The sequence below is a fragment of the Clostridium sp. AM49-4BH genome (assembly GCF_003478335.1).
Lineage (GTDB): Bacteria > Bacillota > Clostridia > Lachnospirales > Lachnospiraceae > Butyribacter.
On the sequence record NZ_QUFB01000017.1, the window covers coordinates 1 to 53124 of the forward strand.

At 43.7% G+C, this 53124-nt stretch carries 44 protein-coding genes, 1 tRNA gene, 4 pseudogenes and 1 other annotated feature; of the genes and pseudogenes, 41 read left to right on the forward strand and 8 right to left on the reverse strand.

Going from position 1 to position 53124, the window contains the following annotated elements; translation table 11 throughout:
• The first annotated feature begins 329 nt into the window (after positions 1 to 329).
• Positions 330 to 1091 (forward strand): ABC transporter ATP-binding protein, encoded by a 762-nt coding sequence (locus DW981_RS06505; RefSeq protein ID WP_022024609.1) that lies wholly within the window; start codon positions 330 to 332, stop codon positions 1089 to 1091.
• Here DW981_RS06505 and DW981_RS06510 read toward each other — a convergent pair.
• From DW981_RS06510 to DW981_RS06520, 3 genes are read right to left on the reverse strand one after another with little or no spacing between them, the layout of a single operon-like run.
• Positions 1046 to 3208, reverse strand: a complete 2163-nt coding sequence (locus DW981_RS06510; RefSeq protein WP_147352618.1) for a hypothetical protein — start codon at positions 3206 to 3208, stop codon at positions 1046 to 1048. The two genes, DW981_RS06505 and DW981_RS06510, sit on opposite strands and share 46 nt — an antisense overlap.
• A 16-nt stretch (positions 3209 to 3224) precedes the next feature.
• A complete protein-coding gene (locus DW981_RS06515) occupies positions 3225 to 6278 on the reverse strand; it encodes a CDP-glycerol glycerophosphotransferase family protein (protein WP_118507171.1) in 3054 nt (1017 codons plus the stop codon).
• Positions 6279 to 6335: 57 nt separating this feature from the next.
• Complete coding sequence (locus tag DW981_RS06520) at positions 6336 to 7424, reverse strand: CDP-glycerol glycerophosphotransferase family protein (RefSeq protein ID WP_182434170.1); 1089 nt, start codon at positions 7422 to 7424, stop codon at positions 6336 to 6338.
• Between the two features lie 231 nt (positions 7425 to 7655).
• Between DW981_RS06520 and galE the strand changes: the two genes are divergently transcribed.
• Genes galE through DW981_RS06540 form a run of 4 tightly spaced genes read left to right on the forward strand, consistent with a single transcriptional unit; the run spans position 7656 to position 12659 of the window.
• Positions 7656 to 8672 (forward strand): UDP-glucose 4-epimerase GalE, encoded by a 1017-nt coding sequence (galE, locus tag DW981_RS06525; RefSeq protein ID WP_022025668.1) that lies wholly within the window; start codon positions 7656 to 7658, stop codon positions 8670 to 8672.
• 33 nt (positions 8673 to 8705) lie between these two features.
• Positions 8706 to 9377, forward strand: coding sequence for a GntR family transcriptional regulator (locus DW981_RS06530; RefSeq protein ID WP_022025669.1), 672 nt, complete (start codon positions 8706 to 8708; stop codon positions 9375 to 9377).
• A gap of 40 nt (positions 9378 to 9417) precedes the next feature.
• A complete protein-coding gene (locus DW981_RS06535) occupies positions 9418 to 10815 on the forward strand; it encodes an exopolysaccharide biosynthesis polyprenyl glycosylphosphotransferase (protein WP_118507173.1) in 1398 nt (465 codons plus the stop codon).
• The gene (locus tag DW981_RS06540) at positions 10812 to 12659 is read left to right on the forward strand and encodes an O-antigen ligase family protein (protein WP_118507174.1); all 1848 of its coding nucleotides are present in this window, start codon (positions 10812 to 10814) and stop codon (positions 12657 to 12659) included. The genes DW981_RS06535 and DW981_RS06540 overlap by 4 nt, the downstream gene beginning before the upstream one ends.
• On the opposite strand, the gene DW981_RS06545 is transcribed toward DW981_RS06540, so the two are convergent.
• Positions 12627 to 13544, reverse strand: a complete 918-nt coding sequence (locus DW981_RS06545; RefSeq protein WP_182434171.1) for a glycosyltransferase family 2 protein — start codon at positions 13542 to 13544, stop codon at positions 12627 to 12629. The genes DW981_RS06540 and DW981_RS06545 overlap by 33 nt on opposite strands.
• 473 nt (positions 13545 to 14017) lie before the next feature.
• Between DW981_RS06545 and DW981_RS06550 the strand changes: the two genes are divergently transcribed.
• From DW981_RS06550 to coaE, 5 genes are all read left to right on the forward strand, one after another.
• The gene (locus DW981_RS06550) at positions 14018 to 14449 is read left to right on the forward strand and encodes a GtrA family protein (RefSeq protein WP_118507176.1); all 432 of its coding nucleotides are present in this window, start codon (positions 14018 to 14020) and stop codon (positions 14447 to 14449) included.
• 31 nt (positions 14450 to 14480) lie between these two features.
• A tRNA-Leu gene (locus DW981_RS06555) sits at positions 14481 to 14563 on the forward strand.
• A gap of 103 nt (positions 14564 to 14666) precedes the next feature.
• Positions 14667 to 14987, forward strand: coding sequence for a zf-HC2 domain-containing protein (locus DW981_RS06560; protein ID WP_022024133.1), 321 nt, complete (start codon positions 14667 to 14669; stop codon positions 14985 to 14987).
• 138 nt (positions 14988 to 15125) lie between these two features.
• Positions 15126 to 17867 carry a DNA polymerase I gene (gene polA, locus DW981_RS06565; protein WP_243034673.1) on the forward strand — a complete coding sequence of 914 codons (2742 nt, stop codon included), beginning with the start codon at positions 15126 to 15128 and terminating at the stop codon, positions 17865 to 17867.
• A 21-nt stretch (positions 17868 to 17888) separates the two neighbouring features.
• Positions 17889 to 18500: a dephospho-CoA kinase gene (gene coaE / locus DW981_RS06570; protein WP_118507178.1), complete on the forward strand. Its 612-nt coding sequence runs from the start codon at positions 17889 to 17891 to the stop codon at positions 18498 to 18500.
• Here the strand turns inward: coaE and DW981_RS06575 are convergent.
• Positions 18463 to 19050 (reverse strand): stage II sporulation protein M, encoded by a 588-nt coding sequence (locus tag DW981_RS06575; RefSeq protein ID WP_022024130.1) that lies wholly within the window; start codon positions 19048 to 19050, stop codon positions 18463 to 18465. The genes coaE and DW981_RS06575 overlap by 38 nt on opposite strands.
• A gap of 246 nt (positions 19051 to 19296) precedes the next feature.
• On the opposite strand from DW981_RS06575, the gene pyk reads away from it, so the two are divergent.
• The 3 genes from pyk to tyrS all read left to right on the forward strand — a co-directional run bounded on the left by pyk (position 19297) and on the right by tyrS (position 22952).
• Positions 19297 to 20715, forward strand: a complete 1419-nt coding sequence (gene pyk, locus DW981_RS06580) for a pyruvate kinase (RefSeq protein ID WP_022024129.1) — start codon at positions 19297 to 19299, stop codon at positions 20713 to 20715.
• Between the two features lie 60 nt (positions 20716 to 20775).
• Entirely contained in the window at positions 20776 to 21420 is a 645-nt protein-coding gene (locus tag DW981_RS06585; RefSeq protein ID WP_022024128.1) for a metallophosphoesterase, read from the forward strand.
• Positions 21395 to 21648: a binding site (T-box leader), on the forward strand. It overlaps the preceding gene by 26 nt.
• Positions 21649 to 21728: 80 nt before the next feature.
• A complete protein-coding gene (gene tyrS, locus DW981_RS06590; RefSeq protein ID WP_118507193.1) occupies positions 21729 to 22952 on the forward strand; it encodes a tyrosine--tRNA ligase in 1224 nt (407 codons plus the stop codon).
• Positions 22953 to 22982: 30 nt separating this feature from the next.
• Here the strand turns inward: tyrS and DW981_RS06595 are convergent, their stop codons facing one another.
• From DW981_RS06595 to DW981_RS06605, 3 genes and pseudogenes are all read right to left on the reverse strand, one after another.
• Entirely contained in the window at positions 22983 to 23501 is a 519-nt protein-coding gene (locus DW981_RS06595) for a DUF4364 family protein (RefSeq protein WP_118507179.1), read from the reverse strand.
• Positions 23498 to 24465: pseudogene (locus tag DW981_RS06600) on the reverse strand (TIGR01212 family radical SAM protein). The gene DW981_RS06595 and the pseudogene DW981_RS06600 overlap by 4 nt, the downstream one beginning before the upstream one ends.
• Positions 24440 to 25591 (reverse strand): NADP-dependent malic enzyme, encoded by a 1152-nt coding sequence (locus tag DW981_RS06605; RefSeq protein WP_118507180.1) that lies wholly within the window; start codon positions 25589 to 25591, stop codon positions 24440 to 24442. The pseudogene DW981_RS06600 and the gene DW981_RS06605 overlap by 26 nt, the downstream one beginning before the upstream one ends.
• A gap of 337 nt (positions 25592 to 25928) precedes the next feature.
• Here DW981_RS06605 and rho point away from each other — a divergent pair, with 337 nt between their 5' ends.
• The 28 genes and pseudogenes from rho to DW981_RS06740 all read left to right on the forward strand — a co-directional run.
• On the forward strand, positions 25929 to 27830 hold the full coding sequence (gene rho / locus DW981_RS06610) for a transcription termination factor Rho (RefSeq protein WP_347474521.1): 1902 nt from the start codon (positions 25929 to 25931) through the stop codon (positions 27828 to 27830).
• 141 nt (positions 27831 to 27971) lie between these two features.
• Positions 27972 to 28178, forward strand: a complete 207-nt coding sequence (gene rpmE / locus DW981_RS06615; RefSeq protein ID WP_022025014.1) for a 50S ribosomal protein L31 — start codon at positions 27972 to 27974, stop codon at positions 28176 to 28178.
• Between the two features lie 176 nt (positions 28179 to 28354).
• A complete protein-coding gene (locus DW981_RS06620) occupies positions 28355 to 29743 on the forward strand; it encodes a DUF1385 domain-containing protein (protein ID WP_118507181.1) in 1389 nt (462 codons plus the stop codon).
• The gene (prmC, locus tag DW981_RS06625; protein ID WP_118507182.1) at positions 29740 to 30579 is read left to right on the forward strand and encodes a peptide chain release factor N(5)-glutamine methyltransferase; all 840 of its coding nucleotides are present in this window, start codon (positions 29740 to 29742) and stop codon (positions 30577 to 30579) included. The genes DW981_RS06620 and prmC overlap by 4 nt, the downstream gene beginning before the upstream one ends.
• Positions 30580 to 30599: 20 nt before the next feature.
• The gene (gene prfA, locus DW981_RS06630; protein WP_022025010.1) at positions 30600 to 31673 is read left to right on the forward strand and encodes a peptide chain release factor 1; all 1074 of its coding nucleotides are present in this window, start codon (positions 30600 to 30602) and stop codon (positions 31671 to 31673) included.
• A 17-nt stretch (positions 31674 to 31690) separates the two neighbouring features.
• On the forward strand, positions 31691 to 32761 hold the full coding sequence (locus tag DW981_RS06635; protein ID WP_243034674.1) for a glycoside hydrolase family 5 protein: 1071 nt from the start codon (positions 31691 to 31693) through the stop codon (positions 32759 to 32761).
• Positions 32762 to 32798: 37 nt separating this feature from the next.
• Complete coding sequence (locus DW981_RS06640; protein ID WP_022025008.1) at positions 32799 to 33587, forward strand: RNA methyltransferase; 789 nt, start codon at positions 32799 to 32801, stop codon at positions 33585 to 33587.
• A 126-nt stretch (positions 33588 to 33713) separates the two neighbouring features.
• On the forward strand, positions 33714 to 34151 hold the full coding sequence (locus DW981_RS06645; protein WP_022025007.1) for an NfeD family protein: 438 nt from the start codon (positions 33714 to 33716) through the stop codon (positions 34149 to 34151).
• Position 34152: 1 nt separating this feature from the next.
• Positions 34153 to 35069 (forward strand): annotated as a pseudogene (locus tag DW981_RS06650) (SPFH domain-containing protein).
• A 77-nt stretch (positions 35070 to 35146) separates the two neighbouring features.
• Positions 35147 to 36144 (forward strand): annotated as a pseudogene (gene argF / locus DW981_RS06655) (ornithine carbamoyltransferase).
• A gap of 5 nt (positions 36145 to 36149) precedes the next feature.
• Entirely contained in the window at positions 36150 to 37151 is a 1002-nt protein-coding gene (locus DW981_RS06660) for a biotin--[acetyl-CoA-carboxylase] ligase (protein ID WP_243034675.1), read from the forward strand.
• Entirely contained in the window at positions 37144 to 37485 is a 342-nt protein-coding gene (locus DW981_RS06665) for a DUF6145 family protein (RefSeq protein ID WP_022025003.1), read from the forward strand. Before DW981_RS06660 ends, DW981_RS06665 begins: the two co-directional genes overlap by 8 nt.
• Positions 37486 to 37497: 12 nt before the next feature.
• Positions 37498 to 38268 carry a type III pantothenate kinase gene (locus DW981_RS06670; protein WP_022025002.1) on the forward strand — a complete coding sequence of 257 codons (771 nt, stop codon included), beginning with the start codon at positions 37498 to 37500 and terminating at the stop codon, positions 38266 to 38268.
• 15 nt (positions 38269 to 38283) lie between these two features.
• Entirely contained in the window at positions 38284 to 39276 is a 993-nt protein-coding gene (gene dusB / locus DW981_RS06675; RefSeq protein ID WP_118507183.1) for a tRNA dihydrouridine synthase DusB, read from the forward strand.
• Positions 39277 to 39356: 80 nt separating this feature from the next.
• On the forward strand, positions 39357 to 40130 hold the full coding sequence (locus tag DW981_RS06680) for a shikimate dehydrogenase (protein ID WP_118507184.1): 774 nt from the start codon (positions 39357 to 39359) through the stop codon (positions 40128 to 40130).
• A 134-nt stretch (positions 40131 to 40264) separates the two neighbouring features.
• A complete protein-coding gene (gene gpmI / locus DW981_RS06685) occupies positions 40265 to 41809 on the forward strand; it encodes a 2,3-bisphosphoglycerate-independent phosphoglycerate mutase (protein ID WP_118507185.1) in 1545 nt (514 codons plus the stop codon).
• A 141-nt stretch (positions 41810 to 41950) separates the two neighbouring features.
• Positions 41951 to 42199, forward strand: coding sequence for a preprotein translocase subunit SecG (secG, locus tag DW981_RS06690; protein WP_182434173.1), 249 nt, complete (start codon positions 41951 to 41953; stop codon positions 42197 to 42199).
• Positions 42200 to 42387: 188 nt separating this feature from the next.
• Positions 42388 to 44235 carry a ribonuclease R gene (gene rnr / locus DW981_RS06695; protein ID WP_347474522.1) on the forward strand — a complete coding sequence of 616 codons (1848 nt, stop codon included), beginning with the start codon at positions 42388 to 42390 and terminating at the stop codon, positions 44233 to 44235.
• Positions 44232 to 44552 (forward strand): S1 RNA-binding domain-containing protein, encoded by a 321-nt coding sequence (locus DW981_RS16130; RefSeq protein ID WP_347474523.1) that lies wholly within the window; start codon positions 44232 to 44234, stop codon positions 44550 to 44552. The genes rnr and DW981_RS16130 overlap by 4 nt, the downstream gene beginning before the upstream one ends.
• Positions 44527 to 44985 (forward strand): SsrA-binding protein SmpB, encoded by a 459-nt coding sequence (smpB, locus tag DW981_RS06700; RefSeq protein WP_022024996.1) that lies wholly within the window; start codon positions 44527 to 44529, stop codon positions 44983 to 44985. The genes DW981_RS16130 and smpB overlap by 26 nt, the downstream gene beginning before the upstream one ends.
• 495 nt (positions 44986 to 45480) lie before the next feature.
• Entirely contained in the window at positions 45481 to 46185 is a 705-nt protein-coding gene (locus DW981_RS06705; protein WP_147352620.1) for a CpsB/CapC family capsule biosynthesis tyrosine phosphatase, read from the forward strand.
• Positions 46185 to 47255 (forward strand): LCP family protein, encoded by a 1071-nt coding sequence (locus tag DW981_RS06710; protein ID WP_118507187.1) that lies wholly within the window; start codon positions 46185 to 46187, stop codon positions 47253 to 47255. The genes DW981_RS06705 and DW981_RS06710 overlap by 1 nt, the downstream gene beginning before the upstream one ends.
• Positions 47256 to 47360: 105 nt before the next feature.
• Positions 47361 to 48194 carry a Wzz/FepE/Etk N-terminal domain-containing protein gene (locus tag DW981_RS06715; protein ID WP_118507188.1) on the forward strand — a complete coding sequence of 278 codons (834 nt, stop codon included), beginning with the start codon at positions 47361 to 47363 and terminating at the stop codon, positions 48192 to 48194.
• A gap of 81 nt (positions 48195 to 48275) precedes the next feature.
• Positions 48276 to 49031 carry a CpsD/CapB family tyrosine-protein kinase gene (locus DW981_RS06720; protein ID WP_118507189.1) on the forward strand — a complete coding sequence of 252 codons (756 nt, stop codon included), beginning with the start codon at positions 48276 to 48278 and terminating at the stop codon, positions 49029 to 49031.
• Positions 49032 to 49188: 157 nt separating this feature from the next.
• Positions 49189 to 49713, forward strand: coding sequence for a leucine-rich repeat domain-containing protein (locus DW981_RS06725; protein ID WP_022024991.1), 525 nt, complete (start codon positions 49189 to 49191; stop codon positions 49711 to 49713).
• A gap of 362 nt (positions 49714 to 50075) precedes the next feature.
• The gene (locus tag DW981_RS06730; protein ID WP_118507191.1) at positions 50076 to 51527 is read left to right on the forward strand and encodes a sugar transferase; all 1452 of its coding nucleotides are present in this window, start codon (positions 50076 to 50078) and stop codon (positions 51525 to 51527) included.
• Between the two features lie 445 nt (positions 51528 to 51972).
• Positions 51973 to 52749: an antiterminator LoaP gene (gene loaP, locus DW981_RS06735; protein WP_118507192.1), complete on the forward strand. Its 777-nt coding sequence runs from the start codon at positions 51973 to 51975 to the stop codon at positions 52747 to 52749.
• Between the two features lie 54 nt (positions 52750 to 52803).
• Positions 52804 to 53124 (forward strand): annotated as a pseudogene (locus tag DW981_RS06740) (polysaccharide biosynthesis protein); the annotation flags it as partial.

Here is a 53124-nt window from a genome sequence, read left to right on the forward strand (position 1 = left end):
GTAGCGAAAGCGTCCCGTCCAAAAATGGATGATACCTTGCTAAACCGGGACATCTCAGACAATCCTTCGGGCATGTATTCATCAGAGACTTAACAAAATAAGAAATCACCCAAAAACTCTGCGTTCTGCGGCAATTATCTTAGTTCGCTGCCGGCAGAACAAGTCAGACTACCGGCTGCAAAATAGTTTATTTGTTGCTGACATAATAAGCAATATGTGGTTGTGAAGGATTTGAGGTATGGGAAGTTTGAGTAAGTAATATGTGGACATACGACTGATTGGGTGTGTGAAGGTTGTGTATAAAACGTTGGATAAAAAGGGGATAGGTTATGAGTGATGTAGTGATTGATGTGAAAAACGTTACGATACGTTTTAATATGGCATCGGAAAAGATTGACAATTTGAAAGAGTATTTTGTCAAATTGGTCAAGAGAGAGTTATTATTTCAGGAATTTTTGGCGGTAAAAGATGCGTCTTTTCAGGTGCATAAAGGAGAAGCATGGGGGTTGGTCGGTTCCAATGGATCGGGGAAGTCGACTCTTTTGAAGGCAATCTGTGGAGTGCTAAAGCCGTATAAAGGAGAAATTATCCGCAACGGGAATATTTCCCCGCTTTTGGAATTGGGAGCCGGGTTTGACCCGAATCTGACCGCTCGTGAGAATATTTTCCTGAATGGAACAATATTAGGACATTCGATGGAATATATGAGACAGCATTTCGATGAGATCGTGGAATTTGCGGAGTTAGAGAATTTTCTTGATGCGCCGATCAAAAATTTTTCTTCCGGAATGCGTGCAAGACTTGGTTTTGCGGTGGCAACGGTCGTAGACCCGGATATTTTGATTGTGGATGAGGTACTTGCTGTGGGGGATTATGCTTTCCAGCAAAAGTGCTTGAAGAGAATGTCGGAGATGTTAGACGGCGGAACAACACTGGTCTTTGTATCCCATTCGATCGATCAGGTTAAGAAATTATGCGATCACGCGGTTTGGATTAATAAAGGAACGATCATGCAGACAGGAGATGTCAATACGGTCTGCGACGCCTATATGGCATCACAAACCGTGAAAGCTTCTTCTCTCCAGCAATAGAAGATCAGCAATATCATGCTGCACCAGAGACCGGCAAACATCAGATAGCTGCTGATCGACATATAAGGTACTTGCTGCTCTTGGTAAACCTGCAAAAACAGATCATAGGGAACATTTCCGGCGTCAAGGTGCAATGAGCCGGGATAGTTGCCAAGCGTTTTAGACAGCCGGTATCCGAAGAGGATCCCATCCCCCTTGGAGGCATCTGAAGCAGAAATCTTTAGCTCATAACGTGTGTTTTTCTTTGGTTTCTGCACTGGAATAGAAAGCGTAATATAATTATCAGCTATGGCTGTGTGATCCAGCTTAGTTTGATATAGCGTTTGACCGTTTTGCAGCAAAGTCAGGACATAGTTTGAATCTGTATCATTTGCCTTAGCACGGATCTTCAGTGTGTTAAACGCATGACGTGCATAAAATGTCTGTGAGATTGTTGAAATGTTCGTTTGCTCCATATTTATATACCGTGAAAAATGCTCTGTATGAACATTTACAGAGTATTTTTTTTGTGTGACGGGCTGTACGGTAAAGGAGGAAAAGGCACATAACGTAAGAAAAATCGTGACAGACAGGCACATAAGCATTGTCTGTCGTACGCGTTTGGCAGGTATTGCTCCGTGTTGGAACGACTGGGCGGCTTGCACGCCATCCGCTGACAAACATAGCAGGATCGGGATAAAAGGAATGCTGTATTCTGCTTTTGCTTCCCAGAGAAGATAGAATACGATGCCGCCAAATACAGTAAGAACCACAGGAAATAGTGGATCCTCTAATCGTTTGCCGTGTTTGGACAATAGAGAGACCGCAGCAAGCAGCATTGTTGCAAGACGAAAGGCCTGACAGTATACGATCATGAAATCTGTCTGTTCGCTGTCAAGCAGTGTTAATGGCTGGACTCGATCATTTTCGCCGGTGCGCAGATAATAGCGGGCCGAACCATCGCCCCAGGTCACAGCAAGTTTGCGCAGGCTGTGTCTGGCAAGTCCGGAAATTCCATAGTCTATTAACCGTTCTTTGATCTTACCAAGATTGGCGTGCACTTTTTGGGACTTCGTCTGGAAACTTTGCGTGTACTGTTCTTCTTCGAGCTGAAAGGTTCCATCGGCAGACAGTCCCATCATGAGCCAATGGGTGACAGGAAAGTTGCCGGAACGTTCCGGGGCATAGTAGTGTGCGGTGTAACGGATGCCACAGAAACACAGGACCAAAAGAGCACAGAGACATATTCCGGAGATCACTTTGCAATATAATGGATGTTGGCTTGACTGCACCTGATGTTTGTGCTGAAAGAGCCTCCGAATGCTCAGGATCAACAGAAGGGCAATCGTCGGGATCAGAATGGTCGGGCGCAGGTAAAGACCAATAATACTGCATATTCCGATAGCCAGCCGGCAGAGCCATCGGTACCCCGGCTGATGTGTGTGGCGTGATCTTGCATAGAGATATAGGATCCCTGTCATAAATGGCAGTGACCAGGTACAAGTGTAACTCCAGTGTATAAACAGATAGTTTAATGGGTTAAGTACGCACAGCAGTAAATACATGGATGTAAGATCTTTGCGGCAGCAGTTGATGAAACGGTACCCAAACCAGATAGATACATCAATGAACAATACATTCAATATGCCGAAAGCGAGTATGTCATCAGATATCGATAGTAGGTTCAATAATTTGTAAAAGACTACACACAAAGTCAGAAAGAAATAGTTGTTTCCATAATCAATAAAGTAGTGTGTTTGCGTATTATAGTTGATCTGTTGGTCGGTGCCATTCGCAATGGCGGCTGCCTGATCGCGAATAATATAGGCATCCGTGATCTGCACCGGATGTAATGCAAATAATACGATCATCTGCAAGGTAAAAAGTAATGCGACGAGCAGGATGGTCGTAAGATATTTGCTGCGGACAGAGTGATTTGTCAGTCGGTACCATGTGATGCTGCCGATCATCACAACGAAAGCGATCACCCACACGAAAATCTGCGGATGGTCAAATAGTTTGTAAAACTGTGTGGCGTGACTGTTTAAGGTCATGCCTGCACAGTAGCAGAGGATTGTGAGTAAACCAAGAAACAGAAGGCTTACAGCACGTGAAAAATAATAGTCGATATGTTTCATAATAACCGTCCAATCTTTAATAAATTTTTTTGCCCTGTCTGCGACGGATCCTATCGCGGACATCTTTACAGTACCAGGCGTACCCGTTGTAGATGGCACGGAAAGGCAGTGAGGATTTTTTCATGGAAATCTCAAGGTTTTTTGTATGAAAAGAGTTTCCACGCATCCAGTTTATGATCGTTTTGCAAGTGATCGGCGGAGCATATTCTTCGCTTTTTTCGCCAAGCGCGACAGAGTCCTTTAGGTTCGAGAAGACGTTCAGCAAGATGGGATCTGTCGTATCCGGGCTAAAGTAAGCAAGTCCGAAATTGTATAACAGTCTGCCAACGGTTTCCTCGTCTTGTAATTGTAAGGACAAAAAGTCATGGCAAAATGTCGGCAGATATGTTTCGAGTGCCGCATGCAGTCTGACATTGTTATTGTTCGGTGTGAGTACCGGTTTCCAGACATTCTCTGCACGCTCATAGCGTTGTACTGTTTCGTAGGGAACATTCGCAAAAATGCTCTCCACAAAAACAAGAGAATGCATATTGGAAGAATAGTTGTATCGAATGGAATGTCCTACCGTCGGGTAAATAGAGCGGACGTAATACATCGGTGTATCAATGGTATATCCGGCTGCTTCACTGAGAAGTCTGGTCAGACAGTCCTGTGTATAGCCACGCCCCCAGTATTCGATAAAAGCAAAGGATTCCTTAAAAGTAATCTCTTGTTGTAAATAAGCAATCACAGCGCTTCTTTTTTGAGCAGCTATTTGAAGTAAATAGTCTCGATAAGCGGAGCTGTTTTTCAGTATGCCACATATTTCCCGCATAAATTTGACGGAGTATCGTTTTGCATGTTTTACATAGCCAAGCTCCGGGAAGAAACGGTCGAAATCCGCCTCTGTAAGACATAGAGCTGATAACAGCCCGGTAAAGGACTGGATCCCCATCAGACTGCCGTATTCGCTAAAAAATTCTTCGTCAACATGATCAATAAATGATGGGATCCGCCAAGCTTTTCTGGATCCGTAAATATATTTGGTGCGGATGGAATATCCCTTGGAGGCGATCACTTCATCTGCAATCTGTTTTAGATAATGTCCGTCACGGGAAATGAAATACAGTGTCCGGTAACCCTGCTTGACGGCATGCGATACGGCATGCACTACGTAAGGGACAAGATAGAGCGCCGCATAGCAATAGGCAAACTGCTCTTCCGGGGCGGGATGCGTAAGGCGGAAAGATTGTATCTGCTTAGCAACACAGCGAAACTCATAGTGGCTGCTGTAATCTGCCAGACGTTTTTCATACGGCGTCCATTCCGGAACCGGTATCGGTGCAGTCTGTATGCCGAGCATTTCCGGTTGTACCTGATCAGCAAATCGGTTATCGCCGATATGGATCCACTTTTCGTAGCAGTAGTCAAGATCTGAATATACGTGCAAAAACAGTTTGCGGGTTGTCTTTTGATGTCCGACTTCACTGGATACATACAAAGGAAGCGTTGCTAATAGTGGATCTGCTTTCTGAAGCAGCTTTACGATCACTTCCTTAGGCAGATACATATCACTGATCAGAACAATGTCGTTTCCCTCTGCAATATATTTTTTGAGTAAGGAAATCTGTGGCACAAGCGGAATAACGGCTTCAAGTTCTCCTTCAATCTCCCATTGCATTAACTGATCTTTCTGCATATCGTCAAGACCATACAGTGCTGCCATGTGGTCAAAGATTTCTTTAAACTGAATCTCAAAATGATCATCGTTGCGCAGCAACACAGACTTTTTGTAGTATTCACGCACATTCTGCTCGCACTGCTGTCTGACGACAGAATAATTTGTCAGCAGATATGGCGGGAAGTCCATCGTGCCGGTGCACATTTTGCTTTGCACATAACTAAAAATCGTCGTTGGACAGAGGCACTTGCGCGAGATGAGTGTATCAAATATATCAAAGCTGTACAGCGTTGGGAGCTGGCGCATCAAAGGAGTAAATTGAAGTGCGCGTTCTATAATGATCTCGCAGGCATTTTCGTTGGAATACGACCAAAATAAGTGGTTTAAGCGGTCGAGTTCTTCGACCGGTGATTCCGTTAATGTTTGCAATGCCTGCAGCAACTGTTCAAAGTTCGTTGCAATCTCGCCACAGGTCATTTCTTTGACGTCAAATACAAAGTCGCGGAGCTCTTCTTCATCACCGTTTAGATAGCGGATAAACTTTCGGACGCCGCGTGCCATAAAGTCATAAAAGATGGAAGAATAGTCGATGATCGCCGCATCGACATCCTCAAAAATTTCATAAATATCGTTGGCATTATCCCAAAATAACAGGTTTGGGCAATGTTCATACTGTGCTTTTACCTGTAGATATTCAGTATCTTTTTCTACTAAAGGATGCATTTTGAGAACCAGTAATATATTTTCTCCCTGTAAAACCTGCGTTAGTCTGTCCATATCCGGAATCGCAGCTTTGATAAAGTTTTCTTTGGCGTAATCTCTGTAGGTCGGTGCATAAACTACGATACGTGCATCGTCAGAAAGCCCTTTTATGGCACGTATATCATGTGGATAAGTGCAGACCGGATCGGTTACGGTACAGCGTGGATAGCCGGCGCGGATCAACAATTCTTCATCAATGCCGCATTGTTCCATAAAGTGTTTTTCCATCAATTCAGAGGTCACTAAGAAGAGCTGCGCATTTTTGTAGATGCGGTTGTTGCGGATATATTTTTTGGCAATGCGTTCCTGTAGAAAGCCGCCGGTTACTTTTCGTTCAATACTTTTGCAGCCAACACCATGCCACAAATTGAGTATCGTGATCCCCTCCAATTCCGGCTGAAAAGCTTCTTTACACATTTCGACAACATAAACTCCGGCTTCCTTCATAATAGTTTTGCCGGCGGTGGAATCAAAAAGGCAGGCCTCATAGCCGAGCCGTTTCACATAGTTTCTGACATCTTTGTGGTAGCACATCCATACAGTGCGAATGTCCGGGTGATGTCTGCGGATATATTCAAACAGCCATTTTGGGTTGCCGCTGTAGCTGTTTCCGGCATTAAAGATCCATATGTGTTTATTTCTTGTCATGGTGTTTCCCTCCAGAGTTTTTCCTTGGTGTCATCGTATGTGTTAGTATCACATCTGTCAGTCGTTCGCAGGCGTGTCCTGTTTCAAAGGAGCCATCTGCTCAAAATGTTTGTGATAGTTGTCTTTGTTGTCCCAAACAGCATATTTAGCCGGGATCTCCTGTAAAGAGCGGATCTTCGTGTAGGGCCAGCTTTGCGGCGAAACGAAAAATCCACGATCCGACTGCTCATAAGCTTTGATAATATCCTGTAAAACAAAAATCGGACGGTCGGTCAGCGCAAAGTCCCACATACAGGACGAATAATCGGTAACTAACATTGCAGCTGCAAGGAGCAACGGCTGTATATCGTCGTAACGGTTGCCGTCGATAAAAAGTTCATTTGTTGTATCGCAAGAGGCCGGAGCAAAATGGTGTGTACGGTACATAAGTACCCATCGCTTGCCGGTTGTATTCGCAAGATCAGATAGGACCTGCTTCCAAGCGGTGGTATTGGCCGTTAATGAAACCAGATCGTCCCTGTCCGGCAGATTTGCTGCAAAACTGGGCGCATATAGCAGGATCTGCGTGTCAGGGTCAAGATGATAAAATTCATAAACCTGTTGTAGTGCCATATCCGGGTCCTGCCAAAAAATATCATTGCGCGGACTGCCAATCTCCAAAAAACAAGACGCAGGCAGATGGAACGCTTCGGTATAATTCGTCGTGCATTTACGGCAGGAGGAGACAAAATAATCCAGTCTGCCATACCATTTACGAAAATGTCGTGTCATTTCTTTACTTTCCGCACAGGTACTTATGCCAACCTTCTTGTAAGCACCGCCGCCGTGCCACGTGCTTATAAAGAGCTGACCGGGTTTTTTGATCAGATTTTCATCGACCATATCATTGGTAATAAAGACTTTTGTTCGGATAAAGGTTCGAAAATATTGGAAACTGCGTCTGCCGCATATACGGACACCGGGAAGGTGTGGAAGACTCTCCGGATATTCGGTTACCCAGACGAGATCCCACTGACCGGGATGCTTTGCTTCCAGATATTGCAATAACGCACAGGGGTTACAGACATAACCACTACGGTGGTGTGCATAGAGCATGATACGGTTCTTTTTTAGGGGAACCGCAAAATATAGAATATATTGACACATTCGTGCAATCCACATTTTTATCTTTAACAGCATACCGTTTGTTCGTACCCCTTTTTCCTTAATAATGCATTTAAAGTGTATCATACCGGATATGGAAAAGCAAAACAAATTGTTCCCTTTTCAAAAATGATGAAATGCAGTATACTGTTCTTTGAAAGATTTGCATAATAGCAGCAGGCATATGGCAGATTCCGTGAATCTGCTGTTTTGGCATGCAGAATGGAGGACAACATGAATGTATTAGTGACAGGTGGAGCAGGCTACATTGGAAGTCATACGTGTGTGGAACTTTTGGAGGCAGGACATCAGGTGATCGTTCTTGACAACTTGTATAATGCCAGTGAAGAGGCATTAAACCGTGTTCGAGAAATTACCGGCAAACCGGTTAAGTTCTATAAGGGAGATATTGCAGATGCTCCGTTGTTAGAGAAAATCTTTGAGGAAGATAAACCGGATGTATGCATTCATTTTGCCGGTCTTAAAGCAGTGGGAGAATCCGTAGAGAAACCGTTAGAGTATTATCAGAATAACATTGCCGGAACGTTAAATCTGCTATTAGTGATGCGTAAATATAATATGAAAAATATGATCTTTTCTTCTTCGGCAACCGTATATGGTGATCCGGCGTTTGTGCCGATCACAGAGGAGTGCCCGAAGGGACAGTGTACCAATCCTTATGGCTGGACGAAATCGATGTTAGAGCAGATATTTATGGATCTGTATCGTGCGGATAATGACTGGAACATTATCCTGCTCCGTTATTTCAATCCGATCGGAGCACATAAGAGTGGTAAAATGGGAGAGAATCCAAATGGCATCCCGAACAATTTGATGCCTTATATTACACAGGTGGCAGCAGGCAAGAGAGAGAAACTTGGTGTTTTTGGCAACGATTATGACACACCGGACGGAACGGGAGTTCGTGATTATATCCATGTTGTAGATCTTGCCAAGGGTCATGTTAAAGCAATCGATAAGATCCAAGAAGATTGCGGTCTTAAGATTTATAATTTGGGAACCGGTGTCGGATACAGTGTATTAGATATTGTGCATAATTTTGAAAAAGCGACTGGCGTTAAGATTCCATATACGATCGAGCCGAGAAGAGCAGGTGATATCGCGACCTGTTATTGTGATCCGTCAAAGGCAGCTAAAGAGCTTGGCTGGAAAGCGGAGAACGGCATCGAGGAGATGTGTGCGGACTCCTGGAGATGGCAGTCAAATAATCCAAACGGTTATGATAAATAAAATCCAATCCGTGTGGACAGAAATGGAGAAGTTATGAACGACAATGATCAATATTCTTTGCGTGGAAGAGTGTTTAATAAATTGAGGGAAGACATTCTTGCAGGGAATTATGAAGAAAACTGTGAACTGAAAGAAGCGGCGATCAGTAAAGAGTTGGGTGTTTCCAGAACACCGGTACGAGAGGCGCTTCGTCAATTGGAGTTAGAGGGGCTGGTTTCAATCATTCCGAATAAGGGGGCTTATGTCAAAGGTATTACAGCGAAAGATATTTATGACATTTATGTGATGCGCTCTTACTTGGAGGGACTTTGTGCCAGATGGGCTTGTGAGCATATTACGTTAGAGCAGTTGGAAGAGTTAGAGGAGATTGTTTATTTAAGCAAGTTCCATATTGAGAAAGAGCATTGGGATCAGATCTTTGAATTAGATAACCGCTTTCATCTGCTACTATATCAGGCATGCGGCAGTAAGGTATTAGAACATATTTTGACGGATTATCACCATTACGTAGAGCGAGTCCGTAAGAATACGCTGTCGTCCAGAGAGCGTGCCTCTAAGGCAGGCGAGGAGCATGGAGCTATTTTAGAAGCACTCAAGAAAAAGGATGAGGAGACGGCAGAACGTCTTGCCAATGAGCATATTTTCCGCTCCTTAGCCAATATTAAGCATCAGGGACTTGATAAACTAATGAAAAAGCACAGCTGATGAGCAACAAATACGAAGCAGGACAAAAAGGAAGGAGTTTATGAAGAAGTACGATCCATATAAAAGGCTGATCTTGTTTATAGCCTCATTCATAAATATTTTATTGCTCTGCCTCTTATTTGCTGCAGGCTGGTATCGTTATTATGCAGGTACGATGTATGTGATCACATTTTACCGTAGAGGACATTACGTGGTGATCGCCCTCTATGGTATGATGCTGTTATTCTTTTCTAATATGTATGGCAGCTTAAAGATTGGGCAGTATCGCCGAATCGAGGTATTATTGTCCCAATTTTTGAGTTTATTGCTAACGAATATCTTGTTTTATTTTATTATATCACTGTTAGCGTTTGGTTTTGTAAATCCGTTCGTTTTGTGCCTGATCATGGCAGCAGAGATGGTGGTGACAACACTTTGGAACTCGTTGGTGATCTATTTTTACAATTCTATTTTTCAACCCTGGAAATTACTGCTGATTTATGGTGAACGTTCCGCTAAGGATCTGATCTATAAGGTCGAGACGAGACGGGATAAATATGCTATTTATGATTCGATCAATATTGCGGAGGGGATGGAAGCGATCAAGCAGAAAATGCAGGACTTCCACGCTGTTATCATAGGCGATATTACGGCAGAGTGCCGTAATGATCTGCTAAAATACTGTTATATGTGTGAAAAAAGAGCGTACGTTGTACCTAAATTATCCGATCTGATCCTGATGGGGGCAGAGAGGATCCATGTCTTTGATACACCGTTCTTGTTGTCGCGGGGATATGCGTTAAGTTTTGACGAAAGACTGCTTAAGAGACTGTTAGATCTGGTATTGTCGTTTGTACTGTTGGTTGTGACCTCACCAATCCTGGTGCTCGTTAGTGCAGCTGTGAAGCTTTGCGATGGCGGGCCGGTCTTTTATCGACAAGTGCGTTGTACCAAAGATGATCAGTTGTTTACGATCATTAAGTTTCGAAGTATGGTGGTGGATGCAGAGAGCAGTGAAGGACCGGTACTTGCATCTAGGCATGATGACCGTGTTACGGTGGTGGGTCGTTTTCTGCGGGCGAGCAGACTCGATGAACTTCCGCAGTTGTTTAATATTTTGAAGGGGGATATGTCCTTTGTGGGTCCAAGACCGGAACGGCCGGAGATGATACAGGCGTATGAGCGTGATATGCCGGAATTTCGCTTTCGAACCCGCGTAAAAGCAGGACTGACGGGATACGCACAGGTGTATGGCAAGTATAATACATCGCCATATGATAAGTTGAAATTGGATCTGTTTTATATTGAAAATTATTCTCTGTGGCAGGATATCAAGCTGATCCTTATGACATTGAAAACAGTATTGAAACCATCTGCTGCTGAGGGGGTTCCGGGAGAACAGCCGGATCCCGGGACACAGAGTGGAAGGACACCGGACAAAGGAGGAACAGGCAGATGAGTGCAAAGAGATCAAACCAAAAGGTTACACAGCAGAAATATCCGATGTTGTATTTGATTCCATTGATCGCAGTATTAGCGGTCATTCCGGCATTATTATATGAATGTGATGTGAATACCGGTCTGACAAAATATAACTGGTATACCGGTTCACAGACAACGATCGATTTCTTTTTGTATGTGAAAGCAATTTGGCTTTACGTGACCTTTGGTGTTATGTTGTTTCTGACGTTTTATATGGTTTTTAGCGAAGAAAAAAAGATATCATTACATAAAGCGTTTATGGCGCTCCTGGTCTATGGCGGTCTCTGCCTTGTGGCAGCCTGCTTGTCGGTGGACCGGGCAAGATCATTTCGGGGGATTTATGAACAATATGAATCAGTTTGGATTTTGTTAGGCTATGTACTGTTGACAATATATGCGTATGTTCATTTGCAGGAGGAGCGTGCAGTCAAAAGGCTGCTTCCGTGGTTTGTGGCCGGTATTGTTGTTTTGACAGCGTTTGGAGTGTGTCAGGCATTCGGCGTGGATCCGGTTGCGTGTAGGACATTTCAAAAGATGTTTATCACCAATTCCGATCTGATCGGTCATGTGTCGCTTAAGTTTGGTAAAGGACGGACCTATATGACGCTGTACAATCCGAATTATGTAGGTTTTTATGGTGTATTGACGATCCCTTTGCTGATCGCACTGTTTGTCGTTGCACGAAAATGGTGGCATAAGATGGGATATGCCATTCTCATTGCAGGACTGTTCTTGTGCATTTTTGCATCGCAGTCTCGTGCGGGAATTATTGCACTGGCAGCAGGTGGGATTTTGATGGCACTGCTTTTGCGCAAATATCTGTTTCGGCGTTGGTATATCGCTGCCGGTGTGATCGCTCTGGGTGTGGCTGCCTTTGCGGGAGTTAATGCTTATAACCACAATGTGTTGATCACACGTATGCAGGGGATGTTTCAGGCAGAGCAGGAAAAGTACGCACTAACAGCGGTCGAGACGGATCGCGATGTGATTTTTACGATGAATGGACATGAGTTACATATGGCTTTGGAGGGAAAAGAAGCAGATGCCGGAGTTTTGCTTACCGATGAAAAGGGAACGAAAGTCACTGCCGGTCCGGCAGATGACTCTCAGGAACGGCAAGTAGATGATCCCCGTTTTCCTGTGCGTGTCGGAACGATATCCAAAGAGTCGTTTCATGGATTTTATGTCGTGACTTCGCGTAAAACGATGGTAGATGGCAAAGAACAGAATGAACAAAAAAAGTGGATCTTTACAAATGAATTGGTTAAAAATGATAACCGATATTATGTTGTGGCGGGGGGAAATGCTTTGTTTCGTATGAAGAAAGCGAAAGAGGGATTCTCTTATTTGGAAAAACATTACTCGTTAGCGAATAATCGTGGATACATTTGGGCGAAAACCTGGAATCTGCTGAAAGCACATCCGCTCTTAGGAACGGGGCCGGACACTTTTTTGATCGCGTTTCCAAACGATGACCTGGTCGGTCTGTATAATTCCGGACACAGCGGTGAAATGATCAGTAAACCGCACTGCCTGTATTTGCAGATTGCGGCTCAGACAGGGATCCCATCTCTGATCGCTTTTTTGACCTTTGTGTTATGGTATGTGGTATCCTCGATCCGTTTGTTTTGGAATGCTTCGATGCGTGGATATCTGCCGAAAATAGGTGCTGCACTTCTTGTCAGTGTGATCGGTTACCTGATCATGGGATTATCCAACGATTCCTGTATCGCAGTAGCCCCGATCTTTTTTGTGCTTCTTGGCATGGGAGTGGCCGTTAATCACACATTAAATGATCAGCATGACACCGAGGTTGCGTAGCAGACCACTTTTAAGAAAATGATAACGTAAGATCAAATAACGTCTTGTAAACCAATTTGCGGATGGAAGACCGGCAAAGAGGGATACGAGGCGTTTTTGCGTCTCCGTCAGCTGATCGTTATAGATCGTCAAAAAGACTTCTGCCTGCTTACAAGTGTCATAGAGTACTTGTCGCTGTGCCGTCAGATGCTTTACACGGTTTGTGATATAATGCGACCGGGAACTGCCGCCGACAACATTGCCGGTATGCTGGCGGTATAATAATAACGGTTCATCCAGATAAATAATGCGTCCAAATGCCGAGGCAATCAATGCGATCCACCAGTCATGCATACGAAGGCCGTCCGGTACCGTATCGGTTAGCTTATCGCGCAGCGCGCGGTTAAATAACATTGTACAGCCGATCAGTTTATTTTCCATCAACAAATGAGCCACATCTAAAGCATCTGTGTGGTAACCGCTCATCTGCTGGAAAGATGGATGCAACTGCTGCAGGGAATCGTCGACAACACGAGCATCACCAAACAGAGCAATCGGAACATTTGGGGACTGTGCTTCCGCCCGCTTTACGGCTTCGACAGAATGCGCAATCTTTTCCGGAAGCCAGACATCATCCTGATCGCAGAACATATAATAATCTGCATCCACTTGCAGGCATCCGTTCAAGAAGTTATGGATCACGCCCTGATTCGTTACATTGCGGTGATAAAAGATCTTTGACGGATACTTATCTGTGTAGGATTGGATCACGGCCGCAGAACGGTCTGTAGAGCCGTCGTCAAAGATGTGCAGAACAAAGTCCTTTTCTGTATTGGAAAGCAGCGAATCAATCTGTTCATTCAGATAGGTTTCGCCATTATACACTGCCATTATAATTGCAATCATGTGTTCATCTCCATTTCTGTATACTCCGGTCTGACGCATTTTGGCAGGCATCAAAGGCGGATATACACTGTTAAAATTATGCAAGAATAATGTAACAAATGATGGCGCTTCCGTCAAATCTTAGTATCGTAGCGAAAGCGTCCCGTCCAAAAATGGATGATACCTTGCTAAACCGGGACATCTCAGACATTCCTTCAGGCATGTATTCATCAGAGACTTAACAAAATAAGAAATCACACAAAAACTCTGCGTTCTGCGGCAATTATCTTAGTTCTCTGACGGCAGAATAAGTTAGTTTATCGGCTGCAAAATAGTTAATTTATTGCTGACATAATAAGCAATATGTGGTTGTGGAGGATTTGAGGTATGGGAAGTTTGAGGCAATGATTTTGTCGAAAAAGATTGCATTTTTTCGTGAATTCTGTATAATGGGGAAAGTTGTGTAACGATTAAATGTTAGAAATGAGGTAATTATGCAGCATAAAGAATCGCTGATGTATGTAGTGATGGGGGTCAGTGCTACAGTATTTAATTGGGGGATATATTCTTTACTGGTTACATTTTTGCCAATGGAATTAGCGAATGCGGGTTCCTTTGCAATGACGCTTATATTTGCGTATGTAACCAACAAAATATACGTATTTGAGAGCAGATCTTGGGGAATGAGACGTGTGTTGCGTGAATTTTGTGCATTTGCAACAGCGAGAGGCGTGACAGGTTTGTTGGAGATCTTTTTGCAGCCGCAGTTGTACCAGATGGGAATAGATGGTGCATTGCTTGGCGTAAAAGGATTGCAGGCAAAGGTTGTGGTTTGTTTGACGTTATCCATCGTGAACTATTTTAGTACCAAACTGATTTTTTTGAAAAGTTCACAAAAAACACTTGACGAATACAAAAAAGCATGATATTATTTATATCGTTGTGACAACACAAGACGCATTAGTGGCGGAACGGCAGACGCAACGGACTCAAAATCCGTCGGGGGTGACCTCGTGAGGGTTCAAATCCCTCCTGATGCATATATTTACGAAAAGGAAGCCGATGGCTTCCTTTTTTTGTTAATTTATAGAAAATTGCTGATAGGCAGTATAAACTTTTCAATACCTGCGGGAGGCAAACAGTATGAAAAGAAAAATGTGGAGCTGTATGGAAACGCAGAAGCATGTCATCCCTTTTATTGATGATCAGTTGAGCATATCGGATCTGGATGCTTTTTTGTATCATATGGAGCATTGTCCGGATTGCAAGGAAGAGTATGACGTATACTATACGATGTTGATGGGAATGCGTTTTTTGGAAAGCGATAATATGAGTGCGTTGAAAATGGATTCCGAGCAGAAACTGCTGTCTGCTGAGGACTACCTGTATAAATATAAGATTAAATTTATTGCAAAGATCCTGTGCTTTGTGTTGTTGTGCGTTGGCATGATCTTGCAATTGTAGATGATGGAGAAAGCTTATGCGTGAAAAATTAGTATTGATCGATGGACACAGTATATTAAACAGGGCGTTTTACGGACTTCCGGATCTCACCAATCGGAAGGAATGCATACGAACGCCGTTTATGGTTTTTTGAATATTATGCTCAAGATCCTGGAAGAGGAGAAACCGGATTATTTTATTGTTGCTTTTGATGTGAAACATCCGACGTTTCGCCATGAAATGTATCAGGAGTATAAGGGCACCAGAAAGGGGATGCCTGACGAGTTAAGAGAACAGGTGCCGGTGATCCAGGATGTGCTTCGTGCTATGCATGTTCCGCTCGTGATGCAGAAAGGGTATGAGGCAGATGATCTGTTAGGGACTTTGGCCCGCAGAGCGGAGAGCAAAGATATGGATGTGTCGCTCGTGTCGGGAGATCGTGACCTGCTGCAGCTTGCGTCGGATCGTATTATGATCCGTATTCCAAAGACGAAGCGGGGGGGAACGGAGATTGAAAATTATCATACGCAGGACGTGATCGATAAATACGGACTAAAGCCGGAGCAGATTATTGATATGAAAGGTCTGATGGGAGATTCTGCAGATAATATTCCGGGCGTACCGGGTATCGGAGAGAAAACTGCTGTCAAGATCCTGACAGCTTTTCCAACAGTGGAAGCGGCCTATGAGCATTTGGAAGAAGTTGAGCCAAAGCGTGCAAGAGAATTGCTTCGTGCAAATCCGGAACTTGCCAAGCTAAGCAAGCAACTTGCCACGATCAAAACAGATTGTGAGATCGATGTCACATTGGAGGACGCAAAACTGGAAAATCTCTTTACGTCGGAGGCATTTGAGTGGATCAAACGTTTGGAGTTAAAATCGTTATTTTCTCGTTTTGACAGTGAGACAGTACAAAGTGTTGTGCCTGATTTTGAGCAGTTTACACAATGGACCACGAAGAAAGAATGGAATGCTGCTGTAGATCATGTATGCAACCTTGCACCGGAGGCTGTCGGCGTGGCGTTTTTAGGAGATCCTTGGATAGGTGCCGGAGCGGCCCGCAAACGTCAGAGCAAAAAAGGCGGCGGACAGATGAGCCTGGTCTTTACGGAAGACAGCGTAGAACTCGGGATGGAACAGGAAGACGGCGAGGAATATGGTTTCATTGGCTTTTCGTTGTCTTATTATGAGGGAGAAGATTGTCATACCGGTTATATTCTCGTTTCTGAAGAAGTGACCGGAAATGATATATTAGATGGCTATCATCGGCTTGAGAAAAAGAGTTCTGAAATTTTATTATTAGATTGGAAAAATGCATTACACCTGACGAAACCGGTGGAGGTGCGGACATATGGGATTGAGCCGGCAAAGCAGCATGGATTTGCGCTGGATACGAAACAGGAACGCAAAAAAACGTTTGCCAGTCTGCGCGATCTGGGTATCGGAGCGTATTTGTTAAATCCGCTGAAGGATACGTATCAGGCAGATGATATTGCGCGTGATTATCTTCATATGACACTGCCATCCTATCAGGAATTGTTTGGTAAAGAGACGTTAGCTGCGCAGCTTGCGCGGATAGATGAGGAAGAAACGGCAAAACGCCTCAAATCCTATTTCGGCTATTTGTCCTGCATTCCATTGATGGCGTGGGCTGAGATGAAAAAGCAGTTAGCGGCAGAGGGAATGTTAGGCTTGATGGAAGAAATCGAAATGCCGACGGTATACTATCTGTTTGAAATGGAACGACTCGGTGTGCAGGCAAATGCAGAGGTCTTGAAAGAAATGTCTGAACTGTTGGAACGCCGTGTTTTGGCATTGGAGACAGATATTTACGATCTTGCCGGAGAAGAATTTAATATCAATTCACCCAAGCAGCTTGGCGTGATCCTATTTGAAAAGCTAAAGCTTCCGTTTGCCAAAAAGACCAAGACCGGCTATTCAACTTCGGCAGATATTTTGGAAAAACTTCGTACGGAAGATCCGATCATCGATAAGATTTTAGAGTATCGTCAGGTCAGTAAATTGAAGTCTACGTATGCAGATGGATTGCCGGTATTTATAGAGGAAGATCATCGTATCCATGGCAAATTTAACCAGACGATCACCGCAACCGGCCGCATCAGCAGTACAGATCCGAACCTGCAGAACATTCCAATCCGTATGGAGCTCGGCAAACAGCTTCGAAAAGTCTTTGAACCAAAGTCCGGATTCCTGTTTTTGGATGCGGATTATTCACAGATCGAACTGCGTGTGTTAGCGCATATGTCGGGCGATGAGCATTTGATCGAGGCGTATAGACAGGGGCAGGATATTCACCGCGCTACGGCCTCCAAAGTGTTTCATACGCCGTTTGAGGAGGTGACGGATCTGCAGCGCCGCAATGCCAAAGCAGTAAACTTTGGTATCGTGTATGGTATCAGCGCGTTTGGTCTTAGTCAGGATCTTTCCATCTCGCGCAAAGAGGCGGATGAGATCATTCATAAATACTTTGAGAGTTATCCGGCGATCAAGACATTTTTGGACGAATTGGTCGCAAAAGCAAAGGATACCGGATATGCACAGACAATGTTTGGCAGACGCAGACCCGTGCCGGAGCTTAAATCCAGTAATTTCATGCAGCGTTCTTTTGGGGAACGCGTTGCCATGAATTCGCCGATACAGGGGACGGCAGCAGATATTATCAAGATTGCGATGATTCGTGTTGCAGAGCGTTTGCAGGAGGAACAGTTAGAATCCCGCATTGTGCTGCAGGTGCATGATGAACTGCTGGTAGAAACGAAGATCGAGGAAAAGGAGCAGGTGAAGAGGATCTTAGAAGAAGAGATGCCGCTTGCCGCACAGTTGCAGGTGCCGTTGTCTATTGATGTAGAAGAAGGAAAAAATTGGTACGAGGCACATTGATATTCGGGAAGAGGGTTAGATATGTACGTAATTGGAATTACAGGGGGCGTGGGAAGCGGGAAATCGTATGCTGCGCATCGCTTGCAGGAAAAACTGGGAGCAACACTGCTGATTGCCGATGAATTGGGGCATGTTGTTATGGAACCGGGAAGAAGTGCTTATTGTCAGATCGTAGAGCATTTTGGACAAAATATCGTCTCATTGGACGGCTCGATCGACCGGGCAGCATTGGCAGAGATTGTTTTTTCGGATGCGAGAGCTCGTGACTGGCTTAACCAGGTGATTCATCCGGCGGTGATCGAATATATTCGGGATACGATACGTCAAAATCGTACCCGTTCCGGTATTTTGCTGATAGAGACAGCATTAATGTATGAGACCGGATGTGACAGTTTGTGTGATGAGGTATGGCTTGTTTATGTACCGGCGGAGGAGCGGATCCGGCGTTTGGCATCGGACCGCGGTTATTCTGAACAGAAATCAAAGGCGATCATCCAAAGCCAGATTTCGGAAACATTGCTGCGGGAGAAAGTACAGCGCATTGTTCCAAATGATGGAACAAAAGAAGATCTGGAGCGGGCACTGGATGCGTTGCTTACAACCCTTGATACCACTGCATTAGCGAAGGGTTGATAAAGGCTTCACACAGACAACCGGCAAACAGCAGGCAGATAGAGAGCAAGAGAATGGGCAGTCCTTGTAAGAGGGACTGCTTTTTTGCTTTCTGATCCCTGATCTGCTGCAGCATATTGATGAGCAGCAGATACGCCGGTATATACAACAGGCAGTGAGGCAGCAGAAAGCAGAGAAAATCAAAAAATCCACTGTGGACATTATGAGTTAGGCAAAATGAGAGCAAAAGTCCGCAGCGAAAGCCGGTATAGAGACAATAGAACGTCAAATAGAAAACCCATGCATTGGTCAGTGAAAAAAAGCACAAAAGGAAGAGCTGTTTGAACTGTGTTGAGGTACATAGCCGGAATAAGGAGGGATAGTGGATGGATTTTGTATCCAAAGCAAGCAGTATTTGTTCAAATTCAGCATTAATATCGGCAAACAATTCCGTGCGCAGCAGATGCCCGAGTACCGCACCAAGCACCAAGCTGATCCCGCTGCACAGGATAATTCGAAAGATGATCGCAGACTGATTGCAATTATTTGATTTTGACATAAATTTGGTCATAATAGTCCTGCTTTCCGTCCTGTTTTTGAAATAGGATCATGATATCAATATAAATGTATGGCAGGACCGGAGGGAATATGAATACGAACATGACAGAGTGCGAGGGTCGTGCAAATCATACGTAAATGGTTTGCAAAGGGTTGCAGAAAAATTTGTAAAAAACGAAGTTTAATGTGTTATCACCGGGAAATTGTGGTATACTTTCGGTGTATAAAATAAGAGGCATAAGGATAATGGAGGGTTAAAATGAGAAAAACAAAAATTATTTGTACATTAGGACCGGCATCGGATAGTGATGCAGTGTTAGAACGATTGATTCAGGAAGGCATGGATGTTGCAAGATTTAATTTTTCTCATGGGACGCATGAGGAGCAGAAGAAACGTCTCACAAAATTGCGTCTGCTGCGTGAGCGTTACGGCAGACCGGTTGCGACATTGTTGGATACTAAAGGCCCGGAGATTCGTGTAAGGGATTTTAAAGATGGTGCGATCACATTGCAAAAGGGCGACGAGTTTGTGTTGACCGGACGAGAAGTAGAGGGTGATGAACATATTGTAACTATTACGTATCCTGAGTTGGTTGGTGATGTCAAAGTCGGACAGCGTATTTTGATCGATGACGGTTTGATTGAGATGACAGTGAAAGAGTTGACAGATACAGATATTATCTGTGATGTCAATAATGGCGGCAAAGTATCAAATCATAAAGGGATCAACGTTCCGGGCATTCATTTGAGTCTGCCTTATATTAGTGAAGTGGATAAATCCGATCTGTTGTTCGGTATAGAAGAAGATGTAGATTATGTGGCAGCATCTTTTGTGCGTACTGCAGAAGATGTACAGCAGATCCGTAAATTACTCCAAGAAAATGGTGGGGAACAGATTAAGATCATTGCCAAAATTGAGAATAGAGAAGGCGTGAACTGCATTGATGAGATCATCGAGGTTTCTGATGCGATCATGATCGCACGAGGAGACATGGGCGTGGAGATTCCGACAGAGGAAGTGCCTGTCATTCAAAAAATGATCATAAAAAAAGTATATGAAGCCGGTAAGCAGGTGATCACGGCAACACAGATGCTTGATTCCATGATCCACAATCCGCGTCCGACAAGAGCGGAGGCGACCGATGTTGCCAATGCGATCTATGATGGTACCAGTGCGATCATGTTATCGGGCGAGACGGCAGCCGGTTTGTATCCGGTGCAGGCATTACAGATGATGGTGAGGATCGCCAATCGTACAGAGAGCGATATTGATTACCGTAAACGCTTTTTCCAAAGATCGCGCAAAGCAGATCCGGATGTAACAGATGCAATCTGTCACGCAACCTGTACAACAGCACATGATATTAATGCCAAAGCGATCATTACCGTTACCAAATCGGGTCGTTCGGCACGAATGATTTCCAAGTACCGTCCGGCTTGTGATATCATTGGCTGTGCGATCACGGACAAAGTGTATCGTCAGTTAAATTTATCCTGGGGCGTCACTCCGGTACTTCTGCAGGAGAAAAAAGACGTATTTGAATTGTTTGAACATGGTACGTGTGTATCACGTCGTATGGGGTTAGTCGACAGTGGTGATACGGTTGTATGTACTTCCGGAGTGCCTGTGGGAATTTCCGGAACGACCAATATGATCAAAGTACAGACTGTTATATAAAGAACATGCCGGCAGCCTTACGTCTGTGGCGAAAGAGAACATGAAGAATGAGAGATAAGAATGAGATTTTATATTGCAGACTGCCATTTTGGACATGACAAGGTAAGGCTGTTAGACGGTCGTCCGTTTGCGTCTGTTGAGGAGATGGATGAGGCGATGATCGTTCGGTGGAACGAGCGTGTCCGGAAGAAGAAAGATGAAGTGGTGATCTTAGGAGACCTTTGTTTGGGTAAAGGAGAGCAGGTGAATGAGCTGCTGCATAAACTGAATGGTAAAAAGTATTTGGTGACAGGGAATCATGACCGGTTGTTTTTGCGGGACAAAAAGTTTGATCCGTCTCTTTTAGAATGGGTCAAGCCCTATGCAGAGCTTAAAGATAATGGGCGCAAGCTGGTACTCTGCCATTATCCGATCATCTGTTATAACGGGCAGTATCATGGTGATTCTACATATATGTTGTACGGGCATGTCCATGATACGCCGGATTATAAAAATGTGCTGCGTTTTCAGAGAGAGTCCACAGAAATCACCTACCATGCGAAAGGGCGCGGGGCTTCTGTGGGAGAAGAGCGGCATTTGCCTTGCAATCTGATCAATTGTTTTGCGGGATTTTCGGATTATTATCCGCTGACATTGGAAGAATGGATTGACAAGCAAAATAATCTTTGCTATGATGTCAAAAGATGCGAAGAAAAGAAGAAGTAGTACATGGGGGAGACCTACAGAGAATAGCCGGTTGCTGAGAGGCGTTAGGATAGAAGCCTGTATGAATACATCTTGGAGTAGCGGATTGAAGAGAGGATTTTGATCCTTTTGGTAGATTTAGCCGGTGATGCACCCGTTATCGTGCAGGGATATAGAGGTATCCTGCTAAGGCAATATGTGTGAGCATATTGTAAAAAAAGGTGGTAACACGATTTCATCGTCCTTTTGTCGTTGACAAAAGGACTTTTTTTCTTTGCATAAAAAAGTCATAAAGGAATAAAAAAGGAGAGAACAACATGAGCGAAAAGATGACAGTGTATGATGAATTGGTTGCCCGTGGCTTGATCGCACAGGTGACGGACGAAAAAGAGATCAAAGAGATGATCAATGAAGGTAAGGCGGTTTTTTATATTGGATTTGATCCGACGGCAGACAGCCTTCATGTAGGACATTTTATGGCTCTTTGTCTGATGAAACGCTTGCAGATGGCAGGCAATAAGCCAATCGCATTGATCGGTGGCGGAACAGCTATGATCGGTGATCCAAGCGGGCGTACCGATATGCGTCAGATGATGACCAAAGAGACGATTGCACATAATGTAGACTGCTTCAAAAAGCAGATGAGCCGTTTTATTGATTTCTCAGATGATAAGGCATTGTTAGTCAACAATGCAGAATGGCTGTTGGATCTGAATTACGTAGAAGTGCTGCGTGAAGTTGGTGCCCATTTCAGCGTAAATCGTATGTTAACGGCAGAGTGCTATAAACAGCGCATGGAGAAAGGACTTAGTTTCCTGGAGTTCAACTACATGATCATGCAGAGCTATGATTTTTATGCCTTGTTCCAGAAGTACGGATGTAACATGCAGTTTGGAGGAGATGATCAGTGGAGCAACATGCTTGGTGGAACGGAATTGATCCGTCGTAAGCTGGGCAAAAATGCTTATGCAATGACGATCAATCTGCTGCTCAATTCCGAAGGCAAAAAGATGGGTAAAACACAGTCTGGCGCTGTATGGCTTGATCCGAACAAGACCAGCCCGTTTGATTTTTATCAATATTGGAGAAACGTGGGAGATGGTGATGTGCTTAAGTGTCTGCGCATGCTCACATTCCTTCCGTTAGAGCAGATCGAAGAGATGGATGCCTGGGAAGGCAGCAAGCTAAATGAGGCAAAAGAGATCTTGGCATTTGAGCTTACCAAGTTAGTACATGGTGAGGAAGAAGCTGTTAAAGCACAGGAAGGAGCGCGTGCACTCTTTTCCAGCGGAAACGCAGCACAGATGCCGGAGACAAAGCTGGTCGATGAAGATTTTGAAGATGGTAAGATCGGCATCTTGAAATTAATGGTTAAAGCCGGTCTTGCAACATCTAATGGAGAGGCAAGAAGAAATGTCGAGCAGGGCGGTGTTACGATCGATGGTGAGAAAGTGACCGATGTTCGCATGACACTTACGAAAGAGCAGATCAGTGCAGAAGGCATTGTTGTAAAACGTGGTAAAAAGAAATTTATGAAGGTGCTTTGTGACTAAATTTAATTCCATGAAAAAAGGCTGGGAGAATTATTCTCCCAGTTTTTTTAATAAACATTGATATATTTCAGTCTGATTTTCTTTGAATTTTTGGCACGCCCTACGAGCTGCTTCCTCGGAGGGAACGGCAAAGGAAAGCGAGAATAATGTGTTGCCGCGTTCCTGTACTAAAGCAGATGCCAGATAGTCTCCGGAAGGAGTTACCGAATAGTCGGTGTGGACTGTGGTAGCTTCTAAAATATCAACTTTATTGTCTCGCAGATATTCATCAATCTGTCGTATCGTGTCTTTGGGAAGCATGGAAGAGAAGTATTCTAACATCTGCGATCCCTTTTGTGTGATCTTGTAATATGTCGTTTTACGAGTTGCCTCTTCCTCGATCAGGGCATCTTCTGTCAGAAGTGCTAATGTTTCCTGAATTGAAAAAAAGTCTGTATAGCCATGCCCTAAAATGAAATCGCACAAAAAAGCATTAGGTAGTCCCTGTTTTGTGCGGCTTAACGCATATAAAATAATTAATTTATACAAACGCAGTGTGTCTGGTGTCATAGGTTTCCTTTCTGCTTGCTGTAATATTTCCCCTGATAGACCTGCTCTGTTTTGAGAGAGTGTGCAATATGGTTAAGAACAGCCCGTTTGTTGCAGCTCCAGCGTGGTGCGATCAGGAGATCTTTTGGGCCATCTCCGGTCAGGCGGTGGATCACAATCTCCGGAGAGAGATTACCGATGCATCGGATGACCAGATCTACATACTCTTCCTGAGTCAGGATATGCCAAGGATGTTCTTCGAGATAAATTGCCAGATCCGTTCCTTTTAATACATGCAATAGCTGCAATTTGATCCCCTGAATATGTTGTGTGTTCAGATATTGGATCGTTTCAAGAATGTCTGCTTCGGTTTCGCCCGGAAGTCCAAGGATCACGTGACGATCACCGGAATATTGAGTGTATGCAGCGTGTGCGCAGTCTGCTCAAAAACATGCAGAGGATATCCACGGCGAATGAAACGAGCCGTATGTTCGTGCGCCGTTTGCAGACCGAGCTCGATCCATATCGGTTTTATCTGCCTGCATTCATCGAGCAGGGAAAAAATCTCCGGGGAAAAGCAATCCGGTCTGGTAGCGATAGAAAGTCCGACGATATCCGGATGCGCCAGCGCTTCCAGATACATCGGACGTAATATGTCGATGGGAGCATATGTGTTGGAAAACGATTGGAAATACGCAATGTATTTCTGACCGGTTTCCTTGGCGCTGCCGTTTAGGCGACAGATCGCCTCATCGATCGCAGCCGTGATAGATCGGTTCGTCGTGGCAAAATCACCGGAACCGCCCTCGCTGCAAAAAATACAGCCTCTCGTGTCCAGTGTTCCATCTCGGTTTGGACAGGTCATTCCCGCATCTAATGCAATTTTATAGACCTTTTGTCCAAACGTTTCTTTGAGATAATAGTCTAAGGAATAGTAGGGCTTTTCACCCCAACGAGATCTAACGGATGTGTGATTTGACTGCATCGGCCACCACCTGAGCTGCGCGTGGGTCAAACGCTTCCGGTAAAATATGTTCGTCGTTTAATTCTTCGTCAGAAACGAGTCCGGCAAGTGCAAGAGCAGCAGCGAGCTTCATTTCTTCTGTAATGTCGGTCGCTCTGCCGTCTAATGCACCCTTAAAGATGCCAGGGAAAGCAACAACATTATTGACCTGATTTGGAAAATCAGATCGACCGGTTCCGACAACGCGTGCACCGGCAGCTTTTGCAACATCAGGCATGATCTCCGGAACAGGATTTGCCATGGCAAACAGTATCGCATCGGAATTCATGGATTGAACCATTTCTGCGGATACAATATTAGGAGCGGAGACACCAACGAAAATATCGGCACCACAAAGTGCGTCAGCCAGTGTTCCGGTTTTGCCGGACAGATTTGTTACTTCCATCATTTCCTTCTGCATCCAGTTTAAGCCCTCGCTCTTTTTAGATAAGATACCGCTGATATCGCACATTGTTACGTCGGTAAATCCATAGCGGAGTAATAATTTTGTAATAGCAACGCCGGCGGATCCGGCACCGTTTACAACAACTTTGCAATGTTCTTTCTCTTTGCCAACCACCTTCAAAGCGTTAATAATGCCGGCGAGAACAACGATCGCAGTACCATGCTGATCATCGTGAAATACCGGTATATCTAAGGCTTCTTTTAGACGACTTTCGATCTCAAAGCAGCGTGGCGCAGAAATATCTTCTAAGTTGATACCGCCAAAAGCCGGTGCAATGTTGATCACGGTTTTGATGATCTCTTCAGTATCCTGTGTATCTAAGCAGATCGGGAAGGCATTGACACCGCCAAATTCCTTAAAGAGGACTGCTTTGCCTTCCATAACAGGCATAGCAGCTTCCGGACCGATGTTACCAAGGCCGAGGACGGCACTTCCGTCAGAAACAACAGCAACGGTATTGGATTTGATGGTATATTGATAAGCTGCTTCTTTATTTTTTGCAATGACCTTACATGGTTCAGCAACACCTGGTGTGTAGGCAACAGCCAGATCCTCGCGAGATTTTACCTGACACTTGGGAGTTACATCCAGTTTGCCATTCCATTCTTTATGTAATTGTAGAGCTTTTTCTGCATTTGTCATTCGACTTAACCTCCATTTTCTGTAGAATTATTTGTAATAGCAATCGCACACTATATCATAGCATACATCGAATTGGAAAACAATAAAGCCGAAAAACTTCGTCCGACAAAAGATGTTTTGTGCGATAAAAGACGAACGATGTCGAAAAAACAATAATATTCATAGGATTTTGTGAAAATTTTTGAAAAAGTCATTTACAACGCTGTTGAAATGCTTTATATTATTTAGTGCATGTAATTACTCTAATACAGTAGGTCATAGATACATAGGCGAGACAATATCGTCGTGATCGATTTATTATTCATTATAATCCGACCTAATAATTGCAGAAAGAATCATGTTAGCACAAGTTGAATTTTTTTTATTGGAAAGGGATAATTTTATGACAGAATACGATAAGTTATCATTGGTTGAATTACGAATTGTAGCGAAGAAGATGGGCATCAAAAGTGTTACCAGTTACAAAAAGTTAGAGTTGCTTGCAAAAGTGAAAGAAGTTGCAGCAACAATGGAATCTACAGACGCGACACCTGAGACGGACGATATTCAGAGTGTAGATCATGTTGTAGAGAGCACAGGAGAGGCTGTCGACAGTCCGATGCCAAGATCCAGATATGCGAGTGAATCAGACAATTCCCGTATGGAGGAAAGTGGACGAGATATGAATCGTGGCTATGTCAGTGATAGAGAACCTATGAGAACATCCGGTTATATGAGGGATCCTGAGATGGGAATGGCTCGTGGAGGATACTCCCGTAACGAGGGAATGAGCCGTGGAGGATACACCCGCAATGATAATATGAGTCGCGGAGGATACTCCCGTAATGATAATATGGGTCGCGGAGGATACATGAATCGCGGTGATAATATGAACCGCGGAGGATATATGAATCGCGATAATATGGGACGTGGTGTATACAGCCGCAGTGAGAGTATGAATCGTAGCAATTATTCCCGTAACGAAGGCTATCGAAACGATGGTTATCGTAATGATAATATGGATCGTGGCGGATATGTACGCAATGATAACAGAGGCTATCATGCGGATCTTCGTCCGCAGCTGCACCGGGCACCACAGCACGAGTTGACACCAACGGAGATCGCTGAGTTGGATAGTGGTGTATCACGTGAGGGTATTTTGGAAGTACTCCCGGAGGGATATGGATTTATTCGATGCGACAATTATCTCCCTGGAGAGAGAGATCTGTATGTCTCACCGCAGTTGATCCGTAAGTACCATCTGCGTACCGGAGATATCCTAAATGGTAATATTCGTATTCGTAATCAGAATGAGAAATTTGCCGCATTATTATATATCAAAGAAATCAATGGCAGTGATCCGGATGAGATGATAAATCGTCCAAAGTTTGAGCAGTTGACACCGGTATTTCCGGATGAGAGACTTCGCTTAGAGACACCGGGCTGTCCGATATCCATGCGTATGATGGATCTGATCGCACCAATTGGTAAAGGACAGAGAGGAATGATCGTATCTCAGCCTAAGACAGGTAAGACGACATTATTAAAACAGGTTGCCAAGGCTGTTAAGACAAATCATCCGAAGATGCATTTGATCGTATTGTTGATCGATGAGCGTCCGGAGGAAGTGACAGATATCAAAGAGTCTATCTTAGGACATAACGTAGAAGTGATCTTCTCCACGTTCGATGAACTTCCGGAAAATCACAAGCGTGTATCGGAGATGGTTATTGAGCGCGCTAAGCGTCTTGTAGAGCAGGGCGAAGAAGTTATGATCCTGTTAGACAGCATTACTCGTCTTGCAAGAGCTTACAACCTGACAGTACAGCCAAGCGGTCGTACTTTGTCCGGCGGTTTAGATCCGGCTGCATTGCATATGCCAAAACGTTTCTTTGGTGCAGCACGCAATATGCGTGAGGGCGGAAGTTTGACAATCCTTGCAACTGCACTTGTGGATACCGGAAGTAAGATGGACGATGTTGTATTTGAGGAATTTAAGGGAACCGGTAATATGGAGCTTGTTCTTGACCGCAAGCTTTCCGAGAAGCGTGTATTCCCGGCGATCGATCTTCCTCGTTCCAGTACGCGCAGAGATGATCTTCTTCTGACACAGGAGGAGATGGAAGCTAATTTCCTGATGCGTAAAGCACTTACCGGAATGAAATCCGAAGAGGCTGTTGAACGGATTATTGAAATGTTCCGTCGTACTAAGAGTAATCAGGAATTTATCCAAACGATTCGCAAGACAAAAATTGTATAAAAGTGCTTGCAATCCGCTTTTGACTATGCTATACTGAAGAAGTTGTGTAAAAATGAGAATCGAGAAAGCTTTTTTCAAAGTTTTCTTCGCAATAGTAACCGACTGCTGAGAAGCGGCGGAATGGAAATGGAGGATAAAGCGATGAGAGAAGGAATTCATCCAAACTACTATCAGGCAAAGGTTGTATGCAACTGTGGAAATGAGTTTGTGACTGGTTCTACTAAGGAGGAAATCCACGTAGAAATCTGCTCCAAATGTCATTCATTCTATACAGGTCAGCAGAAGGCTGTCAAAGCTCGTGGTGCCATTGATAAGTTCAATCGCCGTTATGGTATTCAGGCAAACTAGCAAAATAAATGGTCGGAGTGCGTCCGGCCTTATGAACGGTCACAGTATTTGTGCTTAACAAGTGCTGTGACCGTTTGTGTTATACACAAATGGAGAGAAAGTGAAGTAAATTTGTAGTGCGAAAATTGTATCTGTTGTAGAATAAAACAGATGCGTGGAAGGGCATGGTTATAAAAATGAAATCATCAGGAATAGGTGGACAGGCAGTATTAGAAGGCGTAATGATGCGCAATAAGTCCAAGTATGCAGTAGCAGTACGCAAACCCGATGGCGAGATTGATATAAAGGTAGATACCTGCACAAGTGAAGGGGACCGCAAGCTGTTTTTCAGACTTCCATTGATCCGAGGTGTTGTTGCATTTGTGGACTCTTTGGTGTTAGGAATGAAGACATTGACATATTCTGCCAGCTTTTACGAAGAGGAAGAATCGCAGGAAGCTTCAGCTGCGGATGGGAACAAGGCAGATCGTACGGATGAGAAGAGTGGCGAGAAACAAAAAAAAGAAGGCTCCGAAGCAGAAAGTTCAGCAGCATTGGCGAAAAAAGCAGAAAAACGTGAACAGATGGAGATGGCGATGACAGTAATGCTGTCTATTGTACTGGCGCTGGCGGTGTTTGTTGCACTTCCGTTTGGATTATCTTTGCTGCTAAAAGATCATATTCGATCGCAGGCTGTATTAGCACTGATCGAGGGACTGATCCGACTGGGGCTGTTTATCGGTTATGTGTATGTCATTTCCTTTATGCAGGATATTAACCGGGTATTCATGTATCATGGTGCAGAACACAAGGCGATCAATTGCGTGGAAAGTGGTGATGATCTGACGGTATTGAATGTGCGTAAGCATTCCAGATATCACAAGCGTTGTGGAACCAGTTTCCTCTTTATTGTTATGTTGATCAGTATCGTACTGTTTATGTTTTTACATTTTGACAGTGTATGGCTTCGTTTGTTGAGCCGTTTGCTGCTGGTGCCGGTTGTGGCAGGTATTTCGTATGAATTTATCCGTCTTGCGGGCAACAGTGATGCAAAGATTATCAATATCTTAAGCAAACCGGGAATGTTTTTACAGGGATTGACAACGAGAGAACCGGATGACAGCATGATCGAGGTTGCCATTGCCTCAGTAGAAGCAGTTTTTGACTGGAAAGAGTACCAGAGCAGATTGCAGGCGGTTAAGAAGAGTACAAAACGCAAAAAAGTGGCAGAAGAGATGCGTAAAAGCGGCATGACAGCACCGCTGCCGATCGTGGATCCGGCGAATGCTAAGAAAAAGAGTGGAACAGAACTTGCTTCTGAGATCAAAAAACGTGAGCAGGAGTATAAGAAACGTGCCGATGAGCGCAAGAAATATATGGAAGAAATGCAAAAGCGTGAGGATGAGATCGCGAAGGTAATGGATGAAGTATCCAAACGTAAGGAAGAACGTCAAGCACTTGCACAAGCACAGGAAGAAATGACAGAGGATGAACTTTCCTCCTTAGATCGTTTCTTTGATGATCCGGATGGTACAAAATCAGATATGGAATCAAAGCCTTCCGTGGATGAGGTGGAAAACGGATGAAAGAGGAAATCCTTACGCTAAAGGAAGCTTTGGCGAAAGCCGTGGACAAATTGCAGCAGATGGAAGTGCCGGATGCCGACATTGATGCATGGTATTTGCTTTCCTATGTGACCGGACTTGACCGTGCGGCATTTTTCCTGCATGGAGAGGAACCGATGGCGGAGCCGGATATGATTCGATACCGCGACCTGGTTACAAAACGTGGGGAACGCATTCCATTACAGCATTTGACCGGTGAGCAGGAGTTTATGGGGCTGGATTTTCATGTGAATGAACATGTACTGATCCCGAGACAGGATACCGAATGTCTTGTGGAACGGGTTCTGCCATATGTAGACGGCAAACGAGTGTTAGATGTGTGTACCGGTTCCGGATGTATTGCGATAGCGATTGCCAAACTTGGTAAACCGTTCATCGTGCACGGAGTAGACATCTCCGAGGAAGCACTTGCAGTTGCCAGACAGAATGCAACAGAACTTAACGCTTCTGTAGAACTGTTTGCGGGGGATCTTATGACAAGGATGGATGGGCAATACGATGTGATCGTATCGAATCCGCCGTATATCCCACCGTCAGTGATAGAGGGATTGATGCCGGAAGTACGATTGCACGAACCGATGCTTGCACTGGACGGTGGACAGGATGGGCTGGAATTTTACCGGAGGATTGCAGGACAGGCGGTCACACGACTGGCGCCAAACGGAAGACTGTTTTTGGAGATCGGATGTGAACAGGCTGCTGCTGTAGCGGAAATATTGCAAAAACAGGGATATCGGGAAGTGCAGGTGTTTCAGGATCTTGCCGGTAAAGATCGTATTGTACAATGTATCGTATGAAATAGAATGGAGGAAGAATCATGTTTGATAAATTAGAAGATTTGGTGCGTAGATTGGAAGAGCTTAATATTGAGCTTACGGATCCTGATGTTATCAGTAATCAGGATAAATACCGCCAGCTTATGAAAGAGCAGAATGAGTTGACGCCGATCGTTGAGAAATATCAGGAGTATCGTGCGGCAAAAGATGGTGTGGAAGATAGTCTTGCCATTTTAGAGGAAGAGAACGATGAGGAAATGCGTGAGCTTGCCAAAGAGGAGTTGGCAGATTGCAAAGCTAAAGTAGAATCCTGTGAACAGGAATTGAAGATTTTGATGTTACCGAAAGATCCGAATGATGATAAGAACGTTATCGTAGAGATCCGCGGCGGTGCCGGTGGAGATGAGGCGGCATTATTTGCAGCAGATCTGTTCCGTATGTATTCTAAATTTGCAGAGGCAAACCGTTGGAAAGTAGAAGTGATGAGTGCCAATGAAAACGGCATTGGTGGTTTTAAGGAAATTGTCTTTATGGTGCTCGGTCATGGAGCGTATTCCAAGTTAAAATATGAAAGCGGTGTGCATCGTGTTCAGAGAATCCCAACGACAGAATCCGGCGGACGTATTCATACATCGACGGCAACGGTTGCGATCATGCCAGAGGTAGAAGATGTTGAAGTACATGTAGATCCGAACGATTGCAAGATTGATGTATACCGTGCGTCCGGTAATGGCGGACAGTGCGTCAACACAACAGATTCTGCTGTTCGTATTACGCATATCCCTACGGGTATTGTGGTTACCTGTCAGGATGAGAAATCTCAGCTCAAAAATAAAGACAAGGCGATGAGAGTACTTCGTTCCCGCATCTATGATATGGAGCAGGAGAAGGCGAATAGCGAACAGGCAGCTGAGCGGCGCAGCCAGGTTGGAACCGGTGATCGTTCCGAAAAGATACGTACTTATAATTTCCCACAGGGACGTGTGACAGATCACCGAATCAAATTTACCAGCCATCGTCTGGGAGAAATATTAGATGGAGATATCAATGAACTGCTGCAGAACATTATTGCGGCAGATCAGACAGCGAAATTAGCGAAATTAAACGAAAATTAATGGGGGGGAGAATGGTTATGAGAAAAAAGAAATGGTTACGTGGCGTAATGGCAATGGCGGTAGCGGGGAGTCTGCTTATATCGGCAGCACCGGGAAGCCTGCAGGCAACGAAAGTGTCAGCAGCAGTGAAGCTGACCGGTAAGACCAAAAAGGTTGCTTATCGAAATACTTTTGTTGGAAAACATGGCAGATTACGTGTCAAAGGCACTAAGCTGGTGGATAAAAAAGGCAAAGCGGTACAGCTTCGCGGAATATCCAGTCATGGCATCAACTGGGATGTTGGAGAACCGTTTGTTAATGAGAAAGCTTTGCAAAATCTGCGGGACGAATGGGGCGTCAATTGTTTTCGTGTTGCAATGTATACCGAGGATTACAATGGATACTGCGTGACAGATACGGCAAGCCGCAAGAAGCTTTTGGCAAAGATCGATACAGCCGTAAAAGCCGGAAGAAAGCTTGGCATGTATGTCATCATTGACTGGCATATTTTAAGCGATGGTAATCCGAAGAAAAATCAGTCTAAGGCTAAGGCATTTTTTAAGAAAATGTCGAATAAATATCGAAAAGAAAAACATGTATTTTATGAAATCTGCAATGAACCGAATGGCGGTGTACAGTGGAAGACTATCAAATCGTATGCAAAATCCGTGATCAAGGTGATCCGCAAAGCGGACAAAAACGCGGTAGTCATTGTCGGTACGCCGACCTGGAGTCAGGATGTTGATATGGCGGCAAAATCTCCGCTCAAAGGAAAAAACATTATGTATGCCTTTCATTTTTATGCAGCGACGCATGGCGATGATCTGCGCGCCAAAGTAAACGCAGCACTTCGCATCAAATTGCCACTGTTTTGTTCGGAATTTAGTGCGTGTGATGCCAGCGGAAATGGCAATTATGATTTTTCTTCCGCAAATAAGTGGATCAGTCTGATGAATCGTAATAAGATCAGTTATTGCTGCTGGAGCCTTAGCAACAAGCCGGAATCGGCTTCGCTGCTTAAAAGTTCCTGCAAGAAAACAAGTGGATTTAAGACGTCCGATTTATCTAAAATGGGAAGATATATCGTTAAGAAATACCGCAAAAAGTAAGAGAAAGTAAGTAGATAACGGAAAGGCACAAGATTTCATGCTTAGTAGTAATTCGAATCGTCAGATCAAAGAGTTGATCAAACTGCAGAATCAAGCGAAATATCGCAAAAAAAGCGGTATGTTTGTTGCAGAAGGTGCAAAGCTTGTCACAGAGGCGGCACATTATGGCAAACTGCAAAAAATATATATTGCAGAAAGTTCACAAGGCAGAGAAGAGGAACGTATTCAGCCGTTGTTAGAGGAGTTCCCATATGAAGTTGTATCTGAAGAAGTCTTTGCGGAGATCACGGATACGGTTACACCGCAGGGCGTTTTGGGATTGGTGCAGATGCCCAAATATACGATGGAGGAAATTTTGAACGCGAACAATCAACAGTTTTTATTGTTAGATGATCTGCGTGACCCCGGCAACTTGGGAACCATTATGCGAACAGCAGAGGGGGCCGGTATGGCAGCAGTGCTCATGAGCAAAGGGACAGTTGATCTGTTTAATCCGAAAGTAGTCCGTGCGACAATGGGAGCCATCTTTCGAATGCCATACTGCTATGTGGAAGATCTGCCGGCGCTTGCAGAAAAACTGCGAGAGCAGGGGATCGCAGTATATGGAACAGCTATGGAAGGCAGCGTTGTGTATGATGAACCGGATTATACCACGGGGGCGGCTATGGTGATCGGCAATGAAGCCAATGGTATGTCGGATGCGATGTTTGCAGCGATCACAGACCGAATCCGTATTCCGATGGAGGGAAGTTTGGAATCTTTGAATGCAGCAGTATCGGCAGCGATTGTTATGTATGAAATGCAGCGCCAGCGCAGACATCGTTGAAAAAGCAGAAAATGGTGGTCAGTGCAGATATAGTTGAAAAAAAGAGGGAAATGTTCTATAATGCTGACATTATAAACACACTGGAAACTTATAGTTCGAAAAATGAGAAAGGAATGTAGGAGTTATATGGAACCATTATATTGGCTGATATTGCTTGCAATCTTTCTTGTGATTGAGATCATCACATTGGGGCTGACAACAATCTGGCTGGCCGGAGGTGCATTGGTTGGATTTCTGGCAGCGGTGCTGCATGTGCCGTTACCGATACAGATTGTGCTGTTTTTGGTCGTTTCTATTGTATTGATCGTATTTACAAGGCCGGTAGCAGAGCGTTATTTTAATAACAGCAGAGAGCAAACCAATGTCGGTGGAATTATCGGCAGAGAGGGAAAAGTAATCGTTACGATTGATAACTTTAATCAAACTGGTGCTGTTTTGATCGATGGAATCGAATGGACAGCGCGAAGTGACGAGGAGGATGTGGTCATTGAGACGGGAGAGCGTATTGTCGTTACTCGCGTGGAAGGTGTCCGCGTGTTTGTGAAAGTGAAAGGAGATCATTAATATGCCATATTTAATTGTGTTATTAGTTGTTGTAGTGATTGTCATGATATCCTGCGTCAATGTAGTGCCGCAGGCTCATGCGTATGTTGTAGAGCGATTAGGTGGTTATCAGGCAACTTGGGATGTAGGAATCCATTTCAAAGTTCCGTTTATTGACCGCATTGCAAAACGTATTCTGCTCAAAGAGCAGGTTGTTGATTTCCCGCCGCAGCCGGTTATCACCAAGGATAATGTAACAATGCGTATTGATACTGTTATCTTTTATCAGATCACGGATCCAAAGCTGTTTGCATATGGTGTTGATAATCCGATCGTTGCGATTGAGAACTTAACAGCAACTACTCTGCGTAATATTATCGGAGATCTGGAGTTAGACGAGACGCTGACTTCCCGCGAGACGATCAATACGAAGATGAGGGCATCTCTTGATTCCGCAACAGATCCATGGGGAATCAAGGTGAACCGTGTCGAGCTCAAAAACATCATTCCTCCGGCAGAAATTCAGGATGCAATGGAGCGTCAGATGAAAGCAGAGCGTGAAAAGAGAGAATCGATCCTTCGTTCACAGGGTGAAAAGGAATCGGCTATCTTGGTAGCACAGGGTAAAAAAGAAGCGGCTATTTTGGATGCAGAAGCAGAAAAACAGGCAGCGATCCTTCGCGCAGAAGCTAAGAGAGAGTCGATGATCCGCGAAGCGGAAGGTCAGGCAGAGGCGATCAAGACGGTACAGCAGGCAAGTGCAGATGGTATTCGCATGTTGAATGATGCACAGGCGAGCAAAGAAGTATTGCAGCTTAAGAGTTTGGAAGCCTTTAGCAAAGCTGCCGATGGAAAAGCAACCAAGATCATCATCCATCTGAAATTCAGGGAATGGCAGGTCTTGCTAAATCTTTTTCCGAAGTGATCAAAGATAATTAAATGATGTTAGGTCATCTGTATACGATAGCATTCTGCAAAGGGTTACGGCCTCGGGCAGAGAGAAAAGAGGAGAAATTATGAGCGTTAATTTGAAAGGAAGAAATTTTCTGACATTAAAGGATTTTACGAAAGAAGAGATCAGCTATCTGTTGGATCTGTCTGCTGACCTTAAAGCCAAGAAGAAAAATGGAGAATTGGTTAATCATTATATTGGCAAAAATATTGCATTGATCTTTGAAAAAACCAGTACGCGTACCCGCTGCTCCTTTGAAGTGGCAGCACATGATATGGGAATGGGTGTTACGTATCTAGATCCACAGGGCTCTCAGATCGGTAAGAAAGAGAGCATTGCGGACACAGCACGTGTTCTTGGCAGAATGTTTGATGGTATTGAGTATCGCGGCTTTGAGCAGGAGATCGTAGAGGATCTTGCAAAATATGCAGGAGTACCGGTGTGGAATGGCTTGACAAATGAATACCATCCAACGCAAATGTTAGCAGATCTTCTGACGATCAAAGAGCATTTAGGACGTTTGGAAGGCGTTAAGCTGGTATATATGGCGATGCCAGATATAATATGGGTAATTCACTGATGATCGCTTGTGCTAAAATGGGAATGCATTTTACGGCATGTACTGCAAAGGAATATTTCCCAAATCAGGCATTGGTAGAACAGTGTGAACAGTACGCCAGTGAATCCGGTGGTTCCATCACGCTGACAGAGGATACAATGACCGGAACAAAAGATGCGGATGTTATCTATACGGATGTCTGGGTGTCTATGGGTGAGCCGGACGAAGTTTGGAAAGAGCGTACCTTGGCATTGTCACCATATCAGGTAAACGCAAAGGTTATGCAGAATGCCGGAGAACAGGCGCTATTTATGCATTGTCTTCCAGCTTTCCATGACTTAAAGACCAAAATTGGCAAAGAAGTATATGAAAAATTTGGATTAAAAGAACTTGAAGTTACAGATGAAGTATTTGAATCCAAGCAATCGGTAGTATTTGACGAAGCAGAAAATCGCATGCATACGATCAAAGCGGTGATGGTTGCAACATTAGGAGAGGCGTGATCTTTATGAGATCGAAGATATTACGGGAACTGATGGATCATTCGGACACATTTGTGTCCGGACAGAAATTATGTAAAACGTTTGGCGTGAGCAGACAGGCAGTTTGGAAAAACATTTGCTGTTTGAAAGAACTTGGCTATGACATTGAATCGGTTACTAATAAAGGCTATCGCTTAATAAGTAAACCGGATATATTGTATGGTCCTGAGATTGAGGCATATTTGGAAGAGGAAAGTTTCTGTCAAAAAGTCGAATGTCATGATAGCATTGACTCGACAAACATCCGAGGCAAACAACTTGCAGAATTGGGAGAAGCTGAGGGAACATTGATCGTAGCCGATCGGCAGACAGCGGGACGCGGACGCAGAGGCCGCAATTGGATTTCTGAATCCGGTGTTGGTATTTATATGACTTACGTATTAAGACCGACAGTTCAGCCGGCACATGTGTCAGGGATCACATTATTGGCAGCATTGGCAATGTGTGAAGCAACTTATCAGGAATGCGATGTGCTTCCACAGATCAAATGGCCCAACGATGTCATCATTGATGGCAAAAAGATATGTGGTATTCTGACGGAAATGAGTTCAGAAGTTCAGTATGTGCATTATGCCGTAATGGGTATCGGAATCAATGCTAACAAAGAAAAATTCGATGAGACATTAAAGGACAAGGCGACCAGCATTTATCTGTCAACAGGCAAAAAAGTAAACAGAGCTAAGTTTACAGCGGCTTTTGCAGATGCGTTTGGTGGTTATTACAGACGATATATGCAGGACGGAGATCTGTCTGCGTTTGTGGAAGAGTATGATGAATTGCTTGCCAATAAAGACAAAGAAGTGATCATCTACCATGGCATGGTTGAGGATGCCACGCCGGACAAAATATCACGGGGAATTGCACGTGGCATTGATAAAGACGGAGCACTGTTAGTTGAGATCGATGGCAGCGTCACACCGGTCATGTCCGGAGAAGTATCGATAAGGGGGGTACAGGGATATGTCTGAAAAGGAACCGGTTGTCTTATGTGCAGCGAGTTCTTATGAACAAAAATATTACCTGAACGAAGCGTTTAGCGGATTACCTACAGCAGTCAAAGAGGAATTGCAAGTCATGTGTGTGTTGTATACGGCAGACGTTGGCGGCATTTTGACACTGCAGTTTGACGAAGATGGCAATTTACAGTTTCAGGTGACTTCTGCGGATGATGATTTTCTGTTTGATGAGATCGGCAGTGTGCTCAAGATCAAGCAGTATCAGGCAGAAAAACAGGAGTTGTTAGAGGCTCTTGAATTATATTATAGAATAAAAATACTTGGTGAAAAGGTCGATTTCGACTAATGGAGGACAGCTATGTTATTAGCAGTAGATGTTGGAAATACAGATATTACATTTGGATTGTTTCGTGAGAGTGAATTAATCACGAGATTTCGAGTCACAGTAAAAGTACCGCGCAGCTCGGACGAGTATGGCGAGTTGATCTGTGCGATACTGCAGCAGAAAGGATACTCTCCGGAAGATGTAAATGAAGTGATCATTGCATCTGTTGTGCCGAAGATCATGTACTCTTTTACAAGTGGCATCATCAAGTATCTGCATTGTCATCCGCTGGTAGTCGGAGCCGGAATAAAGACCGGAATACGTATAGAAACTGCCAACCCAAAAGAAATCGGACCGGATCGTATAGTAGATGCAGTCAGTGCCTACGAACAGTATGGCGGACCGATTATTGTTGTTGATTTTGGAACAGCGACAACATATGATATTGTTACTGCAGAGGGGGCATTTCTAGGTGGTGTGATCAGTCCAGGAATACGCATTTCTGCGAACGCGTTGTGGAATAATACAGCGAATCTGCCGGAAATTGAGATCAAATGCCCGGGCGTTTCTATTGCAAAGGATACGATCACATCAATGCAGGCAGGACTGTTTTTTGGCACGATCGGTCAGTCGGAGTACATTATTCGAAAGATCAAAGAAGAGTCAGGCTTCTTGGATGCGAAAGTTGTCGCAACCGGAGGACTTGGGAAGATCATTTCAGAGCATACGGACGAGATACAGGTGTATGACAGCGATCTGACACTTCGAGGCCTACAGATTATCTATGATAAGCAGAAGAAATAATAAAATTGGAGTGTTATGCGTAGTTTTAAGATAGGAAATGTATTGATTCCCGGCAATTTAATATTAGGACCAATGGCAGGTGTAACAGATCTGCCATTTCGTTTGTTATGCAAGGAGCAGGGAGCTGATCTTGTCTACACGGAGATGATCAGTGCAAAAGGAATATATTACAATAACAAAAATACAGAAAAGCTATGGGAAATCGCGGATGAAGAGCATCCGGCAGCATTGCAGTTGTTTGGCTCAGATCCGGATCTGATGGCAGAAATGGCACGTAAAATTGATCACCGTAATTTTGATATTTTAGATATTAATATGGGGTGCCCGGTGCCGAAAGTGGTTAACAATGGCGAGGGTTCAGCGTTGATGAAAACTCCGGAGCTGGCAGCGGAGATCATTCGCAAAGTATCACAGGCAAGTTCAAAGCCTTTGACCGTTAAATTTCGCAAAGGCTTTACCGAGGATACCGTCAATGCAGTCGAATTTGCCAAGATGGCAGAACAGAATGGTGCAGCAGCCATTGCGGTACATGGACGCACCAGAGAACAGTATTATAGCGGAAAAGCAGATTGGGATATCATTGCGCAGGTTAAAGAAGCAGTAACAATCCCGGTGATAGCCAGTGGAGATATTTTTTCAGCAGAAGATGCAATCAAATGTTTGGAGCAGACAAAATGTGATGGACTCATGTTGGCTCGTGGTGTTCGAGGTAATCCGTGGCTGTTTGCTGAGATCAAACAGGCACTTATGCAGTACGCTGCCGGAGAAGAGATACAAATCTCGAAACCACAGCTTTCAGAGGTGGTTGAAATGATACGCCGTCATGGCAGAATGCAGGTGGAATACAAAGGCGAGATAATGGGGATGCGGGAGATGCGAAAGCACGTAGCATGGTATACGACAGGATATCCGCATTCGGCAGCAATCCGCAGAGAAGCCAACTTTATTGAGACGTATGAACAACTGGAAAAGCTTTGTGATAAGATACTAGCCGACAGCAAGTCATGATTAGTGAGTTTGCGCTTGTAATTCTTTACTTAATGAAGTAAACTGCTATAAGAAATAAATTATACAGGAGGCTAATCAAAATGGATTACGGTTTGATTGGTGGAAAGCTGGGACACAGTTATTCCAAAGATATTCACGAGATGTTGGCAGATTATACATATGATCTATGTCCTTTGACAAAAGAGGAATTTGTGCCTTTCATGGAGCAGCATGCATTCCGGGCAATCAATGTCACCATTCCTTACAAACAGGATGTTATTCCTTACCTGGACAGCTTAGATGACAATGCAAAGGCTATCGGTGCAGTCAATACGATCGTAAATAAAGATGGTCGTTTGGAAGGCCACAATACAGATTTCTCTGGCTTTATGTATATGTTAAAGAAACATAACATTTCCGTAAAAGGAAAGAAATGTGTTGTTCTGGGAGATGGAGGTGCTTCTAAAGCAGTCGTTGCTGTATTAAAAAAGATGGAAGCCAAAGAAGTTGTTATTGTTGATATTATCAAGACAGCATCTGCGATCACTTATGAAGAATGCTTTGCGAAACATACAGATGCTGAATTTATTGCAAATACAAGTCCGGTTGGTATGTATCCAAACTGTGATGCCAGTCCGGTTGATCTAACACGTTTCCCGGAATGTGAAGCAGTAGTTGATGTTATTTATAATCCATTGGAGACAAAGTTAGTTGCTCAGGCAAGAAAGCTTGGAATGACTGGCGTTAATGGATTGGAAATGCTTGTAGCACAGGCGTTGTATGCGGTAGAGTTTTTCTTGGACACAAAGTTAGACGAAGCCAAGATTGATGAAGTATATCACAAAATCTATGAAGAGAAAGTGGGAGAGCAATAAAAGCTGCAACTGTATATATCTTGCATAAATGCAGCGATTATTATATAATCTAATTTTGGGTAAGATGATAAAGAACAAAGATGTCTGATGCCTTTGCGGCATAAGCGGACATAAACGATTAATGGAGGTCAAAAATGAGTAAAAAACCAGTTGTTTTGATGATTCTTGATGGATATGGTTTGAATGACAAGACGGAAGGCAATGCGATTGCCATGGCAAATACGCCGGTAATGGACAAGCTGATGGCAGAATGCCCTTGGCAGCCGGGTCTTGCCAGCGGTCTTGCAGTTGGTCTGCCGGATGGTCAGATGGGTAACTCCGAGGTAGGTCATATGAATATCGGTGCCGGACGCATTATTTATCAGGATCTGACTCGTATCACCAAAGCAATTGAAGATGGTGATTTCTTTGAAAATAAAGTATTACTGCAGGCAGTAGAAAATGTGAAAAAGAACGGTTCCGATCTGCATTTATTCGGACTTCTTTCCGATGGTGGCGTGCACAGCCACAACACACATCTGTATGCATTGTTAGAGCTTGCTAAGAAAAACGATGTAAAAAATGTATATGTTCACTGTTTCTTAGATGGTAGAGATACACCACCGGCATCCGGCAAAGATTATGTTGCTGAGTTGCAGGCTAAAATGGATGAGATCGGAGTAGGTCAGATCGCAAGTGTTCATGGACGTTATTATGCAATGGACCGTGACAACAACTGGGATCGTGTAGAAAAAGCCTATAAAGCATTGGTTGAAGGTGTTGGCAATAAAGCAGCCGATGGAGTGCAGGCAGTTGCAGATTCTTATGCAGCGGACGTAACAGATGAGTTTGTTGTTCCTACCGTTGTTGAGAAAGACGGCAAACCGGTCGCAACGATCAAACCAAATGATTCAGTGATCTTTTTCAATTTCCGTCCGGATCGAGCTCGTGAGATGACGCATGCATTTTGTGATGAGCAGTTTGATCATTTTGAGCGTGCCAATGGATTTATGCCACTTACTTTTGTGTGCTTCAAGGATTACGATGAGACGATTGCCAACAAGCTTATCGCCTTTGAAAAAGAAAATATCGTAGATACATTTGGCGAGTATCTTGCAGCGAATGGCAAGAAACAGCTTCGTCTTGCAGAGACTGAGAAATATGCGCATGTTACATTTTTCTTTAACGGTGGTGTAGAAGAGCCAAATAAAGATGAAGAGCGTTCCTTGGTAAAATCTCCTGCAGTTGCTACTTATGATCTGCAGCCTGAGATGAGTGCTCCGGAAGTCAGCAAACGTCTTAATGAGGCAATTGCATCCGATAAATATGATGTGATCGTGATCAACTTTGCAAATCCGGATATGGTCGGACACACAGGAGTGATCCCGGCAGCAGTGAAAGCAGTTGAAGCAGTTGACCAGTGCGTAGGTACTGCAGTAGAAGCAATTAAAAAAGCAGACGGAGTATTGTTTATCTGTGCAGACCACGGAAACGCAGAGAAGATGATCGATTATGAGACAGGAGAGCCTCATACAGCACACACAACCAATCCGGTTCCTTTTGTGCTTGTTAATTATGATGAAGCATACACGCTTCGCGAGGGTGGCCGTTTGGCAGATATTGCGCCTACTTTGCTTGAGATCATGGGATTGCCACAGCCGGCTGAGATGACTGGCGAGTCTCTTCTTCTTAAAAAATAAGAATCAGCTTGCTATTTCATAGACAATATGCTATGATAGTATCTGCTGGAAACTGCGTATAGACAGTTTCAAAAAGAGATTTTCAGACGGCGAACTGCGGGTAGCAGATAACCGTAAAACACAGAATGGAGGAAGTTTTCAATGATTCATACACTGCATACTATTTTATTGTTGGTATATATTCTTGTATGTTGCGTTTTGACAGTAATCGTACTGATGCAGGAGGGCAAGCAGGCAGGACTTACCGGAGCGATCAGCGGTGCCGCTGAGACATACTGGGGTAAGAACAAGGGTCGTTCCATGGAAGGTGGATTAGAGCTTGCAACAAGGATTCTTGCTGTTGTGTTTGTCGTGCTTTCATTAATTCTCAATCTGAAGATATTTCAGTAGAGCATGACAATGGAGCGATAACAGTATGGTTGTTGTTTTGAGAGAGCGTGCTGCTAAAGCGATGGCAGTATGGTTGTTGTTTTGGTGGAATATGTTACTAAAGCGATGACAGTTTCGCCGTTGTAAACAAATGCATTATTACAGGGATTGCCGATTGGCAATCCCTTTTTTCAAAATGGAGGATCTGTATGAAAAAAGAAGAGTTCGATAATAAAAAGAAATTAGTATATGATTTTGTTACAGACAAAGAATATAAGCCGATGTCTGTAAAGGAAATGGCGATGGTATTACAGGTGCCTGCCGCAGAAAAGAAAGATCTGCGCCGCGTGGTCGAGGCATTGTGCGAGGAAGGCAAGATCCATATCAGTCAGCGTGGAAAAGTGCGGCCACTGGCCGACAATCTGCTTACCGGCCGCTTTATGGCAACACAGAAAGGGTTTGGATTTGTCCGTGTTGAGGGAGAAGAGGAGGACTACTTCATCCCGGCGCATCAGGTGATGAATGCACTCGACGGAGATACTGTGCGCATTTCCGTAGACGACAAGCAACGTGGCAAACGTAAAGAAGCAACGGTTGTGAGCGTATTAGAGAGAGCCTCAACAATCTTAGTGGGAACGTATTCCAAAAGTAAAAGCTTCGGTTTTGTCGTTGCTGACAACCATAAGTTCACCAAAGATATTTATATTCCAAAGGCAGAAAGCAAAGGTGCTGTCACCGGTCATAAAGTTGTTGTAGAAATTACGGACTATGGCAGTGAAAATCACAACCCGGAAGGCAGAATATTGGAAATTATAGGTCATATCAATGATCCCGGTGTTGATATTTTATCTGTGATCAAAGCGTATGGTCTGCCGGAAGAGTATCCGGATGCAGTGATGGATCAAGTTGCTGGGATTGATGACGAAGTACCGGAAGAACAAAAGAAAGGACGCGTAGATTATCGCTCTTTGCAGACGGTAACGATTGACGGTGAAGATGCCAAAGATCTTGATGATGCAATAACCTTGACCAAAGAAGGAGACATATATCATCTGGGTGTGCATATTGCGGACGTCAGTCAGTATGTAACAGAGTCCTCTGCATTAGATAAGGAAGCCCTTAAACGAGGAACCAGTGTATATTTGGTCGATCGCGTTATTCCTATGCTGCCCCATAAGCTGTCAAACGGAATATGTTCACTAAATCAGGGAACAGATCGTCTTGCTTTATCCTGTATGATGGACATCAATGCCAAAGGAGAGATCATAAAACACCGCATAGAGGAAACTGTGATCAACGTCGATCGTCGAATGTCCTACACAAGTGTTCATGCGATTGTTGAATTGCAGGATCCTGAGGAGCGCAAAGAATATGAAGAACTGATACCGATGTTTGAACTGATGTATGAGCTGGCATCCATTTTGCGCAAGCGTCGTGATAAACGTGGATCTATAAATTTTGATTTTCCGGAAAGCAAGATCACATTGGATTCCAAAGGAAAACCGATCGATGTAGCAGAATACGAGCGCAATAATGCACATCGTATTATTGAAGAATTTATGTTGGCGGCAAATCAGACCGTTGCGGAAGATTACTATTGGCAGGAACTTCCTTTTGTGTATCGTACACACGAAGCACCTGACAGCGAAAAGATATTACAGCTCGGCATATTTATCAATAATTTTGGATATACCATTAAGACTGGTGCGGAGGATGAAATACATCCAAAGGAACTGCAAAAGTTGATCTCCAAAGTGGAAGGAACGCCAGAGGAGGGACTCATCAGTCGACTGACGCTGCGTTCTATGAAACAGGCAAAATATACGACAGAATGTGAAGGTCACTTCGGGCTGGCAATGAAATATTATTGCCACTTTACGTCGCCGATCCGCCGATATCCGGATCTGCAGATCCATCGTATCATCAAAGAAAATCTACACGGTGCCTTGACAGACAAGCGGATCAGTCATTATGAACAGATACTGCCGGAGGTGACGGCAGAGGCAAGCAGACTGGAGCGAAGGCAGATGATGCGGAGCGTGAAGTTGAAAAAATGAAAAAAGCGGAATATATGGAGCAATTTATCGGTGAGACATTCGACGGTGTGATTTCCGGCGTGACGAGCTGGGGTATGTATGTGGAACTGCCGAATACGATCGAGGGTATGGTGCGTGTTGCAGACATTCCGGGAGACTATTATTATTTTGAGGAAGAGCGCTATCAAATGGTTGGAGAGAAGACAGGCAAAATATATAAGCTTGGCCAGAAAGTGCGCGTGACCGTGTCGGCAGTAGACAAGCTGCTTCGCACGATCGACTTCGAATTGAATGAGGAGGACGAAAACGAACATGGCGAAGAAACTGATCGCAAATAATAAAAAAGCATATCATGATTATTTTATCGAGGAAAAATATGAAGCAGGGATATCTCTTGCCGGAACAGAAGTGAAATCTCTGCGTATGGGCAGATGCAGTATAAAAGAAGCATTCATTCGCATCGAACACGATGAGGTATTTGTGTACAATATGCACATCAGTCCTTATGAAAAAGGAAATATCTTTAACAAAGATCCACTGCGCGTGCGTAAATTATTGCTGCATCGCCAGGAAATCCGCAAGATCCAAGGGCATATTACGCAGAAGGGTTATACGATCGTGCCGCTAAGCGTGTATTTCAGCGGCAGCCTGGTCAAAGTCGAAATTGGCTTAGCAAAAGGTAAGAAATTGTATGACAAACGACAGGATATTGCCAAGAAAGATCAACGGCGTGAGGCAGAACGTAAATTCAAAGTAAGTAATCTGTATTAATGAATTACAATAGTATTGAATTGAATATTGTAAAAAGTGGATGAAATCTTTTCTTTTTTTGTGCGTGTCAAACAGACGATTTTAACAAAGTTATTTTGCACAAAAAAACAAATTATTAATAAAAAAAAATCGGCAGAATTAACTTCGATAAAATTCTGGAAAAAATTTAAGAAATTATAGCACCTGTTTTGTTGTATGATTTATACAAAATCAGCCGATTAAAACATTATTTGTTGGATAAAATGTATGGATACCAACATGAATTTTAAAAAATGGAAAAAAACGGAAAAACAACATGACAGATTTTATAGTTGACAACACAAAAGTCATGTATTAAAATAACAGTCGGCTGATTGAAATGTGAACAAAATGTGTTTTGTATGTCGAAAAAATACATAATATGTCATTTCGAAACAGAATGACAAAAGGTTTTGCATAATGACGAAAGCAAGCACATGTTGTGACGCAGGCAGACTGCCGGAGGGAGATGACGACTTGATAGATTTTCACACACACATCTTGCCACGTATTGACGATGGGAGCGGCAGCTCACAGGAATCTTTAGAACTTTTGGCTCTTGAGAAAGAGCAGGGAGTTGATCGGATCGTTTTTACACCACATTTTTATGCGGGGAAGGATTCGGTAGAAAATTTTCTGGATCGACGTGAGAAATCATATCAACGCTTGCTGTTCCGAATGGAAGAGAAGGGCATCGAGCCTCCAGTATTTTACAAGGGTGCTGAGGTGTATTATTTCGCAGGCATGGGCAAAGCAGAGATGGTTCCGGAGCTTTGTATCGAAGGAACGAATATTCTCTTATTAGAAATGCCGTTTGCACAGTGGGATAAAGGAGTGGTTGAGGACGTAAAGTTTCTTGTACAGAAGCGAAAGCTTACCTTGATCATTGCACACATTGAGCGTTATTATCCATTTCAAAAAGACAAAAAATATTGGGAAGCCGTATTTGATCTTCCGGTGTATACGCAGATCAATACAGAGAGTTTCCTGTCATGGCGAACCAGACACAGGGCGCTTGGGTTTTTGAAATCCGGTGACCATGAGGTAATACTTGGATCGGATTGCCATAACATGAAAACGAGGCTGCCTAATCTGCAGGAGGGCAGAAATGTCATAGCCTGCAAGCTTGGTGCACAGTATTTGCAAGAAATTGATGCACTGGGAGAAAGGATCTTACCATAATGGAAGATAAGCGTGTAGGGAAGAGTAATCGATCGAAGGCGATATGTATTACGGTTATTGTACTGTTATGTATCGGTCTGACGGGTTTATTCTTAATGGAATATCGTTCCGGCAATACGAACCGGAAACAAAAAGGCTCGAAGAACCACACAGCAGAGCAAACGGAGCAGCCGATTGATTGGGATTCCCTTCAGAAAGTCAAACTTAACCATCATAAATACGGATTATTACATAAAGTAACTTCATGGTTGATCATCGGAACAGATGTCAGTGGCAATCAAGATGGCGTCGGCGAGGATTATCAGGGTGCCATGGCAGATTTCATGTTATTGGTCGTATTTGATGAGGAGAATCATTCCTATGGAATGTTGCAGCTTAACCGTGATACCATGACGGAAATTCATCTATTGGACAACAAAGGTGAAGGCGAGGCAACAGCAGATATTCAGTTGTGTACAGCACACTGGTATGGAGGTAATAGACAGCAGGGGTGTGAAAACACGATCACCGCAGTGTCTCATTTGCTTGGTGGCGTACCGATTGATGGTTATTATGAACTTCCAATGAAAGCGATACCGGTCCTTAATAAACAGGTTGGTGGTGTTACCGTAACGTTGGAAGACGACTTCTCAAGCGTGGATGCGGCAATGGTGAAGGGCAAGACAATCACATTATCAGATTCACAAGCGTTTCACTATATTCACGACCGTTATGGAGTTGGAGACGAAGAAAACACATCACGAATGAGAAGACAAAGACAGTATATGAGTGCATTTGCGGACAAGGCAAAGCAGAAGATTGCTGAAGATAATCAGTTCGCAGCAACATTACTCAATGCATTAGACTCATATGCAATATCTGAAATTAATCAAAATGATTTGATGCATTATTTAGACACAATTAATGAGTACCAATCCCAGGGAATGCTTACGATAGATGGCAAATTAAAGCTGGGCAAGGCGTTAGGAGATGGCTTAGAACACAGAGAATTTTATGCGGATGCAGCATCAATTGAGCAAATAGTCAAAAAATTATATCCGCTGATGGAACAGCCTAAGACAAATAAATAGCATTCTAATCTGCCATACAGAGTTCAAGAAATAGTGCTGAGGTAATAATGGCATATTATGGGAGATCAGAGATATACACAGAGCATGTTGATAAGGGGAGCTTAAATGAGTAAGTTAAGGGACAAGATTCAAATCCAGGACCAAGACAGCGAAGAAGTGGAAATTGACTTATTGGAGTTATTTCAATATTTTCGCTCACAAATTTTAATATTGATCATTGCATTGTTAGTCGGTGGTGTTGCTGCAGGAGTAATCACGCACTTCCTGATCACACCAAAGTATCAGGCAACATCAAAGTTATATGTAGTATCAGCATCCAATAACAAGATCGTTGATTTGAATGACTTGAACATCGGTACCTCTCTTTCGGAGGATTATACTGAGTTGATCAAGATCCGTCCAATCTTAGAGGATGTTATTAAGGAGTGCAACCTTGACTACGAATATGAGGAGCTGCTTGAAATGCTGACGATCGCACCGGTGGGTGAGACTCGTATTTTGGCGATCACGGTAGAGAGCACCTCAGCAAAAGAGGCAATGACGATCGCAAACAGCGTAGCAGCGACAGCGGTAACGTATCTGCCGAAGCTGATGGAGACAACGGCTCCGAACATTGCTGAAAAGGCAGTGCTTCCGGAAGGACCATGTTCGCCGAATCTGGTTAAGAATATCGCAATCGGTGCTATTGGAATGTTAGTGCTTGTGATGGCAGTGCTTACTGTATTATTCCTGATGGACGATACGATGCGATCTGCAGAAGAGGTTGAGAAAGCCTTTGGTGTAATGCCGCTTACCGTTATCCCTGAGGGTGATATTGCAGAAATTTCCGATAAAAGAGAGGAAGAGATCGCTAAGGAGAAGAAGAAAGCTCACAAAGAGCGCAAGAAAGCCAGAAAGCAAAAGAAAAAAGACGATCAGAAGCAAGAACAAAACAAATAATGCAGAAAGCACAGCGCTTATGCAGTCAATAAAAACGAAACAAACCGTTAGATAGCACGAAAACACAAAGGAGAGTGCGAGATGAATGAAGTAACCATAGGAAATATGCCGACGCTGCCATATGCAGTAGAGGAAGCGGTCAACAGACTGCGTATCAACATCAGTTTCCTGGGAAGCGATATTAAAAAGATTATGGTAATTAGTACTATGCCAGACGAGGGAAAATCGTTTGTAACGATGCAGCTTTGGCGTCAGATGGCAGAATCCGGAACACCGTCGATCCTGTTAGATGCCGACCTTCGTAAGTCCGTCATGACAGACAAATATGACATTACAATGAATGATGGCAGTGAAGTCTGGGGTACTTCTTATATATTGGCACATGACATCCCAATTCAGGATGCTGTGTTACATACACAGATATCCGGTGGAGATATTCTGCCGAATGTCAAAAACGTTGTCAATCCATCCATGTTGATGGAGAGCAAACAGTTTGAAAATATGTTGAATACTATGGCTGATATGTACCGCTACGTATTCATCGATGCACCTCCACTCAACCTCGTATCCGATGGCGAGAAGATCGGTTCCCTCTGTGATGGAGCGATTCTCGTAGTACGTGGTGGGTTTACACAGAAGAAAATGGTGCGCAACTCCATTCGACAGCTGGAAAGAGCAGGCTGTCCGGTACTTGGTATCGTACTTAACCGTGTCGGTGGTAACCGAGGAAGCTATTACTACAAGAAGTATGGCGGCAAGAAATACGGTTATGGATATGGTTACGGCTATTATGGCAGTAACAGCAAGGGTAATGAATATTATTACGCCTCCAAGTAATTATGGGCTGTCAGCATTGGTGTTATTGACACCTCAATGATATGACAGCAGAGAGTGAACCAATCGGTTCATATGACTATGCTGGGTCTACTGTTCCTATTTTGGGGGAACGGTTTACTCATAGATGATTCCGAATACGAAAGGAGGGAAAATGACAATGAAGGCAATGAAGAAAGTATTAGTAAGTGCTTTAGCAGCAGCATTAGTAGTTACAGCAGCAGCTCCTGCAGGTGCAGCTACATCTCCAGTAAAGGCTCCAAAGGCTATTAATGGAAAGGCTACCGTTAAGGGTGTTACTGTTAAGACTTCCAAGAAGGGTACAGCAACTGTTACAGCTGTTAAGTCTAAAAAGGCTACAGTTAAGGTTGCAGCAACTATCAAGGTTAAGGGTGTAACATACAAGGTTACTGCTATCGGCGCAAATGCATTCAAGAACTGCAAGAAGGTTAAGAAGATTTCCGTAGGAAAGAACGTTAAGACCATCGGCAAGAATGCATTCAAGGGCTGCAAGAAGCTCAAGACTATCACTTTAGCTAACAAGAAGGTTACCATCAAGAAGGGTGCTTTTGCTGGTCTTAACACAAAGAAGATCACTATTAAGGCTCCTAAGATGAGCAAGAAGGCTCTCAAGAAGTTCAAGAAGGCTCTCAAGAAGGCAGGCTTCAAGGGTAAGGTAAAATAATTTATCGTACCGTCTAAGGTGAGTGTCGGGGCAGGTTGTTTGCAAATCGGAGAAATCTGATTTGTAAGCAATTTGCTTTTTTTCAAAATAAGAGGTTATTCATGTTGCAGACCATGATAATGGTTAACTGCACTGGTGACAGGGGCGTATAAGACAATAGATATCTGAACATTAATAAGAACAAAAAAGTCACATCAGTGGGTATAATGATAGCAGTTTATGATAAATTCAACTGCAAGAGAATGAAATTGAAAATAATTCTGTAGGAAATAACCTATAGTTTATATGTAGTATAGATGACAACGAATGGTAAGGCGTGGGGAACATAAGCGTATCGCTACAGATAAAAGGAAGGTGAGAGAATGTACAGACGTAAAGCAAAAGGCTGGTATAAACATATCGACTTTATAATATTAGACATAATCTGTTTGGAACTCTCATTCTTAATTGCATATGTTATTCGTCATGGTGCGGTGAATCCGTATCATTTTCAACTATATCGTAGTGCAGCGATCGTGCTTGGATTTATTGATTTTGTATTGCTCTTTGTATGCAATACATGCAAAAATGTATTAAAGCGCGGAATGCTTCAGGAACTGTATGCAACCGTCAAACATGATGTGTACGTCATTTTGGCGTTTACTCTATATTTGTTTGCAGTGCAAAACGCACAGCCATTCTCGCGAATCGTGCTGTTTCTGTGTGCCGCATTTTACATGCCGATTTCTTATGTGACAAGGCTTATTATGAAAGAAGCGGTCAACAAGATGCATCGCAGTGGTGATAAACCGGCATTACTTATCGTATCGACGTCGGATGCCATATACGAGACGTTGAAAACGATGGGGGACACATATTATCAGCTATATACGGTGCGCGGTATCGTTATATTAGATAAAGATATGATCGGCAAGCAGATCAAAGGTATTCCGGTCGTAGCGTCAGAAAGCACCGTCATAGAGTATGTCTGCAGGGGTTGGGTGGATGAATTATTTATGGCGTGTCCTCATAATTATAAAACGCGCAGGGAGTTGGTGGCACAGTTCGTCGATATGGGCATCGTCGTGCACGAAAACTTGTTTGAAAACAAGGAACTCATTCTTAATCGTCAGATGGTAGAGCATATGGGCGGTTATACTGTGCTAACGACAACCTTAAACTATGCATCCGGCAGAGATTTGTTCCTCAAGCGATTGATCGACATTTGCGGAGGAATTGTTGGATGTATCATTACCGGAATCTTATTTGTAATCCTGGCACCGTTAATCTATATTCAGTCGCCGGGACCGATCTTCTTCGCACAGGAGAGAGTCGGTAAGAACGGTAAGCGATTCAAGATCTATAAGTTCCGCAGTATGTACCTCGATGCAGAGGAGCGCAAGCAGGAGCTTATGGAGCAAAACCGTGTAGAAGACGGCATGATGTTTAAGCTGGAGTTCGACCCTCGTATTATCGGCTGCAAAAAGCGTGCTGATGGCACGATCAAGAAAGGGGTCGGTAACTATATCAGAGACTGGAGTCTCGATGAATTTCCACAGTTCTTCAACGTACTTAAAGGTGATATGAGCATCGTTGGAACACGTCCACCAACAATGGACGAATGGGGAAAATACGAAATCCATCACCGTGCAAGACTTGCAACCAAACCGGGAATCACCGGAATGTGGCAGGTCAGTGGACGAAGTGATATCACCGACTTCGAAGAAGTCGTGGCACTCGATACGAAGTACATCAATGACTGGAGCATTGGACTTGATATTAAGATCCTGTTCAAGACGGTGTTGGTCGTGCTGCATCGTGAAGGTGCAATGTAGGTGAGAGTGGTTAGGTGATCACATCTTGAGAGTGTGAAGCTATGTAAGAGTGGTTATGGTGCGGCTTGTGAAAGCGGCCGCTTCATGATATAAATATTATACGTTGTGTTTTGAGAAGTGTGCCTTTCCCGAGGTACACTCTCAAAGTATCTAAGCGCAATTGCCTGTAGAGACGCGTCCATGCAAGCAGCGTATACGTAAGTTACAAAAATCTGATTGAGTAATCGTCGCATTGTCGCGTTATGAGAGTAGGATGGTTATATTTGCTGATGATTTTCTATTCATTGCTTATTTTTTTGGAGCATTTGATAGGAAGTGGCGGAGCATACCCTTTTTTCGGTACATAATACCGGAATTGTACCAATTCTTCAATATGTGAAATGCGACAGCACAGATCAGAACATGATTTGTGCTTTTTTCGTATATAAATGAATGGAGGATTCGTATGTGGTATGTAATGCAGGTGCAGACAGGTAATGAAGAAATGATCATAAAGTTGTGCGAGCAGGTGATCAATACCAAGAAGTATGAACGGATCTTCCTGCCGAAATGCGTAACACTTAAGAAACGTCGTGGCGAGTGGAAAGAACTGATCCAGACGCTCTTTCCCGGCTATATCTTTATTGATACCGACGAGAATCGCATTACAGACATTATCCGTGCCTGCTATGCGATTCCGGAAGTGACGAAAGTGCTTCGCAGCGCCGAGAACTTTACGCCGATCCATGAGTTAGAACAGACATATCTGCGGGGAATGATGGATGACGAAGACATCGTACGACCATCGGTCGGCTACCAGGTTGGCGAGCACGTTGAAATCCTAAGCGGTCCACTTCGCTATGGACATGCTAAGATCTGCTACGTCGATCGCCATAAGCGTGTTGCAGAGATCGAAGTCGAACTCTTTGGCAGATACACAAAAGCAAAAGTCGCACTCGAAGTCATTGGCAAAACAACCGAAGAAAACTTACGTGAAGAAAAACTAAAGCAAGAACAACAACGTGATATTACAAAGCAACAAGAGCAACAACAATTTCAAAAGACCATGGAAAGCTGGAAAGCAGGAGATACCGTTCAAATTACAAGCGGTACGTTTGAAGGTATGGAAGGCACATTCGTCAGCGTGGATGCCAAACGACAGGAGGTAAAAGCGAAGATCCAGTTGTTTGAACGGGAGACGGAAGTAGTGCTGGGGGTTGAGGAAGTTGTGGTTGTGGGGTGAGATAGACTAAAATAGGATGTTTAATTGATCACATTATTGTAATAGAGGTGAATAATGATGGGGAATAATCATGGCAGTTGTAAAATAGGATTTATTGCTTCGTCAGGGGGACATTGGGAGGAACTTATGTGCTTAAAAGAAATTGCTAAAACATACAATAGCTTTTTCGTAACTGAAGAAGGTGGACAAGCAAAGGATACAAATTTACAGAATATATATATATTGAAGCAAATCAATCGACGCGAGAAAGCTTTTATAATACATTTTATAAAATTATTTATTGAATCAGTCAAAATCCTTAGGAAGGAAAAACCAGATTATATTATTACGACTGGTGCATTGATTGCATATCCATTTTGTGTATTATCCAAAATA

Excerpts from the sequence above, each read along its gene's own strand:
- DW981_RS06680 (WP_118507184.1), top strand. The coding sequence starts at position 39,357 with ATGGATTACGGTTTGATTGGTGGAAAGCTGGGACACAGTTATTCCAAA.
- DW981_RS06550 (WP_118507176.1), top strand. The coding sequence starts at position 14,018 with ATGCAGCATAAAGAATCGCTGATGTATGTAGTGATGGGGGTCAGTGCT.
- galE (WP_022025668.1), top strand. The coding sequence starts at position 7,656 with ATGAATGTATTAGTGACAGGTGGAGCAGGCTACATTGGAAGTCATACG.
- loaP (WP_118507192.1), top strand. The coding sequence starts at position 51,973 with ATGTGGTATGTAATGCAGGTGCAGACAGGTAATGAAGAAATGATCATA.
- DW981_RS06645 (WP_022025007.1), top strand. The coding sequence starts at position 33,714 with ATGGAACCATTATATTGGCTGATATTGCTTGCAATCTTTCTTGTGATT.
- prfA (WP_022025010.1), top strand. The coding sequence starts at position 30,600 with ATGTTTGATAAATTAGAAGATTTGGTGCGTAGATTGGAAGAGCTTAAT.
- coaE (WP_118507178.1), top strand. The coding sequence starts at position 17,889 with ATGTACGTAATTGGAATTACAGGGGGCGTGGGAAGCGGGAAATCGTAT.
- DW981_RS06710 (WP_118507187.1), top strand. The coding sequence starts at position 46,185 with ATGGAAGATAAGCGTGTAGGGAAGAGTAATCGATCGAAGGCGATATGT.
- tyrS (WP_118507193.1), top strand. The coding sequence starts at position 21,729 with ATGACAGTGTATGATGAATTGGTTGCCCGTGGCTTGATCGCACAGGTG.
- polA (WP_243034673.1), top strand. The coding sequence starts at position 15,126 with ATGCTCAAGATCCTGGAAGAGGAGAAACCGGATTATTTTATTGTTGCT.
- DW981_RS06715 (WP_118507188.1), top strand. The coding sequence starts at position 47,361 with ATGAGTAAGTTAAGGGACAAGATTCAAATCCAGGACCAAGACAGCGAA.
- DW981_RS06660 (WP_243034675.1), top strand. The coding sequence starts at position 36,150 with ATGAGATCGAAGATATTACGGGAACTGATGGATCATTCGGACACATTT.
- gpmI (WP_118507185.1), top strand. The coding sequence starts at position 40,265 with ATGAGTAAAAAACCAGTTGTTTTGATGATTCTTGATGGATATGGTTTG.
- DW981_RS06505 (WP_022024609.1), top strand. The coding sequence starts at position 330 with ATGAGTGATGTAGTGATTGATGTGAAAAACGTTACGATACGTTTTAAT.
- DW981_RS06720 (WP_118507189.1), top strand. The coding sequence starts at position 48,276 with ATGAATGAAGTAACCATAGGAAATATGCCGACGCTGCCATATGCAGTA.
- DW981_RS06575 (WP_022024130.1), bottom strand. The coding sequence starts at position 19,050 with ATGACCAAATTTATGTCAAAATCAAATAATTGCAATCAGTCTGCGATC.
- DW981_RS06605 (WP_118507180.1), bottom strand. The coding sequence starts at position 25,591 with ATGACAAATGCAGAAAAAGCTCTACAATTACATAAAGAATGGAATGGC.
- DW981_RS06635 (WP_243034674.1), top strand. The coding sequence starts at position 31,691 with ATGAGAAAAAAGAAATGGTTACGTGGCGTAATGGCAATGGCGGTAGCG.
- DW981_RS06515 (WP_118507171.1), bottom strand. The coding sequence starts at position 6,278 with ATGACAAGAAATAAACACATATGGATCTTTAATGCCGGAAACAGCTAC.
- DW981_RS06730 (WP_118507191.1), top strand. The coding sequence starts at position 50,076 with ATGTACAGACGTAAAGCAAAAGGCTGGTATAAACATATCGACTTTATA.
- DW981_RS06535 (WP_118507173.1), top strand. The coding sequence starts at position 9,418 with ATGAAGAAGTACGATCCATATAAAAGGCTGATCTTGTTTATAGCCTCA.
- DW981_RS06640 (WP_022025008.1), top strand. The coding sequence starts at position 32,799 with ATGCTTAGTAGTAATTCGAATCGTCAGATCAAAGAGTTGATCAAACTG.
- secG (WP_182434173.1), top strand. The coding sequence starts at position 41,951 with ATGATTCATACACTGCATACTATTTTATTGTTGGTATATATTCTTGTA.
- prmC (WP_118507182.1), top strand. The coding sequence starts at position 29,740 with ATGAAAGAGGAAATCCTTACGCTAAAGGAAGCTTTGGCGAAAGCCGTG.
- DW981_RS06530 (WP_022025669.1), top strand. The coding sequence starts at position 8,706 with ATGAACGACAATGATCAATATTCTTTGCGTGGAAGAGTGTTTAATAAA.
- DW981_RS06560 (WP_022024133.1), top strand. The coding sequence starts at position 14,667 with ATGAAAAGAAAAATGTGGAGCTGTATGGAAACGCAGAAGCATGTCATC.
- dusB (WP_118507183.1), top strand. The coding sequence starts at position 38,284 with ATGCGTAGTTTTAAGATAGGAAATGTATTGATTCCCGGCAATTTAATA.
- DW981_RS06585 (WP_022024128.1), top strand. The coding sequence starts at position 20,776 with ATGAGATTTTATATTGCAGACTGCCATTTTGGACATGACAAGGTAAGG.
- smpB (WP_022024996.1), top strand. The coding sequence starts at position 44,527 with ATGGCGAAGAAACTGATCGCAAATAATAAAAAAGCATATCATGATTAT.
- rho (WP_347474521.1), top strand. The coding sequence starts at position 25,929 with ATGTTAGCACAAGTTGAATTTTTTTTATTGGAAAGGGATAATTTTATG.
- DW981_RS06510 (WP_147352618.1), bottom strand. The coding sequence starts at position 3,208 with ATGAAACATATCGACTATTATTTTTCACGTGCTGTAAGCCTTCTGTTT.
- DW981_RS06545 (WP_182434171.1), bottom strand. The coding sequence starts at position 13,544 with ATGATTGCAATTATAATGGCAGTGTATAATGGCGAAACCTATCTGAAT.
- DW981_RS06595 (WP_118507179.1), bottom strand. The coding sequence starts at position 23,501 with ATGACACCAGACACACTGCGTTTGTATAAATTAATTATTTTATATGCG.
- DW981_RS06540 (WP_118507174.1), top strand. The coding sequence starts at position 10,812 with ATGAGTGCAAAGAGATCAAACCAAAAGGTTACACAGCAGAAATATCCG.
- DW981_RS06725 (WP_022024991.1), top strand. The coding sequence starts at position 49,189 with ATGAAGGCAATGAAGAAAGTATTAGTAAGTGCTTTAGCAGCAGCATTA.
- DW981_RS16130 (WP_347474523.1), top strand. The coding sequence starts at position 44,232 with ATGAAAAAAGCGGAATATATGGAGCAATTTATCGGTGAGACATTCGAC.
- DW981_RS06665 (WP_022025003.1), top strand. The coding sequence starts at position 37,144 with ATGTCTGAAAAGGAACCGGTTGTCTTATGTGCAGCGAGTTCTTATGAA.
- rnr (WP_347474522.1), top strand. The coding sequence starts at position 42,388 with ATGAAAAAAGAAGAGTTCGATAATAAAAAGAAATTAGTATATGATTTT.
- DW981_RS06520 (WP_182434170.1), bottom strand. The coding sequence starts at position 7,424 with ATGTGTCAATATATTCTATATTTTGCGGTTCCCCTAAAAAAGAACCGT.
- pyk (WP_022024129.1), top strand. The coding sequence starts at position 19,297 with ATGAGAAAAACAAAAATTATTTGTACATTAGGACCGGCATCGGATAGT.
- DW981_RS06620 (WP_118507181.1), top strand. The coding sequence starts at position 28,355 with ATGAAATCATCAGGAATAGGTGGACAGGCAGTATTAGAAGGCGTAATG.
- rpmE (WP_022025014.1), top strand. The coding sequence starts at position 27,972 with ATGAGAGAAGGAATTCATCCAAACTACTATCAGGCAAAGGTTGTATGC.
- DW981_RS06670 (WP_022025002.1), top strand. The coding sequence starts at position 37,498 with ATGTTATTAGCAGTAGATGTTGGAAATACAGATATTACATTTGGATTG.